Consider the following 57,671-nt stretch of genomic DNA (forward strand, 5'->3'; position numbering starts at 1 on the left):
GCGATAACAATCCGCAATGGATGCAACAATTAAATATGGCACAAAGTGCAATGCACCATGGCGATTTACCTGAAAGTATAGCTTTGACATCCATTCATAATGTGCGTATTGTTGCTGTTCATGACATCGTCTATTGTAAAGGTGATGGCCCATATACTTTTTTCTTTCTGAGTGACGGTTCCAAAGAACTTATATCCAAACCGCTGAAATATTATGAAGAACTATTACCCGCCCCATATTTCCTACGTACCCATCAATCCTATCTGGTAAACCGCAAGTATATAACTGGCGTTAACCGTTCCGAGTATATCGTATTAAAAAACAAAGAAGAAATACCTATTTCATCACGGCGGAGAAATGTAATTTTAACCCAGCTTTTCCCAGAGAAATGAGTTATCCGTTACGAAGTATTTTCTTTTTGCTGCTTATTTTACATATTGTAGCTTGCGACAAAAGACCGACGCTTTCTTCCCAAAAACATGACGCTGTTTTAGCGCAGCTCAAGGAACTCGAAGACAAAAAGTTGACGCCTACAAACGGTGACTCACTCAAGAGCGCCTGGCGGCAGCTTGGCGAAAATCCTGATGTAAAGAATGATACCGTATTCTACGCAAAAGTTAAATATAATACCGCTCGGCTATATGCTATGCTTCAACAAGATTCCGCCGGCTTTTTTGTGGAGCAGGCACTTGAATTGATCGAACCTACCGCTGGTAATCTAAAATATAAAGCACTTATTTATAATGGTATTGGCAATATCCGCAGTGCCGAAGCAAAAGAACGAGAAGCAGGCTATTACTACAACAAAGCTGCTGCAATCGTTCTCTCAGACAGCACGGCAGGGCTTTCTGCGGAAGCGAAATCGGCCATATTGCTTGCCGCGGCACAAAATAATCTGAGCTCATTTCAATATAACCTCGCTGAAAAAATGAATCGGGCAGCATTCACGCTTTCAGATTCCCTTCCAGAGGAACACATCAATCGTCAACGTGTATTTGTACAGATGATTCAGACCCTAAATGCATTACAGAAGCCTGCCAAAGAAATCGCTCCTTATCTCCAGAAACTGGAGGATCTGCATCGTGTATTTCCAGATAAGTATAATATCAGCTTTTTATACGATTCGAAAATACAGTACTTTGAAACAACGCAACAGCAAGATTCCTTGCTACATTACCAACTGCTGAAAATAAAAATTGATGAGCAACTGAGCAATATCAAAGAGTCATCTGTGTTGATGAATAATCTGTTTGTAAACTACTGCAATGTTGCAGCAATTTATGTGCTATTTAAGAAGCCCGTGCAAGCAGCTCAATATATTGTAAAAGCCAAACAGCTTAGAACACAATTCCCCAAATTGATCTTTCCGCATAATGAAATACTCTTTCAAAAAAGCTTAGCCGAACTGTACCGGTTACAGGGAAAAAAGGAAGAAGCAATAGCCGTCCTAAATAATATTGTTCAATTACAGAAAAATGTCTATCATTCGGAAAACACACAAGCTATTGCCGAAATGAATGCATTGTATCAACTACAGGCCAAAGATCAATCCATTCGCACATTGAATGAAAGCATTAAGATCAATAAACTACAGTTACAACAAAATCGCCTGTGGCTGGTAATATCTTCTTTGGGCCTTATCCTATTGATTATTATATTATTCTTTTTATACTATAGTTTCCGTCAGCGACGCCTAAGCCAGGAGAAAGAAAAAGTCCTGCTGCAACAGCAATTACTGCGCACACAGATGGAACCACATTTTATTTTCAACACCTTAGCAGCACTACAGAGTTTTGTGCGATTAGATAAGAAAGAAAGTGCCATCAAGTATCTCAATCGCTTTAGTCGTTTGTTGCGGAGCAATCTGGAGTTAAGTCGAGAGAATCTGGTACCTTTAAATGAAGAGATCGAAGCACTGGAAAATTATCTGACCTTGCAACAAATGCGCTTTGAAGATGCATTTACGTACCACATTACGCAGCCGGACGAACAGGATCTCAGTGCCATTATGGTACCTCCGATGTTGATACAGCCTTATGTCGAGAATGCAATCTTACATGGTATTGACCTCGAAACCTGTAAAGGTAATATCGACATTCATTTCCAATTAGATGGGGATATTTTAGCTGTGGACATCCTTGATAGTGGTAAGTCTGAGCCAAATATCCAAGAAACTCCACATCGCTCACTTTCGGGAACAATTAGTCACGAACGCATGCAACTCCTAGGCAGAAAAGCAAGCATAAAAATCACGAAAAATCCGGAAGGAGGGACACTGGTCAAGTTACAAATACCCGTTACATCCTGACTTTTTTTGATCGAACTATGCCTGCTCATTGCCTTGCTATTTTGGGCAATGAAGAATGATACAATGAGTTTATTTCAACAAACGAGCACATAGATCATACATCAAATCTACCGGATTGATATTTGCGAATCGTAAAAACTATTTACGATTCGTAAATATCACTGTTTTAGCAAGCATTCCTTTCTTAGCTTTGATAAATTCAGTAATGGTCTATACATGAAAAATATATTCTCCAATATCGCATCCATTAGACGAATCATAAGTTTCACTATCCTTATTGTTATAACTAGAAATATTATGGCACAAGAAGTCAATCATTATATCGCAACCGGTAAAGACAGATCCAAAACGATCAGTGGACAATATGGTGATCTCAGTGGCATCTGTCTCTTTGAAGATGGCAAATTCATGTTATACGGCTATGCTACCATGGTTTTTGGATCCTATGTCTTTGAAAAGGATTATCTCCTTTTCTATCCAGACCAGTTACCGCGATTTCAACTATATGCAAACCATAACCCCACTTTAGGAGATACCGTATCTGTCAATTTTAGAGGCTTCGAAGAGGGAAAGACTTTTGTACAATTTGGAGATGACAATATGCATCCAGTTTTCAACAATGGGGCCAATTGCTTCGATTTTCCGTATCTCTATGAGCAATCACACCCGATGTCGCAGTTGAAATTCGCTGTACAAAAAGAAGATTTTGATGCAGGGCCTGCATACCAAACATTCCACTATCAAAATGACCAACACCTCAATGACTTCATCGCAATTTATAATAAACCACAGCGAGCGCGGACGAATTTCGCTGCCTACCTGTATCTAACTGAGGATAAAAAGCTTGCCATAAGTCTTTCTAATTATGGCGGTAGGAAGGGCTTTTTAAGAGATAACCAAGTAGACTCAACACAGGAGCGCTGGCTTGAAATATTAGCAATGAAAAATGAATATGATCGCGTAGGAAGCATTGTGCCAACTGCAATATTTTCTAATACAACCTACAAAATATTTTATCCTGACTTACAAGAATACAATTTCGATAAAACAACTAATCAATACATCAGCAAGTCCGCAAAGGAAAACGACCAAGAGCGTGATCAGGATGACCGCTACCTGCGTCAATATACCAAAGAACCATTAATACCCAAGCAAGGTCAGTTTGACACCAAAGCTGTCGCTACCGCAAGTCTATTTTTTGCCAGCTGTGACAAACCTGACAAATCATATCATAACACCAAAAAGGAAAAGACTAAATGATCAAACAAAGCTTATACCTCATCTTATTGCTGCTACTTTCTACAGTATTACACGCAAAAAATGAAGGACATTCTCATTATCGAAGAGCCTGATTATCGTAATTATTATGAATTCGACAGAGCTATTTCTGCTCTTACCGATAACTTTAACAGCGATACCAGTTCCGCGGATTATATCTTGTGGAATGCACTGACATCCGAAAAGTTTGAAAAATATGAAAAAAGAGATATTATGGTACATTTACTAAAAGTCGCAAGTGAATGGAAATAAGCAATGGTATCAAGTTTGCTTGGTGTAATGAATAAAAAACAGGGGGCAGCCATGCGTATTCTGAGACAAGCTATCCTATTACTTATGTCATGTTTCACCCATATCGCTGTCTATGGACAGCATCGTACAGTCCAACAGATCGTAGATCAAGTGATTCATTCCTATAACAATAAAGACAGCATCGCTTTTAATGCACTTCTTAACAAAGAGCTTGGTCTCTATTTCATCACCACTCTGGGAGTCAATAATCATTGGACACATACATCAAAAATTTCTTTTAATCACCATACAGATTGTTCGATCAACACCCCTTACCAAGACTTTATGGCGCAGGATCAGATCTCAATCCCAAAATCAAAAAATATAACGTATAGCGATCGACCTTTTTTCGAGTGCGAAACAATCTATAAAAAAGGCATATTTGTCGCAAATAAGGGTAAATATCACCCCTTATCCGAATCTATTATTTTTTATAAAACCCACTATTCAGGCATTATCGGTGAAGAAATTACATTGGATAAAGCGCAAGAACTAGACCTACTCTATAGCGGAGTTAAGCGTATGGAAAATCAGAGCCGACGGATTATTATCAACAGCGACACAGGTACTTTTATTTTTTATGTTACCAAAATCAAAGGACAATGGTGGTTAACAATTATAGACTTTGCCAGCGCCGACTGCAGCGTCTAATTGTCCGTATCTGAACAAGAAATGTTCGAATATGAACAGTAATGCTACACAAAAATAAATTATAAAAAGCTGAAAACAAGAAGATTAAAACAATGGCAAATCAATTGCAATTCTATTTTAACATAAAATAGTTAGCTATTGATAATTGATACCGCTATGTTAAAAATCTACATAAAAACTGCTTGGAGAAGTTTAAAAAGCCAGCGCTTCTTCTCATTAATAAAAATAGGCGGATTTGCCTTTAGCATAGCGATCTGTATGCTTATTGTTTTATACGTAAAGCATGAGTTGAGCTATGATAAATTTTACAAAGATTCCAGCCTACTTTTCAGGGTAGTAGGCGTGATCAATAAAGACAATACTGTTCTAAAAGGATTATCGCTCCCAGCTCCGGCAGGCACTACTTTAAAAGAAGAATTCCCAGAAATTATTGCCTCCGGAAGATTATTAACAAACCCTCTTTTTGGCGCTGGAAGCAATCAAATCGCTACAACTGGGAATGCCGAACTATTTTCCGAAGAAGGTTTCTGTTTTGCGGATCAGGCGATCATGGATTTCTTCCCGACCAAAACAATCTTCGGTTCATTAAGTCATGCGCTCGACAATCCAAAGACTATTGTAATCACCAAGCGGAAAGCAGCAAAACTGTTTAAAGGAAATCCGATCGGAAAACGCATCTATCTAAATAATGAGAAATCAAATGAGTATTCCATTACAGCAGTCATTGACGATATTCCCACAAATTCCAATCTCTATGGATTTGATTTCTTTATGACATTAAGTGGTCATGAACCTTATGAAGGAGAAAAATTAAATTGGCTGGCCTCCAACTATACAACCTATTTTAAAGTCAGAGAAGGGACCGATATCCAACAATTGGAAAAGAAAATTACAAAATCTTACATCCAGGATCATTATAAACCGGCCATGATTAAAGCAGGTATGACGGTCAATGAAGAGGTTTGGAATACGGCAAGAATGACCTTACAACCCCTGGAAAAGATTCATCTATATTCCAATGATGTACAACTTCATAAGATTGAAAGCCAAAATCGAGGTGATATTCGATTGGTCTATATTTTTGGTGGAATAGCAACATTCATATTGATTATCGCAATGATCAACTTTATTAATCTGTCTACGGCCAATGCCGCTACACGTGCAAAAGAAGTTGGTGTCCGGAAAACAATCGGTTCCGGTCGAAAGGCGCTCATCATACAGTTTATGACGGAGTCTTTTTTATACAGTGGAATCTCGATCGCATTTGCCTTATTTTTCGCAGTGTTGCTACTTCCCTTTTTCAATCAGATTGCCGGCAAATCCTTGGTTTTTCCCTGGACAACCTGGTACTTCATCCCAACCCTTGTCATCTTCGGTTTGTTAATAGCTGTTGTCTCTGGAATTTATCCTGCGATGTATCTTTCTAGATTTAAACCGATTGCTGTATTAAAAGGAAACGTAAATTTAAAATCTGGCCGCAACTGGTTTCGAAATGGACTTGTGATCTTCCAGTTCGCAACATCTATCATCCTGATCATTGGCACCTTGGTCATCAACCAACAAATAAAATATATTTTAAATAGAGACCTAGGATTCAATAAAGAGCAAGTGCTCATATTAAGAGGAACGGGCACCTTGGATGGAAAGCAAAGGTTACTAAAAAATGAATTAAAGGAACTGTCCAGTGTCGCATCTGTCTCTATAGGTGATTATCTACCCGTTACGATGGACGGTGTAAAACGTAACGGAAATTCATTTTGGAACGATGGTAGACAAAATCAAGATGTCGGTGTAAGCGGTCAGAACTGGATTGTTGATGATGATTATATCTCGACCTTTGGAATCAAAATCCTTGAGGGGCGTAATTTCAACATGAACATGCCAACAGATTCCGCAGCGATAATAGTCAATCAGAAGATGGTTCAAGAGTTGAACATCAAAAATCCGATTGGTGCAAAAATTCGAAATTATGCATCTTATACAATCATTGCCGTGGTCGAAGATTTTATCTTTGGAAACATGCGTAATGAGGATGTGAAACCGCTGGCATTGGTCATTGGTGGTAGCCCGAATATGATGTCCATCAAACTCAAATCAGACAAAATGGAGCAGAGTATTCAGGAAATTACCAGCGTCTGGAACAAATTCTCTCCAAATCAAAAGATCCAATATACCTTCTTGGATGATGGCTTCGCCATGTTATATGCAGATGTACAACGGACTCAGGTTATTGTTTCAACCTTTGCAGGTTTGGCTATATTTATTGCCTGCCTGGGTTTATTTGGACTTGCCGCATTTGTGACCCAGCAACGGACAAAAGAGATCGGCATCCGGAAGGTTCTTGGAGCCAGTTTGCCAGGAATTATAAAATTGTTATCTGCCGATTTTATAAAACTTATTTTCGTAGCCATTCTAATCGCCTGTCCTATCGGCTGGTGGGCAATGAACACTTGGTTACAGGACTTCAATTACAGAATCAGCATCCAGGTTTGGACATTTATATTTGCAGGAATCACCAGCATGTTGATTGCATTTGGAACCATCTTTTACCATGCGCTAAAAATAGGACGAATAAATCTGGTCAATAGTTTGAAAGACGAATAATTTCCCATTTCTACATTTTACCGACACAGGGAATATACAAACAGATTGCTCCAGAGACTTGAGCAATCTGTTTGCATGCGTCTGAACGCTGTGCGATTTTATTCGACTGCAGACTTAAAACATATCAATCTTTTAATTGCATTTTCACCGCCAGGACATGCTTGCATACGCCACGTTTTCCCTGATGGTTTGTATACCAATTGCAGGTACATCGCGCTTGTTCGCCTTCAATCAAAACGGTATGCTGCACACCCGACCCCTCTACTCGAGCCTCCAATATCCGTCCCTCCCGCCGTATAATCTGTATACTATCGGTTTGCAATAATTTTTTTGCATTCTTTAGACGCGGATTAAGCGACAATATGCGTTCTGTTTTAAATGGCAGGCGTCGATAATAGTGTTTTGCCTCATGCATATCATACCCCAATAACCCAATGGAAGATAATGAGGCCGTTAGGCTATCCATGGTATCAAAGGCGATATCATGTTCTATAGACAGCAGAGTTGGATTAAATAGTTCATTGGATTTCAGTAAGCTGTTAAGTCCATAAATCCATTCCTGCGGAACTTCCTGAACCATATTTTCCAGTACATTACCTTCTCCCGAAAACCCGCGATAATTGTCCGGAGAGAGCGCCAGGGTCATGCGCATTTTCCCAAAATCGGCCACCAGACAGACACATTCACCTCCTGCCGCCTGATATACACGTATGAGGTCAACATAAGGTAACAATGACTCCAATAAACGAAGGCGTTGAATACCACCAATTTGTACTGCATCGGCACTTTTCAACGGTGAAAACATGAATTTGTTGCCCCTTTTGCTTAAATAGTAATTCCCTTTGACTGCCCCGCGTGGAATAGTTTGAAATAACTGGACGACCTGCAATTTCTGTAAGACAAAAACTTCTTCCATCGCTGCAAGATACCACTGTACACTGGTCAATCCTTTGATCCATCGCACAGGTAGGGTAACCTTTCTTTCTACGACAGTTCCTCCATCGCTATGCAGTGAAACTTCCTTTTCTCCAACGCCCATCACCATCGATTCCGTTTTTTTGATACTATTCAATGCATTTAACATCGGTTCGTTAAAATCCACATTTGTCGTACCCGCAGCCAAAAACTCCCCGTCTATCGCCTCTTCCAAAAGATCCAGTCGCGCATAAACACCATTACAAGAGGAAAAACCTTCAAAACGAAGCTGTTCCGTTCCGGCAGAAACAATTGGATCCCTTAAACTTGGCGGTACGGGGCCAAAACTCGACCGAACCACCTTAGATAGTGTCAGTAAACACTTTGAACTCAATAAAGGATCAACCAATTTGCCCCAGAAAAAACAGGGAACCTCATTGACATCTTGCAGCTCCGCCTGATGAGCAAGTACGAGCTGTTGTATCCCATTTCGTTCGGCAAGCACCGAAGGCCGTGCAAAGTTCACCTCTAAATCTTTTAATGCCATTTTACAGTTTTTTAAATTTTAATACAATGGGTTTTAACGCTGCCACTTTTTCCCATTCCGCGATTTTTTCCATGAGTTGTTTATCATCTTTTTTGCCCAGACGAAGCGCAAGGTCGTAAGTTTGCTCGATCAATTTTTTAAAATTGGCCGGCATTTTTGTTTCCCAGCTGACACGTAACAACAGATTTTTTAAAAGTTGATATAATGCATCGTTGTGCACAGGGCTGATGTCACGGACTACCTCAAACAAATCCAGAAAACGATTTATAGGTGCATATGCCCTGCCTATTAAATCGCCCAGATATTCACCCAGTGTCTGAACATCCAGCTTTCCTTTCTCCACCCATTGCAAGACCAATTCCGCTGCCAAAGTACGTGTATTCTTTTCTTTCGTCAATAAGCTACAGGCGATAAATAACTGTGTGCTTGGATCAGTGGCGCCATGATAATCCAACAGGGCCGTCAGCAGCGCCGGTATGGTCTTCGAAGTTTCCAACGAATAGGAATTGAAACGGTAATTTAACACGAGACTTAGCGGTTCTGCCACCTGGGGAGTCAAGCTAAAAAAATAACGGATGTCAGCGTCGCTCACATAATAAAAATATTCATTTTTCCGGGTAGCGTAAACGTCCATCGCATACAATAATGGTGTCGGTGTATCCTGATAAGCAGGCATTGGAAAAGTCAATTCCTGACCGACCAAATATTGCTCATTCTGTTTTGTCCTATAATCGTAGTTGGTATTGTAATTTGGCTTGATCTGATAACCGGGCCGATAGGGTTCGACCACAAAAGGAAAACCGGCCAAGGCTCCAGTCTCAAATGCTGAAAACTTCCCTTCCGGCCACCGTGTCCGCGCAGTCGTCGCCCATACGGCCTGCCATTCCTTTTCATCACCTTCTTTTTTGAATAAACGTTGAAGCCAGTTTTTTCCCTCCTCAACCTTGATCTGCTCTGTATAGCCCAACGCAAAACCCAACAACTCGCGCAATATATCGGTTTGGATATGTTGTAACTGTGCTTTGTTATCCGCCCCAGGTATGCGCGGCATCCTACTGATTGCAATAGCCATATCCACAGGATCTATAGCAATGCCCTGTTGCTCATGTGCAATGATCCGATCAATTAAGACCTCGGGCGACACCCAATAAGGCGCATGACTCGGTGTACTGAGCAGTGAAACAGCAATATGTTGTTGCAAGCGACCTTGAAATAAAGCCAGTAAATGATCTAAAATAGAAATCGATCTAAATTCACTGTTATAACGGCTCTTATATCGATATATGGTCTTGGGTTGGTAAATAATATTTAGCAGCACGTTCCCAAATAGACTAGCATACGAAGCCTCGTTGTAACCGCTCTTTAACTGTTTCAGATAAGGATCCAGTTGTTTTATATAATCGGCCGGGAATTCATCCTGCTTGGTTAACCAGGCATGGATAAGCAATTCCATATCCAATGGATCACCGCCCTTGATTATCTTTCCCCAATGAAATAAGATATCACTCCAATTGGCCAGATAAGTGATTGGTTGATCTAGTAGTATATCATTCCCTTTTGGAGCTTCATATTCATACGCTTCATCCATTCCCCTCAATGGAGACAATACTTCTGCTTCACTCAACGGAGCCTCTTCCATCCAAGGATTTAGCAGGGTACTGACATCCCCCATGGGTTGCGTAGCATACATCGTCAACCTCATTTTAATCTCCTCATCCTCCACAGCAGCATATTTGGCAATCAATTTTGCCGCCCGCTCCTGTAGCGAAAGATCAGATAACATAAAGACAGGAGTAATCGCCGAACATACAGGCGACGCAAGTTCCCTTTCCTGTTTCAACCATTTGTCAAATTGGATCAGAAGCGTCTTGATTCCCCCTTTCAAATCGCTGCGCATAAAAACAGGTTCCAACCAAGATAAAAGCTCGGTGCTATCCAATTCCGACCTTCCGATCAAGGGCTTCAGTCGATCAATGGCAAAATTGACGACCGCAGCCTGTTCATGATGCAACAAGGGGAAAAGATGGTTTTGATGGTGCAAAATCACCTCATCATCGATATTCAACTTCGTCAGAAGCTTTCGGAAAAAGCTTTTGAGATTAATATTCCAATCTTTTGTCTGTGTTTCAAAGAGTTGTTGTATAAAAAGATCAGTATCCAATTTCCCTTGTTCCAATAATCTCGGGAAAACATAGTCCCATACCAGCTCCGATTCCTGCGTCTGATAATCATAATGCAAATGGTTGTTTTGCAGATTCGTTTCATAGGCTAGTAACAAGGGAACATCCCGTGTATAAGCCTTCTCATCTTCAATCAATCTATCCAAATAGACTTTTTTCTCCGGTTCATTATAACCTAGATTTGGGACGTTGCCCAATGAACGCGCATAGACTTCAGGTTTAAACTCAAAGTAGCCCCACTCTTCCAATAAACGGATGTTGTCATAGGTAATTGCCATCCATTCATTTTTAACCAGTTGTTCGGCAGCATAATCTGCCAGCCAGTTCGGTTTCGCCCAGTCCAACACCTTTTTTACAGCTGGATCTTTTGGTGAATTCAGGAGATCAATCAACTCCGTCCAAGTCGTTGTATCGCTCAATGAAAAAGTAGCCAATGCACTTAAGGCGATCAGCCGTTGTTGCGCCCTATCGCCACGCTGTCCCCAGTTATGATTAGACCGGTGTTTAAATTCCGGCTCTTTGGAAAGATCCGTCCATGTTAGCCAATATTTCTTTGCTTTTCGTATTTCTTTTTTGATAAACTCGACATTCCCTTTTAAATGTCGCTCAAGAAATGGAAGCAGACCATCAATATTTGTCTGACGAATAAGTTCCAGGTATTCATCGGCAATAACTTGCTTGGATTGGCCGCCTGCTTTTTTCTCCGAGGGAGCGACAATGGCCAGACCATCATCCGAATAACCTTTTTTTATTTTCTCGGCAATCAATTTCTCCGCATCTTTCAAACAACTTTCTGCTGAATCAAAGTTTTTTGTTTTCGATTGTCCGTCGGTACCATTTCTTCCGTAAGTTACCGTATGACTATTTCCATTAGTTTCTATTTGCCAGAATTTATCCGATGATCCGTCAATTAATTTTAAATGTCTAAACATAATGATTCCGATTTATTAAAACTGACAATCCTGTCACGGCACAACTCGCTATCAACTAACAAATTGGCTTTACGCAACAGGAGACTTAGCCAAAGATACATTTTCAATGTATCCACAAGATAACGGAAATCAGTGATTTTTAAAAATTTATAGTCTAGCGCAAAAAGAGAAAGAAGCCGTCCAACAAGTGAAAATGAGCGTTCAAACATTGACTCGTTGGCGGGAATCTGAGGGAGCGCACAAACACGGGAACAGAAGGCAGCGAAAAGGAAAAGAGCCCGGTGGAATGCCGAGCTCTTTTATAAAAAACTTAATTTGAATTAGGGTATGTTCGCCGCTTATTTTCGCTGAATTTTATCCGATAAGAGCTTCATATAAAAACCGCCTACGACACTACGTGCTTTAAAATTCTCACGTATCCCTGTATTCGCATCGTAAAAATCATTTAGTGGAACACGTGATTCTGTTTGAATCGCATGGTTGTAAACCGGGTGTACCAAAGCTTCAAATTCTTCCCGTGTCGGTGCGAATGTTGCAGTCCACAAAATCCAGTCATTTTTTGTATACGCTTTTCGGCTATCCAACGGAATTCCGAATCTGCTTTGTTTGGTGAGGTAATACTTGATTTCCGTATTATAGACTTTTTGAGGGAACAAATTTAGTCCCAACACTTTATCCCAGATCAGATTATATTTTTGGCTCCAGGTATTTTTATTGTCAAATGTCAGCGCATAATGGTCTCCAGCATCGGCCATTTCCATCCATTTTGGCACCATTTCCTCGGCGATGGCACGATATTTCTTTGCTGTCTCAGTTTCACCGATCGCTTCGGCCATCTGTGCATAACAGGCAATCCCCACGATGGCCTTCACCGACAAATTTGCATTGCGAGCAAGGTGACCGGCAAAATCATCCGTACACAATTGTGTTTTAGGGTCAAAACCATCTTTTACGAGATAGTCTACCCAAGTGGTAAGCGTCTTCCAATGTTTCTTTGCATAGCTTGCATCCCCCTGTACTTTCGAAATCGCTGCCGTTAAAATAATCATATTTCCAGACTCTTCAACAGGCATCGGTTCGCCATAAGTCTGCCCGTTGGCCAATGGATATGTCCCCAAATCATGTGCCGCCCAGGGGTGAGGATATTTGCCGCTTTCACTAAAGTAAAAGATACCAGTCAACATGCCCTTCAACAATTCCGGATTATAGATCAAGTATAAAGGTGCAGATGGATAAGTGACATCGACGGTATTAATAAAGCCACCGCTGTTGTTTTCCTTTGATAACCACAATAATTCGCCCTGTGGACTTTTTACCAGCGTGTGGGCAGCAATACTTTGCCGATAAGCCAATGTTGTTAAATGGGCATATTCCTTTCCACCCGACTTCAATGCATCGGCATAGACTTCCTTGTCGAAAGCAACACACCTGTCCATCACGGAGCGATATTCATTGGCCGCTAAGGTGAGCTGATTTTCGATGGTTTCCTTACCCGAATTATTCCACCAGGGCCGCAGATCTTTTTTGAAATATTGGATAGCATAAATTTCATCATACCCAAGTTCAACAAAACGTTCAACTTCTTTGTTGCCCACTTTCCCAAAAGGAATGATCGTATTCAATGATAATGCCGTTCCCTTTGTACTTGTTGACTTCGTATTCCCTTTTCTAAAGTCGTCCACTGCCGTTGCCATTGGACTTACAAACTGTTGGGCTTGATCCGCTTTTGGGGAAGCGACATAAAAATACCCCCAGTCGATACGCATATCATCGGCTCCTTTTTGCAACATAGGTTGTTCGACTGTTCCTGCTTTCAAAATAGCTAATTTATCAGTCTCATATTTTTCAGCAACGACCTCTTGTGATGGTTTATAGACCGCAATGTTGGATGCTGCACTTAAAAAGACTTTTACAGCATGTTGCTTTCCATCATTTGCCTTAACCTGATACGTAATGTAGGATACGGGTCTAGCCAATAGATTGAGATCATCCATTAATAGCGGCGATGTAAAGGTCAGTTTCAGGTCAACGTTGCCCGCCTGGAAGTTATATATGGTGCGCGTGGCTGTTACGTCCACATCCCTCTGTACGGCAGTCTGTATTTTAGGCCCGCTCTCTTTAAGCTTATCGACCAAGCCAAAGTCAAGATAACGGCCGCCAGCAGTATTTCGTAAGTGGACAGCAATCTGATTCTGTCCGGCTTTGAGATCAGATTTATTTATGGGCAGGTATTGAAAACTATTTGTCCAACCTGCTTTTTCATAAACTTTTTTTCCATTTAAAAATACCACCACGTTATCGTCATGGTTCAATTTCAGGAAGAGTTGGTTGATGCGTTGCGGGTCGGTCACATTGAAGGCACGGCGCACCCAGATATCATCTGATTTCCACAAGGTCTTGACATGTCTTTGATCATCTCCTATAGGAGCAGCACCTGATCTCCAGTCACTGGCCTGATAAGAAGAAGACTGCCAGTCTCCCGCCGGTTTAGTCTCAGTATATTGTACAGTAAAGGGCTGATCCTCCGCCGTAGGAAGAATCGTTTTATAACTGGGTTCCTCCTTCCCAAGAAAACGATAGATATTACCATCAACATTGATCAGTCCGAGCAGTGAATGATCCGCTTCCGTCCAGTGTTTGGTGGTCGAAGCATTCAGCTGATCCGTCATTGACCAGATACTAAAGTTTGGATTATGGGTAATCAATGGATAGGCTGGAGCTTTTCTTTGTTGTGCCTGCGCATCAAAAAAACTTGATATACAAGCCAGCAAGCAACAAAAACTCACTTTTCCGAGTTTGTTCATCTTAAAAATAGGTTTTTTAAAGGGTTTAATCATATATTTTGATAAAATTAGCGACGTAGCTGTTTTCAGGCATAAAAAAGAGTCATTACACATGCTTCAAAAAAAATTACGCTTAACAACAAATAACGTTGGAATAACTGACATTCAGCAGCCGCTTCGTATCAATTTATATGCAATTTATATCAAATTGCAGCCGGTCCCCCCTTGTATTCCCCTATCTTCCCGGCGCCAATTCAGCCATCTTCAAAACGCATACATGAAGAGCTACCCTAGATTTCTTTATCAGTTTTATTGGCATGTTGCATCATCTTTGCTAAATTCCCTAATTGAACGAGGGCAAATCTCAGTTCATTTGTCCAAGGTAGTCCCAAACAAAAGCGCACGCAATTTTGAAATTGATTTTGAAGGGTGAACATTCTTCCCGGAGCAATACTTATTTTCTTTTTTAATCCGTAGTTGTAAAGCTTTGTTGTGTCAATGCTTTTTGGCAACTCTACCCACAATGCCAATCCTCCTTGGGGTCTGCTGATCCGCGTCCCTTCCGGAAAAGATTCCGCGATCACATTGGCAAATCGTTGATAGTTTTCCAGCAATGTTTTCCGAAGATGATAAAGATGATGATCATATCTCCCGGTCATTAAAAAATTACCCACCGCCTCGTGAATCAATGTTGTCGACGACAAGGCATGGATTAATTTCAGACGGAGCACCTGATCCTTGTATTTACCTGCCGCAACCCAGCCCACCCGGTAGCCGGGGGCCAATGTTTTTGATACCGAGCCACACCATAGCACGTTACCATCTTCGTCAAATGTTTTGCAACATTTGGGACGTTCGCGGCCAAAATAGATATCGCCATAGGTATCATCTTCGATCAGCGGAATAGCATACTTGGCGAGTAACCTGACCACTTCCTTTTTATTTTTATCAGGCATACAATAGCCCAATGGGGTATTGAAATTTGGTACAAGCAGACAAACATTTATTTTGGGCAATAGACGTTCAAGAGCATGGATATCAATTCCTGACATTGGATCGCAGGTCAATTCAATGACTTTTAATCCCAAACTTAGGACCAACTGCAAAATACCGGGATAACAGGGACTCTCCAGCGCAATGGTATCTCCCGGCCTGGTCAACGCCATCAGACAGAGCGACAAAGCGTGCATACAGCCATTCGTTGTGATAACATCATCCGCTGTCAATCCCCCGCCCCAACCCAGGGAGCGCGCTGCTACCATCCTCCGCAATTTCAAATTCCCCTGTAAAGATTCATATTCAGCGCCACCAGCATCTAATACCCGGCTTGCAAGTACAATTTCCTTTTTTAATTTCGCTAAAGGCAGTAAGTCCCCTGAGGGAACACCGATGGAAAACAAGGTGAGGTCTTTACGGCCCATATTCGCGTAGACATTACTGATCAGCTCATTGGGCTCAACACTATCCGCCATAAGCTGTATTTGACCTGTCTCGGGTAGCTGTAATTTGTGCTGATTCAATGCGTTAACAAAATACCCCGACTGCGGTATCGAATAAATTAGTGATTGCGCTTCCAACGCGAGAAATACCCGCTTAGCTGTGTTCATACTAATGCCATGTTCCTTACTCAACATACGCACGGATGGTAGCCGTTCGTTGGGTTTGAGAACACCATTTTTTATTTTACTTGCTATATTTTGCGCCAAAACACTGTACAGAAAGTCTTTTCCCATTGTGTAAATATAACTGTATCCATCAATTAAACAAAAACTGTAACTGTACTCAACTTAAACTATTCACGAGATTTGTATCAAAATTTAGATCACAGGACAATGGGCATTCATACAGGAGAGACAAAATCATCAAACGGTTGGCTAAACGGTTTACTTGGTGTAATTATATTTAGTGGCTCACTGCCAGCGACACGGATAGCAGTCTTAGATTTGGATCCGTTCTTTGTAACGGTAGCCCGCGCTACCATCGCAGGCATGCTTGCGCTGATCGTATTATTGATCAATAAGGAAAAATTTCCTCAAAAAACACAGTTTTTGTCCCTTGGTATTGTGGCCTTGGGCGTAGTCATTGGCTTCCCCCTATTGAGCGCCCTGGCCCTACGTTATGTGACCTCCGCACATTCCATTGTCTTTGTAGGTATACTTCCTGTGTCGACCGCAGTTTTTAGTATCATTCGTGGTAGCGAACGTCCCCGCCCGGTATTCTGGATCTTTTCGATACTCGGCAGTCTCTTGGTAGTTGGATATGCGCTCAAGCAAGGCATATCTTCCTCCCCTGTCGGAGATATACTGATGTTATTTTCTGTTATTCTTTGTGGACTTGGGTATGCCGAAGGGGGCAAGCTTTCAAAGACATTGGGCGGTTGGCAGGTAATTTCCTGGGCATTGGTGTTTTCATTGCCAGTGGTTCTGCCCCTGACTTTTATTTTCCTTCCAACAACCGTGGCAAACGTAGGTATTGGAGCTTGGACAAGTCTTGCTTATGTCTCCCTCTTTAGCATGTTTATCGGTTTTATCTTTTGGTATAAAGGATTAGCTCAGGGTGGAATTGCTGCTATTGGTCAGCTCCAGCTCCTTCAACCCTTCTTTGGTCTCATCTTAGCCGCCAGTCTGCTTCACGAAGAAGTGAATATCGGGATGCTATTCGTTACCATTGGTGTCATACTCTGTGTGGGTGGCGCTAAAAAATTTGCCAGCTAACAAGATAAAATAAAATAGGCCTTGTTAGCTGACCATTATAAAACCAACACATACATCAGTTCGGCAGCGACAGTACAATCCGGCCATTCAACCTGACGGGAATGTGTATAGTGTTGTCACTGGACCAGCCACTTTATTGGATTTGGACCATTTACTCCAATCACTTTAGCCCTATTTTTGTTGTAATCACAAAAACACCCTTGTATGTACGTACCCAGACATTTTCAATTTGAAGACTATAGGGAACAGCTTGCATTTATGAAAGAATATAGTTTTGCAACGATTGTATCCATTAAAAACAATATTCCGATAGCGACGCAACTTCCTTTTCAGATCAACGAACATGCTGATAAGCTCTTTTTAAGCTCGCATTTTGCTGTTGCAAATGAGCAAGCCAATTATATTGTAGAAAACACTTCGTTGGTTATTTTTTCGGAACCACATGCCTATATATCCCCGATGCATTACGACAAGGAGGAAAGCGTCCCAACTTGGGACTATATCGCTGTACATGCCTACGGAACAGCACGGATTATAAACAATGAGGACGAAAAGATAGCAGTGCTTGAACAAATGATCAAGACCTACGACAGTGCTTATTTAAACCAATGGCAAGGACTGTCCGATCGTTTTAAAAAAGGCATGATGCGAGGTATTGTTGCCTTTGAGCTGGAGGTAACGGATCTACAGGGGCAAAAAAAGATTAGTCAGAACAAAGCGCCCGCCGAAAGGGAACGTATAGCTACACATTTAGAGAAAGGAGGCAATTCTGTCGAAAAGAGCATCGCTAAATCTATCAGAAACTTACAGTCTTAATTTATTACACAGATTCAAATGGACAAAAATTCAATAAACATAAAAATTCTCAAAGTGAAAATGACTGATATTGATCTATTGCAAAGTATAAGTCAGCAGACCTTTATCGAGGCATTTTCTGAAGCCAATACAGCAGATAATATGACGAAATACATGGCGGAAAAATTCTCGAATGAAACACTATTGGCTGAATTGAGCAATCAAGGGTCGGAGTTTTATTTTGCGCAACTCGATAATAGGGTCATTGGCTATCTCAAAATAAACAGTGAACAGGCGCAAACAGAATTACAACATGAGCATGCACTGGAAATAGAACGTATCTATGTATTACAAGAATTTCATGGAAAAAAAGTAGGACAGCTTCTTTATGAAAAAGCATTGGATATTGCCCGGTTAAAAAATGTTCGGTTCATCTGGTTGGGGGTATGGGAGGAAAATCTTCGTGCAATCAGTTTTTATCAAAAAAATGGCTTCGTCGCCTTCGATAAACATATTTTCAGATTGGGTGATGATGAACAAACCGATATTATGATGAAAAAAAATTGGACCAACAATTAATTCAAAAAAATGAATTCAACCATTATCGACAATATAAATACTGTACGGCATCGGATCAAAGAAGCTTGCCAAAAAAACGGCAGAGATCCACAAGAAGTAAAATTATTGCTCGCAACAAAAACTGTAGCAGCAGAGCGCATAAAAATCGCTTTACAAACCGGACAGACCTTAATTGCCGAAAACAAGGTGCAGGAACTAAAGGAGAAATACGAAGATCTGAAAGAGATTCCACACAACAATCATTTTATTGGACACTTGCAGACCAATAAAATCAAAGAAATCCTTAAGTATAATGTTTCCTGCGTGCATTCCATAGATCGCTTCGATTTAGCTCAAAAGCTCCATCAGCGGCTCACAGCCGAAAATAAAACAATAGATATACTCATTCAGGTAAATACATCTTACGAGGAGAGTAAATATGGTGCTGCTCCAGATCAGGTCATTGACCTTGTCAGGCAGATTTCGGTTTTCAATACCTTACATATAAAAGGCCTGATGACGATCGGTCTGCTGAGTGCCGAGGCTGACCGAGTGCGTAAGTGTTTCCAGTTGCTCAAACAGATTCAACAAGAAATTATCAGGCTCGACATCCCGAACGTGACAATGCAAGAATTATCCATGGGAATGAGCGGAGATCTGGACATCGCGATTGCAGAGGGCGCAACTATTGTGCGGGTAGGCACAGCAATATTCGGACAGCGAAATACGCCCGATAATTACTATTGGAACGAGAATTTGATGGAATAGAAAATCTGATCTATAAATATAGCTTATGAATGTGCATTTTATCCAACATGAAGATTTTGAAGCTCCAGGAGCCTATTTACAATGGGCGGTATCACGACAACATAAAACGAGTTTCTCTAGAGTATATCAAAATGAAACGCTACCGCAAGATAGCGTGACGATAGACCTATTGGTCATTATGGGTGGGCCCCAAAGTCCAGATTCGTCTCCACAAGAATATCCCTATTATGATGCACCTGCTGAAATTGCATTGATTAAGCAATGCATCTATGCTGGTAAAGCCGTCATCGGCGTTTGTCTGGGAGCACAATTGATCGGTGAGGCGCTAGGAACAACCTACGAACCGAGTCCGGAAAAAGAAATAGGCGTCTTTGCGATCCAACTGACTGAAGACGGTTTACAGGACAAGAAAATACAGCATTTTGGCAAATCCCTTGCTGTCGGTCATTGGCATAATGACATGCCGGGGCTCAGTGCAGGCAGTCAGGTACTCGCGACCAGTGCAGGTTGCCCGCGACAGATTGTAAAATACAACGATTTGGTCTACGGTTTCCAATGCCATATGGAACTCAATGCAGAAGTTGTTGAACTGCTGATCAAAGCAGAAAAAGATCTTTTGCACAAAAGCCAGGCGCACAGGTTTGTCCAGACCCCGGATCAAATCCGCAGTTACGACTATACCGAAATGAACTATAAGCTATTTCAATTTCTTGATCATCTAGAAGCTACTTACCGGTATAAGAAAAAATAGCTTTTGAAAGAGACCGCATAAGTAAGGAACCCAAACACGCAATAGACATCAACTGTAATCTGTATTCACCTCGTAGGATTTAATTGGCAAAAATAATGCATCAAACATCAGATTTATACGATATTTTAGCGCTGAGGTAAAGAAAAAAATGTAGATTTAGTTATCAAACAACATGCAGATGGATTTTAAACTTAGGTATCTTTTGAGCGGAAGCATCTTATTAATCGTAGGTCTTGTGCTATTTTCCTGTTCTGTTAAAAAGAATGACGAGAATTTGATCTGGTATGAAAATCAGGTCATTGAACAGGTCGTCCCTGATCAGGATTCAGTTTACAGGATACAGATCGGTATGATGGCCGCTTCTTTTTGGTTAGACACCAAAAATGGTGAACGAAAAGATGAGTTAAGCCTTTTACAAAAGAGTTTAAAGCAACGAAATAAGCTGACCATTGGCGTAGAACAAGGGACCAATAGAATCATTCGTGTTGATAAATAGCAGCTTGTCGCTGACAACGCAAACACGAATGATCCGAATATTTTTAATAACAGTCCATTTTATCCTTCCCCCAGTCCCCTGACTTTACCAAAATAGTGTCAGGCTATCCTCTCCATTAAATAAATCTGCGGCGTCTCTTGCAACTTCTCCTCCGCCATACGTCCGAATGCCAGGATATAAGGTTGCTGATTGTGGTGTTCCAGTCCCGCGCGGCTTTCCCAAATTTCATAAAAGATAAACTGATTCTCATCGTCTGTCGTCTGATGTAGGTCATATTGCATACAAGCGGCTTCTTTGCGGCTTTCTTGGACCATATGTTGCAATGTAGCCCTGACTTCATCTCGATACAACAGATTTGCTTTTAAAATAGCGGTTATATAAATCCTCATGATAATTGATTCTCAAAATAAAATACTTCTTCCAGATATTCTTTATACTCTTTTTCGTAATTGTCTACACGTTCCTGCGTTGCCCCCTTCTCCATATCATGAAAATGGAAACTTCCGATACTTTCCAGTCCCGCAAATTGATTCATCTTATGAAAACCGAACAGAACCCCCTCGTCAACAGAATGTTGATCAAAAAACTCACCCTCCATGGTAAATGCAGTATCTGGCGCATTCCAGCTCGAGGTCACAAAATACTTTTTCCCATGCATTAGACCACCGGTGCCATAATTGATTGCGGGATTCTTGCGTGAACGACCATCACTCCGATAAATTCCATTATTGTGTCCGGCGGTAAACACTTCATCAATATAAAGCTTCAGACGATTAGGTACCTGAAACCACCATACAGGGAAATGATACACGATAATATCTGCCCATTTAAAATTTTCTGCTTCTACCATTGGATCAAATGCATCGTTTACATTTGTCACACGCGTTTCAAATCCGTTTTTAACTAAAGTTTGTACCGTCCAATTCGTAATTGTGGTATTAAAAGAACCACCAGAGTGTGCGAATTCCTGCCCGCCATTGATAATAAATATATTCATTTCTATAATTTTTATTATTGATAACACAAATTTCTATCATTATTATAGATAATACAAATAATTTAAATTGTACATTTGTATCATTAAAATAATAGATATGAAATGGAACTTAGAATGGCTGCGCACTTTTAAAGCGATCTATGAGACCGGTACCCTGTCTGCTGCGGCACAGGAATTGTTTATCTCACAGCCCGGTGTGAGTCTACATCTCAACTCTTTGGAAGCGTTTACCGGGCACAAACTTTTCGATAGGTCCGCACGTAGGATGGTTCCGACGGAGAAAGGTAAAATTCTATACAACTATATTATAGATCCACTGAAGAAACTTGAAACAGGCGAGCAGCATTTTCACAAACGTACCCTGGATGAGCGTATTACCATCAGTGTCGGCATGTGTTTTGAAACCTTTCAATACACCTTAGAGGAGCATATTGCACAACTCCCCTTTAACCTGATCATTAAATTTGGTGAATATCCGCAGATGCAACAGGATCTGGACAATGGGCTACTTGACTTAATTATTACACCACAAAAGGGTAATCAACAGAATTTGATTTATCAGGCTTTTTCGAAAGAACGTATTGTATTGATTGCGGGTGGCCAGACCGACACCGCGGACTTAGAAGCCTTATTGCATGACAACAAGATTAAGGAAGCCTCAATGCTATTAAAAAAACAGCTATGGTACAGCACCGCAGCGGATATGGATCATCTCAGGAATTTCTGGTCAACGCATTTTGGCGAACATCCGGATTTCAGTCCCAATTACATTGTACCTAATATCAGTTCTATTATACGATGCCTCAGCAATAACAAGGGCTTTTCCATTGTTCCTGATTTTTTATGTGCAGAAGCCATTGCTTCCGGCAAAATAAAACTGGTCTGGGAAGGACAATCTCCTGTGGAGAATACCCTCTATTTTGGAACACGCAAGAAAACAATGTATCAGGAGGAAATCAGTCAGTTGGAGACATTGCTACAGGAAAAGTGGTAACTGCCTTTATTGATTCAGCATCTTACTTAAGAATTCGGGGGTCACGCCAATATAGGCTGCAACCTGCTTTTGAGGCAAACAGGCGATCAAGCTAGGATAGCGGGTGCAAAATCGTTCATAACGTTCCCTAGCGGTCAAACGTAAGTTTTCCATCGCACGGCTTTGGTAATAGACCAAGGCGTTTTCTGCAAGTATTCTGAAGTAAATATTCAACTGCGGGATTTCTTTGTACAGCCTATTCAGATCCACCTTGGCAATCATAGCGATTTCAGAATCAAATATTGCATCCACAACAAGATGCCCCGGCTTGCCCGTAATAAGGCTATACATATCCCCAATCCACCAGCCTTCAGGAGCAAATTGCTGAATATAAGGACTACCATTTTCATCCACACAATAACTGCGCAGACAGCCCGAAACGACAAATAAAGCATAACGGCTCACATCCCCTTCCAACAATAAAACCTGTTTCTTCTTGACCTTTTTCAATTTGACAAAAGAAAAGAAAAGTTCCTTCTCTTGGGCATTAAGATCAATTTGATTCAGGATGCTCTCCGCTAATAGCTTTTGATCCATAGGATAATGCTGATTGATATACAGCAAATATAGTCTATCCCTAAATCCGAACCAAGGTTTCCGACAATTGTTTTATTCCCTTTAGAAAGCTAGGAGGTCTGCCAGGATAGAGGATGGCCAACAACAGCGCAACCCCATGGACGAGCGGATTTTATTGGAAATATGTTTCGGGTATTTTATAACTTCATAACGGATTAGCTATTAAAAATATTTCTCGATGAAAGAACATCAATATAAAGCGACTGTCGAATGGACAGGCAATTTAGGCAGTGGTACAGATCATTATAAGAACTACGAAAGAAGCCACCAGATCAGCATAAAGGACAAAGTGATTATCCAGGGTTCTTCTGATCCGGCATTTCGCGGGGATCCCAACAAGCACAATCCCGAAGACCTCTTACTTGCGTCCCTATCCTCCTGCCACATGCTATGGTATCTTCATTTCTGTTCGGTCAACAATATTATCGTGGAATCGTATATTGACCATGCCACAGGGACAATGATGGAGGAGGAAAGTGGCAAGGGCTTTTTTAAAGAGGTTATACTTAGTCCTTCTATTCGTGTTCAGCGACCGGAAATGATCGACAAAGCAATCGCACTCCACAAAAAGGCCAGTGAGTATTGCTTTATTGCAAATTCAATGAATTTCCCGGTATTCCATCAGCCCCATGTGCGATCGGAAGAGTAATCTTATCTGTTGCCGAGACGTTCTTGTAATTCCCTTCTGAAAGTGATCCCAACAGGCAGACTCATATCATTGATCTGCACCATGCCATGTTCATATTTGCTAACCTTGTTGATGGAGGCAATATACGATTTATGGATGCGGACAAATTTGGAAGCAGGTACTTGTTTTAAAATCTGCTGGGTAGTACTGGCCGTAAGATAGGTCTGCGCGGGCGTCACGATTTTTACATAATTACCAAAACTTTGGATAAAGTCAATTTGGGCAAGCTTCACCTCAATCAACCGTCCATCCATGCGGATACTGATTGTCTTTGGTTCCTCCTCTTGTGGGATCAGACTACCGGTGTAGGAAAGAAAGCGTTGAACAGCTTTAAAAAAACGGGGGAAAGATATCGGCTTCAATAAATAATCAATAACGCCGTAGTCATAGCTTTCCAATGCATATTCCGAGTAAGCTGTTGTTAGTATCGTTTTAGGTGGATTGTCCAACATTTTCAGAAACTCCATTCCAGTGATTTCGGGCATATCAATATCCAGAAAAATCAGGTCGACCCTATTATTTCGCAGATATTCCAGTGCTTCAAATGCATTGTAACATTGGGCTGCCAATTCCAGATCAGCGCTTCTTTCGATATAATTGACCAATACATAATGTGCAGCTGGTTCGTCGTCAACCACAATACAGCGATTTTTCTCCATAGCTAAAGATTTATGACTAAAGATACCTCAAACTCCTCTTTACTGGCGTTTGTATTTAACTGATAGCGGTTAGGATATAACAATTTCAATCGTGCTACCGTATTTTCCAAACCTATTTTTGCCGAAAAAACGTTCCTTTTTTTCACGGGAACGGAATTTCGCACATGCAAATATAAGTTCCCTTTTTCAATCCTGATCGAAATTGCTACGTAACAATCTTCTATACTACAGGTGCCATGTTTAAAGGCATTCTCTACAAATGTGATCAGTAGCATTGGCGCAATCTGATAATTGACTCCCTCCTCTCGCTGGTAATCAAAGTCAATCTTCGTACGATACCCAAGGCGTTCCCGTTCCAATTCGATATAGCTCGAAATAAAGTCAATCTCATCATCCATAGACACAAATTCCTTATCGCTACTTTCCATTTGATAACGCAGCAATTGCGATACCTTGATAATCAGTTCAGAAGTACGTTCCGGAAATTTGAGGCTGATGCCATAGATAGTATTTAAGGTATTGAACAAAAAATGAGGGTTCAGCTGTTTTTTCAAATTAGACAATTGCGTTTGGTTAGAAAGCAGCTCCCGTCGTGTTTTCAATCGCTGAAAGCGATAAAATTCAATAAATTGGATACTGCCCAAAATACAGATTAACGAGCCCAATAATACGCCGACCTGATAATGGAATGTTTTCTGAGCGAGATTTTTGTACAGAAAACAATTTTTGTAGATTACATTTTCCGTTATTTCTTTTAAAATGAGAGCAAAAACCAGCAGCATTGCGATGGAGAACAGCGCATACAGTACAGCTTTATTCTTTTTCAGCAGCAGCGGCAGCAGAAAGAAACGGTTCACCTGCGCATGGATATATAAGATCAAAAAATAGATCACCCCCATTAAAAAACCTTTCCAGCTTAAAATCAGGATCCAGTCATTCAACGTAAAGAGGATAAACGAAAAGATCAATAATGCAATTTCCTGTATGATCTTATTCTCCAGCACCTTTCTCATAATCCCTTATTTTGTTAAAAATCTGTTACAAAGTAAAAGTATTAAGTTTATAACCACCGAAAAATAAATGACGAATTAAATTGGTCACTTTTAAACGCCATAGATCATTTTAAACGGACTTTACAGCAAGCATGGTCTTATCTTCGTTTCCATAAAATGATATATAACCTATGCTGAAATTGAATTTAGTGTTGTCATTGGCTGTATCACTTGCGACCTCAACCTCATTTGCACAAAAGCTTACCATCCGTGATGCTGTGGACCAAGGTCTGGCAAATTATGGAATTATTAAGGCAAAGGCGTATTATGTCCAGTCAGCACTACAGACCAACGAACAGGTAAAACGCGACTTCTGGCCTAATTTGACCGTTGCAGCGCAACAAGATTATGGAACCATAAATGGACAGAATGGTCCACTGTATGGATTTGGCGGACTCGGTGTTGCTTCTTCGGGAGCGGCACTTCCGGAGCAAAATTGGAATTCCGCATTCGGAGCGCTTTATCTTGCCAACATCAATTGGGATATCTACACCTTTGGCCGCAGGAAAGAGCGAATCGAATTGAGTAAAGCGGACAGCAGACGATTGGAAATTGATCTCCAACAAGAACAATTTCAACATAAGATCAAGATTGCCGCAGCCTACCTGAATCTTCTGGCGAGCCAACGTCTCCAGAAAAATCAACAGAAGAACCTGGATCGCGCTCTGGTATTCTTTAACATCGCGGCCACCAAAGCCAAGAACGGGATTTTGCCCGGTGTCGATTCAACCTTGGCCTCGGCAGAAGTATCCCGCGCGAAGATCAGTTTGAATCAGGCCGGAGAAAATGTGAAGGAACAAAACAACAAATTGACGGTATTGATGGGAATCAATTCGACAGACCTTCAGATTGACACTGCGCTGGTAACAAAAACACCCACCCAGCTGCTGAGCACTGACCCGGCTTTGGTAGACAATAATCCGGTACTTCAATATTACAAAAGTCGGATTGAAGTGGGCGAACAACAGCTGAAGCTTTCAAACAAGGAATTTTTACCAACCCTCTCCGCTTTCGGAGTTTTCCAGGCAAGAGGTTCTGGCTTCAAAAGCGATTACACAACAGACCTCCATGCCTTTACAAGAAACTACTGGGATGGTATCCGTCCCAACCGACAAAACTATCTTTTGGGCTTGGGGATCAATTGGAATATCACCACGATCGCCCGAATCAACAAAAAAATCAGTGCACAGCGATACACCAACGACGCCTTACGGGAGGAATATCAAACTACTGCGGCGCAATTTGCCGCGCAGCTCGATGCCGCTGATGTTAAAATCAAGTTAGCCCAGCAGAGCGATATTGAAGCACCAAGACAGGTGTCAGCTGCCCTACAGGCCTACAATCAAAAGATGGCGATGTACAAAAACGGTCTAGCGACACTTGTGGATGTCACCCAGACCTTATATACCCTGAATAGAGCCGAAACAGATCGCGAAATCGTCCATATCAACCTCTGGCAGTCACTTTTACTGAAAGCCGCAGCGGCTGGAGATTTCGATATTTTCAACAAAGAACTATAAATAACACCGCATGAATTTAATCCGTTTTGCCTTACGTAAGCCGATATCCATTCTTGTACTGGTCATGGGACTTATTGTATTTGGAATAGGCGCAGTACGCACCATCAAGGTAGACATTTTACCCAAAATGAACCTTCCTGTTATTTATATTGCGCACCCCTTTGGGGGTTATTCTCCAGATCAGATGGAGTCTTATTTTGCCAAAAACTACGTCAATATCCTACTTTTTGCCAATGGCGTCAAATCCATTGAGACCAAAAACATCCAGGGGCTGACCTTAATGAAGATCTCCTACTACGAAGACACCAATATGGCACAAGCAGCGGCGGAATTGAGCGCACTCGCCAATAGGATCCAGGCCTCCTTTCCTCCGGGATCACAACCGCCCTTTATTATCCGGTTTGACGCGTCTTCACTCCCTGTAGGGCAGCTTGTACTCAGCAGTGATAAACGTTCCAACAACGAACTACAGGATCTGGCCAATGTGTATGTTCGGGCTTCATTTACCTCCATACCGGGATTACTTTCCCCGCCACCATTTGGGGGCAGTCCCCGTACCATCGAGGTCAATGTAGATCCCGATCTGATGCGCAGTCACAACATGACCCCCGATCAGGTCGTCGAAGCATTAAAACTCAACAACCAGACCGCACCTGCCGGAAATGTCCGTATAAAAGATAAAAACTATATTACGCCCACCAACAACACCATTCGGGATGTAAAAGATTTTGAGAAAATCCCGCTTTTTAAAGGCGGAGTACAAAATCTCTATCTGGGCGATATTGCCACGGTGAAAGACGGCGCCGATGTTACCGCAGGTTATGCGCTCGTCAATGGCAAACGATCGGTCTACGTCAGTATTGCCAAAGCCGGTGATGCTTCCACTTGGGAAGTCGTACAAAATCTGAAAGCCGCACTTCCAAAAATACAGAATACCTTGCCCGAGGATGTAAAACTATCCTATGAGTTTGACCAATCCGTTTATGTCATCAACTCCGTCAAAAGTTTGATTACCGAAGGCGCTATCGGAGCAATACTCACTGGTCTGATGGTCTTATTATTTTTGGGCGACCGTAGAGCAGCTTTAATCGTTATTTTAACAATCCCAATCTCTGTTATTTCGGGCGTGCTCTTCCTGAAACTATTTGGACAGACGATCAATCTAATGTCACTGAGTGGATTGGCACTGGCAATCGGTATCCTCGTTGACGAGAGTACAGTCACGATAGAGAATATACACCAACACCTGGATATGGGCAAACCAAAAGCATTGGCCATCTGGGATGCCTGTAAGGAAATTGCCTTGCCAAAGCTGCTGATTTTACTCTGTATCCTCGCTGTATTCGCTCCGGCTTTTACAATGACAGGTATTCCCGGATCCTTATTTTTACCACTGGCTTTGTCCATCGGATTTTCGATGATTATCTCCTTTCTGCTGTCACAGACTTTCGTACCGATCATGGCCAACTGGCTCATGAAAGATCACCACAAAACCGGTGCACATAAAATAAATCCAAAAGGACTGAATCCGGATGAAGTTCAATTTGCCGAAACAGGTCTATCCGTTGAATCCGAACAAGATACCCTGAATCAAAAGAAACTTCTTGTTGAACGGGAAGATTTTAACAACGATGGCAAGATCAGCCTGTTTGAACGATTCAGAAATCGGTTTATGAAAATGATCGACCGACTGTTCAAGCAGAAGAAAATTATCACCGTCGTCTACCTGGTGGGTGCCATAAGTCTGGTCCTCGTTTTGCTCAATACGATTGGACAGGACGTATTTCCAAAGGTCAATTCGAGCCAATTTCAGATGCGTCTGCGTGCCGTCGAAGGCACCCGCATTGAACGTACCGAAGAAAAGGCCAAACGCGCATTAGCTGAGCTTGAACAACTGGTCGGTAAAGAACACATTAGCATATCCTCTGTTTATATTGGTCAACACCCCGGGCAATTCTCCGTATCACCGATCTACCTGTTTATGGCAGGTCCCCATGAAGCCGTTTTTCAAATCGCCCTCAAAGATTATCACCACGATATGGACAGTTTCCGCGACGAATACAGAAAGCGACTCAAGGCCGCTCTTCCTGATGTGCAGGTTTCTTTTGAACCGATCGAACTCACCGACAAAGTCCTGAGTCAAGGTTCGCCGACACCGATCGAGGTGCGAATTGCCGGCAAGAACAAAAAAAATAATGAAAAATATGCAGGCAAATTAATCGAAGAACTGAAAGCTATTCCCTATTTCAGGGATGTGCAGCTGGCGCAATCCATCAAATACCCGTCCTATGACATCAATATTGACCGGGTACGTGCCGCTCAGCTAGGTATTGACCTTGCAGAAGTGACCCGATCATTGATCGCGGCAACATCGTCCTCCCGTTATACCGAGAAAAATACCTGGATTGATGAAAAAGCGGGGCTATCCTACAATGTGCAAGTACAGGTTCCCATTGATAAAATGAAAGACGAGAAAGAGATTGGAGAAATTCCATTGTTAAAAAATTCGTCAAGGCCAATACTGAGCGATATTGCAACCATTACGCCATCTTATACTTATGGCGAGAACGACAACCTAGGTGCCATGCCCTACATTTCTGTCACCGCCAATATCGACCATACGGATCTGAAAACAGCCTCCAATGATGTACAACGTAGTATTAAAGCTTTGGGCGAACTTCCACGCGGTCTTTCAGTGGAGCAAATCGGGTTGGGAAAAGTATTAAATGAAACTATGGATAGCCTACAGGCAGGTCTGGCGGTAGCAATTATTGTGATATTTCTGATGCTTTCGGCCAACTTTCAGTCATTTAAAGTTTCTATGGTCGTCCTCACCACTGTCCCAGCCGTTGTCCTTGGATCCCTGCTGATGCTTTTATTGACCGGTTCAACGCTCAACCTACAGTCTTATATGGGTATTATTATGTCTGTTGGTGTATCCATTGCCAATGCGGTGCTGCTGATCACCAATGCCGAACATATCCGCAAGCACAATCAAAACGCATTGGCTGCCGCACGTGAAGCCGCCTCTCTCCGTTTACGCCCTATTATTATGACCAGTTTGGCCATGATTGTCGGGATGTTGCCCATGGCAATAGGCCATGGTGAAGGCGGTGAACAGGTATCTCCTTTGGGACGTGCCGTTATCGGAGGCTTATTATTCTCTACGTTTGCCGTACTGGTGATTTTACCTTTAATATTTGCCTGGGCACAAGAGAAAAGCAGCACCCAATCAATCTCCTTAGATCCAGAAGACGAAGAAAGTAAACATTATATCGCAGCATTAAAACCTTTATCATGAAACACAATCTCCTAAAAATATTATCCGCAGTAGGCCTACTCGCCTACTTAACCGGATGTCAGTCCGCAGCTGAGGAAAACAGTAAAAAAGTGGCAGCGGTAACGGCAAGTCCAGTAATGGAAACATTTGCGCCGTCTAAACAGAAACTAACAAACAAAATGCAGATACCCGGCGAGATCAGTGGATTTCAACAGGTAGAAATTTATGCCAAAGTGAGCAGCTATGTACGGGCATTAAAAGTTGACATTGGCAGTCGGGTTCAGGCCGGGCAGCTGTTAGCTGTACTTGAGGCACCAGAATTGAGTTCACAGTTGTCGGCCGCAAAATCAAGATTAAAATCGCAGGAAGCGATTTACATGGCGACTAAAAGTACCTACGATAGACTATTCGAAACCAGTAAAGTCGAAGGTACTGTAGCCCGACTGGATCTCGAGGTCGCCGAAGCGAAAAAGAATGCCGATTTTGCCCAGTTTCAGGCGGCAAAATCAGCCTATGCGGAGGTACAGAACCTACTGAACTACCTCGAAATACGCGCACCATTTGATGGCGTTATCGCTACACGTAATGTCAATCAGGGTGCCTATGTCGGACCAGCGGGCAGAGGTTCGGAGATGCCTATCATGACCATCCAGCAACAGAGCAAGCTCCGCTTGGCTGTTGCCGTACCCGAACAATATGCAGGCTTCCTGGCAGCAGATCAACCGCTACAATTTACCGTAAAATCCTTGCCGGGCCAACAGTTTTCAGGTAAGATCGCACGTAAATCAGGGGCACTAGATAGCAGATTTCGATCTGAAAGAGTTGAAATCGACATTACCAATACAAACAATAAGCTCCTTCCGGGCATGGTTGCCGAAGTTGAATTACCTTTGACCTCTCAGGATAGCACTTTTGTCGTTCCCAAAACCGCGGTCTTTACCTCCGGTGAAGGCAGTTTTGTCATCGCCGTTGTAGACAACAAAACAAGCCGTGTTCCAGTGCAAAAAGGACGTAGCATTGACGGTCAGGTCGAAGTCTTTGGTGACCTTAGTCCGACCATGCGACTCATCAGTAAAGCCGATGAAGAAATCGCAGATGGTACCACGGTTAAATAAAAAGCAAGGCAAGTTAATCTATATCTAAAAGCATTTCTGAGCATTGAGTATTTGAAAAAGAGACTGCAGGAAAAGCAAATAAAAAAGCAAACGGGGCGTCCAAAAATATCGGACACCCCATTTGCTTTTTATATTTCCAGTCGGATACTATATACCCATAAATTTAAAGGCGTTGGCAGATTTAAATAGCCCATTTGAGATCCCATTAATTGCTACTCCTTGTTTTAAATCCAACTTCATTGTAGGAGCCCCCTTCTTCAAATTAAATTTAGTAAGATCCACCCATAAAGTTCCCGGAGTCAATACATTCTCAAAATAATAAACTTTATTCTTTTGATCCGCGACTGACCGCCATCGAGTAGAGGAAATATTAGGTTCAGTTTCCGAGCTGATACCAAATGGGACAGAGCAATTACGAATGACACTAAATACACTCGCGACGGCGGTTCGTGTATCCGCTGTTTGTGGGATGGCATTGATATAATACGAAGCACGCACAAAACGATCTGCAGCCCGATTGGTACCCGGAAGCATAATTGTCCCCGGAATTCCCTGCCAGTATCTGTTTAAGGCCAGCTGCTCCTCAAATACCGGTGAATTTGTCATCACGGTATATGCCGCATTGTGGTGAATAACCAATTTTCCATTAATGTATTCAAAGATAGCATTGTCACCTGTTGCATCCGAGAGGGACAGGTGTACCGTTGTAAACTTTTCGGTTCCCGGAATATAATCACTCACAATGACAAAAGGTTCGTCCTGTAATACCTTCACCGCCTCAGCCACCGTCGCAAAATTGTCAAGTACATATTGTGCCCAGGCCGAGATCGCTAGCCCCTTTTTTGTTCCGGCGGGATCAAATTTAGGATAAGTAGACTCGACCAGCCAGAGTACATTGGCGACCAGTCCCTTTTCATTCAGCCCATCTACGGTCGCAATATCCCATGCACTAGAAATCACACTTCCATATTGTGATGTCCAGGTTAGCGATTGCGGCCCTACTTCGCCACTTCTTTGCATACCCTGCGGAAATACCCAAATATTAGCGGCTATATCATCCTTCCAGTCCATGCTACGTGCTGTAATAACGGTTTGATCCGGCCCCTTATAGACCACCCTGGTGCAGGCATCAGTCTCTCCTTGGAGGAGAACGATAATTAAGATAATTGAAAAAAGATACTTCATAAAATAGTTGTTTTGGATATTAACAAGTCCGTAGGGATTTTGTTTAAAAATAAAATTATGAATTAAAAAACACATCATTTACATACGCTTTAATAACTTACGTTCTGAACGCCCGGATGATTTTTAGCGATAACCACGAGCTTTTATAGGTTATACCTTATTTTTTTATTTTCAGTTTATCACAGTGCTGTGATAAATTTGTTCGCGAACAAACAAATTGTGACGTATATACTTGCGATCATTAAATTAGGAGTTCAACTTGGGCTCATTGTATTTGTGATCCAAAGTGCATTGATTTGTAACGAATTTGTATGATCCCTGCCAGTGGCAGCTTGGAAAGATCAAAAAAACAGCTTTGTTTCATTGCTAAAGTAAATTATATTTACAGTATACTAAACCAATCAAATGAAAGAGAAACTTATTGACAGAAAAGACCAGCAGGCAAATAAAATATTTGAAAGACGAACCCTCGCGAATGATTACCGGACTATCCTTCCTTTGCTAAAACCGGGGTTGACTATTCTGGATGTGGGCTGTGGCACAGGGACACTGACGAATGAAGCCGCATCACTTATTAAAGAGGGAATAGCCATTGGTTTAGACAACACCCAATCTTTTATTGATATCGGGAATCAACACTATGCTAATACCGCCAATCTTAGCTTGGTCTGTGATAATATTTTCAGTTATGAGCCACCACATCAGTTTGACCTGATTATGACTGCAAGAACCGTGCAATGGCTAAGCGATATTCCTGAAGCACTTAAAAGGTTCAGATCCTGGTTAAAACCAGGGGGACAACTTTCGATTTTGGATTATAACCATACTGCGATCGAATGGAATCCAGCACCACCGACCAGTATGCTGGAATTTTATCAAACTTTTCTGAAATGGCGTGCCGACGCAGGTATGAACAATCGTGTGGCAGATGAAATCTCAGCCATGCTCGAGCAACAGGGATTTACAGCGATTGAGACTATCAATGCTGATCAGACCTATACAAGGGGTGACGATCACTTCCAGACCAATCTTGGAATCTGGATCAAAGTTGCTCAGTCACGACAAATGGTCATAGAAGGATATCTTACAGATGAACTGCGTCTAAAAGCAATCGAAGAATACAACAGCTGGATCGAAACAGAAGCCTTGTCTATGACGCTCAAGATGAATGATGTGAGAGGTAAAATTTAATGAATTCGATATGATCCATATACAGCCTATTTTCTTTTCTATTTTCCTGTTACTCGCCACGTTCGACCTGTTTGCGCAATCGAAAGATACGACGATCAGTGTTGGCCAGCATAGCTTACATTTTAATATCACAGCTGGAAAAGGAACTCCCATCATTTTTGAATCAGGAGCTGGAAATGATGCCTCTGTATGGCAGCAGCTATTGGCCCCACTATCAGCCAGATTAGGTGCACCATTAATCACCTACGATCGGGCGGGTTTCGGAAAAAGTGGTATAGATACCGTTAATGTCAATCTATCAACTGAAGTCGCTGATTTAAAAAGGGCGCTGAATAAATTGGGTTATCACGACCAATATTTCTTTGTCGCACATTCCTTTGGCGGTAATTATACCTTGAAATTTGCCGATGAAAACAAGGGGAAGGTACTTGGTGCGGTGATGATAGATATTGTCTCGCCTTATTTTATGACAATGGAGCGTGGAAAATCATTAAAGATTGAATATGCCGACCGACTTCAGGAGATCAAAAAAGAGAGTTTAGGATTCTATCATTTGACGATGAATTATGAGAATTCAACAGCCATTTTGCACGAAATAGCGCCACATGCAACCATTCCAATGACCATTATTGGCTCAGGAATTAGCCCTTTTGAAGAACCCGATAGAAGTAAATTTGTTGCCGCATTAAAAAAGTTTGCCGACGAAAAGGACAACAGAAAGTATATCTTGGAGCCGAACGCACAACATCACATCTTTTACGATAATCCGACTTTAGTAATCGAAGAAATCCAGTCATTATACAAAAAAACAACCTCAGAAGAATAATTTGATCTGTTTGGAAATAAATTTATGTGTAGCTTAGTAGTATTGTCAACGTCCATTCAACACCATATTTTATGAACAATCAAGCGCAGAATGTTATCGATTCACCCAGCAACAATACCGTTTTCATGGTATGGAATTTTCAGGAAAATAAAGAGCTGAAACCGGTATTTGAACGGATCTGTGCCCTGGTTGTCAATCTAAATAATTCGGCTCAGGTGCGTTCGACTGGTTTAAAAGCGAGTATCGTCATGGGAATCAGTTACCACGCTTGGAAAAAATTAGCGTTACAGGAGCCATTACCGAAAGAATTGGTTCCTTTTGAGCCCATTGTGGGACAAAAACATGTCGCTGTGGCTACCTCGGGTGACCTCCATTTTCATATTCGGGCTGAAGAGCAAAGCTATTGTATTGACATGGCAGCCGAAATTTCCGATGTACTGGCAGCAGTTGCTGACTGCAAAGAAGAAATCCACGGCTTTCGCTATTGGGACGGAAGAAGTATCTTAGGTTTTGTCGACGGCACCGAAAATCCGACAGGAGAAGACCGTGCTTTCTTTGGTATTATTGGCAATGAGGATGAAGCCTATAAAGGTGGCAGCTACCTTTTTGTTCAAAAGTACATCCATGACATCAAAAGCTGGCGGGCTTTACCAGTATCCGAACAGGAAAAGGTTATTGGACGAAGTAAAACCAATGATATTGAAATGACGGATGACGTCAAACCGGCCAATTCGCATTCAGCCTTAGCCAATGTAGGCGATGATCTCAAAATCGTCAGGGACAATATGCCTTTTGGCAATATCGCCAATAATCAAATGGGTACCTACTTTATTGCTTATGCCAGTAAATTCAGTACCGTGACACAGATGTTAAAGCGCATGTTTATTGGTGAACCTGAAGGTAATTATGACCGTATCCTGGACTTTAGTACAGCCCAGAGCGGAACACTGTACTTCTGCCCATCCATCGATATGATGAAAGATTTTACCGGATAAGCATAGTCCAACGATCTATTTCAATCCGTCTATCGGACTAAAACATAAACAATCAATATTTCAAACAAAAAACATGAAAATCGACATTTTTCAAATAAAAGATCAACATATTGCTGAAGTAAAAGACTCGGGCATACTTATCAACAATCTAGATGACGGCTTACAGATTATGGTCGACTGTGCTGCACAAGAAGCATACAAAGCGATCTTATACCAAGAAAATATTTCAGCTGATTTTTTTGAACTTAAAACCAAGCTGGCGGGAGATATTCTTCAAAAATATACGCAGTACGATTTTGATGTTGCTATTGTTGGCGACTTTTCCATTTATAATAGCAAAAGTCTGAATGATTTTATCTACGAAAGTAATAAAGGTCGTAAGATCAACTTTGTTGCTACGCGGGACGAAGCCATTACCAGATTATCAAAAGATTAACGACGAATCCTGAGCCATTCAAAACCGTTCCGTTAACAGTTACTTCATAAAAAATTAGCGGCTATTTACTTGCCGCTTATTTTTACCGCTGCTTTAACCAGTCTTCATAGGACATTACACCCAGTTCCGGCCGCCCCTCACCTTCCAATAGGGCAATAAATTCCAATTGATTTCCATCTAGATCGTTAAAATAAATTGCCAGTGCCGGCATCCAGGCAAATACCATCGGTTTTTCAACCCCATCTTTCAAAAAATTATAAGGCTGTAAATGCCGTTCCTTGAGATAGTCTACAGCATACTTTAAGATATCCTCTTTACTGGCTCTAAAAGCAAAATGCCGCGGCTGAAAATTTGCTTCCTCCTCCCAAAGTCCCAGCATATATTCCTTATCCGTCCCGACCCAAAGAAAGACAATAGGCCGATTGGGATCACGATGAGCAATCCGCAGCCCTAAGACCTTTGTATAAAAATTGACAGATTCTTCCAGATTGCGTACCTGAATATGTGTTTCATATAATCCTGCTATCTTCATTGTTTCACGAGTTAAATATGTTCCTGTTTGTATTGATCATTCCAACCTGTTGCCGGAAATAAATTTCCGTATTCATTGCACAATGACAATGTAACTTAAATTCCGATATTTTAATCGGGGCAATCACAAATTAGACAGAAAAATGATGATATAAACCGAAACAGTTTGATTTAATAAAAAAACAACCTTATCTTGTGTAGGAGACATATTAGCCATGTACAGCACACTAGAATTCAAAAAATATACAGCTGAAGATTTCATGTTATTTAAAGAACTTGTCAAAGAGGATGAGATCATGAAATATATTTCAGGTAAAGGACTAACACCCGAGGAAGCCGAAAAAAAATTCGCTTTCATTCTCGACATCAATAGGGATCCATTATTGGGTTATTTTAAGGTTATCGATTCCGAGAGCCAATTATTTTTAGGTGACTGCAAATTAGTCAACTATAAAAAAGACCCGACGGTTTTTGAAATTGGCTATTTGCTTCAAAAGGAATTTTGGCGCAAAGGCCTCGGTACGAAAATCTGCGAATCTATGCTGGCAATGGCCAAACATATCGATGCAAATAAAGATGTTGTGGGTATAATAGATCCGGACAATGTTGCCTCCAGGAAATTACTGACAAAATTTGGATTTCAAAGCTACTTCAGTGGTATAGAAGATGAAATAGCTACGGAAAAACTTATGTTGAAACGGTCATAGCCGCTATTTCAACTCCCTGAAAGCAATAGGTCCCAAACACATTACAATACACGTATATGAAGTTTCGCATCAAGATCAATCCAAATACACACGATAGCCTGCAAGATACCTTATCTTTCTTTGGTGTAGATTGTAATCGTCCCTATTATATCTCCTCTGGCAATCCGCTTTTTGAATACCCCAGCAATTCATTTCGTATCGATTTTTATGCCATTTGCGTTTGCACTGCCGGGACAATTCAAGTAGAAATCGACAACCAGAAACATACATTAACCCAGCATAGCTTACTTGTTTCAGCCCCTTCCACCATCATTAAATTCACTGCGGTTAGCAAGGATTTCAGAATGAAACTACTCTTCTTTGACAAGTTATTTCTACTGAAAAATATTGCCAATCCGTTTTTCATCGAAAAACTGGGGCTGTTCAATAAATCTACCTTTGCCATTATCCCCAGTACAGCAAAGCTAGTCGAAAAACTATTAAAGCTTCTCGAATACCTGAGCGAGGTAACCCTCCGGACAACACGTTTTACTCCTGACATTATTCGCACCATAATATTTAACCTATTGCTCGAAATAGCTGATGCTTTGGCTGTGGAGGATCTAGATGCTGTTGAGACAATTCAGGAAGCAAACAGTCTTTTTTTTAAGTTCACAGAACTGGTACAGCAGCATTGCAGTCAATGCAAAGATGTAAAATATTACGCTGACAGGTTATTTATTTCAAACAAATACCTGATTAGTATAGTTAAGAAAGCATCTGGAAAGACCCCGCATGAAATCATAGACGAAAATTTACTCAAAGAGGCCTATGCGCTACTTGGAAATCCTGAAAAAACCATTTCCGATATCGCCTATGCGATAGGTTTCAATTCGATCTCTGCTTTTGGCCGGTTTTTCAAGAAATACGCTATGTTATCGCCTTCTGAATATCGAAAAAGACAAAATATGTAAAAAAAGGAAATTCGGTAGAACAATGGCGAATTTGAGGGCATAAATGATCTAAGGAGTATGACTAACTTTACTCAAGAATTAAAAACAATAAGAATCATGAAAGAAATCACCTCAAAATTCGACAAAGTATTAAATGCATCTGCTGAATATGGAAATGTAAATCATGAACCGGACTCAAGCACAGAACAACAACGCAATACGCCCAAAAAGGCCATGCCTTTTTCAGATCAAATAGGAAACTATCAACGTAACAAGGGAATCCCGACCAAATCTTATAAGGACAGTAAAATCTACATTGTCGGTAGCGGGATTGCCGGCATGTCAGCTGCATACTATTTCATCCGTGACGGACATGTGCCAGCTGAAAATATCACCTTTTTGGAGCAATTACATGTTGAAGGCGGATCCCTGGATGGCGCTGGCAATGCCAAAGATGGCTATGTTATTCGCGGCGGACGTGAAATGGACATGACCTATGAAAATCTATGGGATATGTTTCAGGATATTCCAGCCTTGGAAATGCCTGCTCCTTATAGTGTACTCGATGAATATAGATTGATCAACGACAACGATTCCAACTATTCAAAGGCACGGCTTATCCACAATCTTGGTGAAATAAAAGATTTTAGCAAATTTGGACTAGCAAAAAAAGATCAACTGGCGATCATCAAGCTCCTACTGAAGAAGAAAGAAGAATTGGATGACCTGACGATTGAAGATTATTTCAGCGAATCTTTCTTAAGCAGTAATTTCTGGACTTTTTGGCGCACCATGTTTGCTTTTGAAAACTGGCATAGCTTACTGGAATTGAAACTATACATGCATCGTTTCCTTCATGCGATCGATGGGTTAAATGACCTTTCGTCGCTTGTATTTCCAAAATACAATCAATATGATACTTTCGTCACCCCGTTGCGTCGGGTATTACAAGATAAAGGCGCTAAAATTCAGTTCAATGTGCTGGTCAAAGATCTCGACATACAGAGCAATACTGAAGGAAAAACCGTCGAAGGCATCATTACCGAACAAGATGGCAAGGAAATACGCATCCCCCTCGGTCCAAATAACTTTGTGATTGTCACAACCGGCTCAATGACCGAAGACACCTTCTATGGTGATAATGTCAAAGCACCGATCATCGGTATCGACAACAGCACAAGCGGACAAAGTGCCGGCTGGAAACTTTGGAAAAATCTGGCCGCCAAGTCTGCTATTTTCGGTAAGCCAGAAAAATTCTGTAGCAATATTGAAAAATCAGCCTGGGAATCTGCTACACTGACTTGTAAACCTTCGGCATTAATCGAAAAATTGAAAGGCTATTCGGTCAATGACCCATACTCCGGAAAAACAGTCACTGGTGGTATTATCACAATTACAGATTCCAATTGGCTGATGAGCTTCACCTGCAACAGACAACCGCACTTCCCGGGCCAGCCCGACGATGTTCTTGTCCTTTGGGTCTATGCCCTATTTATGGACAAGCAAGGAAATTATGTTAAAAAGACCATGCCCGAATGTACCGGAAATGAAATTTTGGCTGAACTATGTCATCACCTTGGAATAATAGACCAATTGGATGATGTCATTAAAAATACGATTGTCCGTACGACATTTATGCCTTATATCACCTCCATGTTTATGCCCCGTGCTAAAGGTGACCGCCCAAGAGTAGTGCCCGAAGGCTTTAAAAATCTAGGCCTCGTTGGACAGTTCGTCGAAACAAACAACGACGTCGTCTTTACCATGGAAAGCTCCGTAAGAACCGCGCGCATTGCCGTGTACGAACTCTTGAATCTCAACAAACAAGTACCCGATATCAATCCTTTACAATATGATATCCGTCACTTGCTAAAAGCAGCACGGACACTGAACGACGACAGACCATTCATAGGAGAAGGGTTATTACGAAAAATCCTGAAAGGATCTTATTTTGAACATATTCTCCCCGGCGGGGACGAAGAAAATGAAGATCACGAATCTTTTATCGCTGAACAGGTTGGCAAATTTAGAGACTGGTTAAAAGGAATTAAGGGATAGTTGAATCGGCATGGTAGCCCTATCATTACATAAGGAACAACCGGGTTCCATCCTCAACTCTTTGTTGGTCCCTTTACTTTCAGCCGCAACAGACCTCTTGGTCCATGAAGTGGTGGACATGGAGACAATAGTTGCTTACCTCAAGGGGCATTTTATTGATACTGGCACTTTAACAGCCTTAATAGCAGATCGCCAACGCCTTCAAAAAGGATAGGCGATCTTGCTTTTTTAACAAGACAGGTTAATTCGCATATACCGCATTGAGCCAGCCAAAAACCGATTCGTTTTGTCCGCTTTCATCCATTGGTTTACGTAGTTTCATCTCCTCCAGCAGGGCGTCAAATGTTTCTGCAATCCGAAGATCATCACGATTGCTAAATAGGGTGACAACAAGCTCTTTCTGCTTGTCTAAATAAACGATATTATGGAAGCCCGTTGATTCACCGGAATGAAAGAATACTGTATTTTGACCGAAAGGATAGATAAACCAGCCCAAATTGTAGGAAACACCATCTTTTACTGCCAAGTGCTCGTTTTCCAACAAATCCCGTATACCGGCCTGCTGAAAACGCTTATGAAGCAAAAAATTGGCCCATTGATGATATTCGATTGCCGATAAGTAGGCACCTCCATCGCCTTGTGTGGCACTGGTCACACTCTGATCCGCAAACACAAAGGTATCCTCTTTAGGATGATAACCCAAAGCCCGATTGGGGATGTCCGCATCAGCCGTATAGATGGTTCCTTCCACAATACCATTCGGCTGAAATAAATTCTTTTTCACGAAAGTTGCAAATGATTCCTTCGCCACCTGTTCCACAATCAATGCCAGTAGGCAATAACCTGTATTGCTGTATCGGAATTGGCTCCCTATTGGGAAATAGAGCGTATCCGTCTGCCGTATATAATCCAGTACATCCTGGTCTGACACCTGTGCTGTTCGGCCTGTGGGTATCAATGCTTCATAATCCATGATCCCCGACCGGTGCTGAAGTAATTGAACAACGGTTATACCCCGCAGAGCCATCGGTAAATTATTAAAAAAAGATCCTAATTGATCCGTTGGATGTAATTTCCCCTGGTCAAATAAGCGACAAATAGCCTGCGCTGTCACCTGCTTACTCACGGAGGCCATCCGAAAATGGGTCTTCGCCGTGATCTTTTGTTTCGTTTTCAAATCTGCCATTCCTACTGCATATTGGTAACGGATCTGTCCGTGCTGACTGATCGCAACAACGATTCCCGGTTCATTTCCATTGGAATAATGGTTGGACAGGGTTTTATCCAATAAGGACTTGTTGATTTTTTGTCCCATCGCACAGCTTGTTACACACATAAAAAATAAGACGATTTTTAGGTACATGATGCTAAAGTGCTGCATTTCTATTTGTTTTGTATGTCAAAACATCGTTTTAACGGATTTCAATTTACCCAATTTTTAGACAATACTCAAATCTCCGTTCTTAAGTTCCAATTTTCTGTTTTTTCTTTTAAATTTGCCGTCCACCTTTATCACAAAAGGTTTTTGTTAGGACAGCAGTCTATCCTGCTGTTCCATTTGCTTAAATCACAACAACTATGTTATTTATTTACAGTATCTACGACTTTGTACTAGCCGAAAAGACGGTAACAACGACCTTAAAGAATGAAAGTTCAGCCAGAACTTTTACTTTACAGATTATTACGCCCGCACGCAAATTTCTTGGTCTCCCCTTTGGCGGTGGTCTTGTCAAGATTTCGCGGCTATATGATGGACGTGGCCAACTTATCCATGCACGCAATTACTCCGACGAGCTTAAAGCAGAGATCAAAACCTTAAAAAAAGCATATTCAATCCCTTACTTTCAGCTATGGAAAGGTTTTGTATTTGTATTTGCGGCTATCTTGATCTGGGCTGGAATTTATGGGATAAAGAACAAAATTGCTGGCCAACAACGTGAAAATGAAACGGAAAAATTATTCAGCAATCTACAGCATCTGGAAGCAGGTCAACTTTATGGTGTAACATTTTTTACCAACAGCAACGGTGGGAATATTAACGGATTACCTTCAGGATGGATAAAAATTAATAAGATTGTCGCTGACACGATATTCATTCAACGTTCCAAACAACTTGAAACAAGTAAAGCGCTTTTTGAGATGGACAATATCAGTTCCATCAAACCGAAATCCGAAACAGATTGGGAAGAAAAAATAGAGCGGATGAACTATAAACTATTTCTGGAACAACTCAAAGAACCAAATAAAAAAGGAGTGGACCTGCTTTATATCGGTCCTGATCACGATAACTATTCCGGCGTGATCTTCACCATCAAAGGCAGCGAATAACGCAGCCATTCATCCAGTCTTCTGAACAACATCTATTCTCAGAAGATTGGATAATCTTTTTCCATAATTACAGTAATTTCTTGAGTTCTCGATTGAGACTTCTGACCGAATTCCAAGATAGGCGGCCATATCTTCCTTCTTTATCACGATATCCTGCCAGTACTCGAGTTCGGCGGTTTTGGCGTTCATATCCCCTACCATATCACATGGACGCATGAACAGCATGAGTTTAATTTAGAACATGAGCGGTTTATTGCCCTCCAATGTATGGATGAGATTCTGACATATCTAAGCTAAAAACCGGTTAACAGCCTAAGTGAAGCACAGTCTTTACGAGACGTTCACTTAGGCTGTTTCATTCCTAATAGGCCATGCTTTCATCCACATCGTATTTCATACTTGGATAATTGAGTATACGCCGCATCAGTGCCATTTGGCCACAAAGATAATCCTGCCTTCCAATGCACATTCCCACAAAGTTGAGCTTATTCTCCTCGATAAAAGGAATGTTCATGTCGATTTTAAAAATCTCCGCCAATTCCGCATCGTCTACTTCCAGCAGACGCTGATAAACTTTGGGAGAAATGGCATAAAAACTATCTTTCAATTCTTGTAAACTTGGGTAGTTAAACTTTTCGTCCAAGGTTTTCCCCATAAAAAATAAGTCGTGGTAGGGATCTTCCTCCTGAAGCCCCAAGACATATGCAATCCCATAACGTACATTGACAAAATTACCGGCCATCCACACCATGTGGTTGGTCTGCCCGTTGATACGTTGATGTGCATGCTCCTCCGTGATACCATCCAGCACATTGATAAAATTCTGACTGTGCATCCGATACGCAGGGATAATGACTTCTAATTTTGCTGATTTTGGTTTATCCATCGCTCATTGATCTATAGGTGCTGGGCACCTGGGTTATTTCATCAAAGTTAACTGATTGAAAGCAAGATACACTTGTCGTATGGCAAGAATATAAACATCAGCAAAAACAACAGGCCTTAAATCACAAAACCAGGGTAAATTTGATAACTTTGTCCTGCATGGTTTAACGGCACGATGCTGCAGGAAGCCAGGGCTATCCTGGAAGGAAAGATCTACAGTTACAATCGGGGCGAAATCGCTCTGCTGGAAGTGATCAACGCACAACGCTCCTACAATGAAACCCGGCTGGCCTATGATGAAGCACGCTACAATTATGCAGTTGCATTGGTTGAATTGCGGCGTGCAGCAGCCATTTGGGATATTGATCAGCTGTGATGCCCAAGCCGTCAGACAGGTGAAATCTGATTCCTTTTTAGCTTCTTATACATGCTTTTCAAGGAAGGAGAAATCAGTATCAGCAGTAAGATGCTGATACTGATCATGGACATCAGTTCATAGAAGTCCATGCCATAGCGGACAAAAGACTGCATATTGACCCGTTCACTGATGAGTTTTAATGCCGCAGTATGTTCCTGAAATAGCAGCCCCTGATGCATTACCCGGTGTGATTCCTGCTGAACATAATCTTCAAATATCGGATTGCCCGACTGGAGCTGATCCCGAAAGACCTCACGGTGCTGCGCATGTTCAAATAATCTGAAGAAATTCTGAAGTCCAATACTGCTGGTATATCCGAGATAACGGACCGCCAGACAGGCCGCCGCCGCCGAGGCGCCCAATTGGGGGCGTACGCTGGTGATCACGAATAAAATTGTCGGTACCATGATCAGGCCTACACCCAGCCCATGCAATACCAAAGGCAACCAGAAATGGTCTTCATTGCCCTCGCTTTCAAATGAGAAAAACATATATTGATGAAAGGCCAATAGGCAACAGTAGCCAACAATCCAGATCCATTTCACTGTACGCCGTTGTAATAACCAATAGAGAGAGAGCATCACACCGGATACAATCCCAAGGATATTGAACCATTGAATATAGGACAGGTGAATGGGATCCAAGCGGATAACCTGAAGAAAATATTGATTGGAAATCGCCAGGGAAAACCGTTCAATATACATCATGTACAGGACAAGGATTCCAAGCAAGAATTTTTTATTCCCAAAAATGGATAGCTCGATATAAACACGTTTGATTGCTATCTGCCTCATGATAAACAGGCCCAGGCATAAAATTCCAGCGATCAATACGTTCAACATGGAAGTATCCGAAAACCAATAGCGCTCCTGACCATACACCATCAGATAACCGAAACTCACAACGGTCAAACTGTAGAGGATGAAGCTGGCCCAATCCAGGGAAAACAAAGGGTAAGGCCGGTTATGTCGAATAGGCTTCATGGTGAGCATAATCAGCAGAAGTCCAGGAACAAAAGAGAAGGCGGCGTAGAGATAAAGTTCATCAAAGTTGAATGAGTCAATAAATTCTGCTGTCACAAAGGTATTGAAAGGCGAACTGCAAAGCAGCATACCAAAAAAAATTGCATAGCTTCCCTCCTTCGCACGTTCGGTTTTCAGTCTGGAAAATATCATGGAGATGGAAAGGTTGACAGCCGATGCGAACAACATGCCCTGAAAAAAGCGTAAACCGAATATCCAATCAATCTCCCTGATACGGTACATCAGGTAGCAATTGAGCAATTGCAGGAGGTTGAAAATGATATAGTACTGTTTGACCGGAAAGTATTGAAAGAAGCGGCGCTCCAACACATAGAATCCTACAAATCCCGCGTAGAATAAAATAATGAGAAATTGGACATCACTGGGCTGCGCGCCGTAGAAACCAGCAGTGACATTGACATTGGCCCCCGGTAGAAAAAACAAGACCATACTCGGCATCAATCCACTGAATAAAATCAGCTTAATTAGCCATTCGGGCACCCAGTCTTTAAAAATTCCTTTCACTGCTATTGGTTTTTTGAGACTGAAACATTGACGTTCATCCCTGAGAGTAATTTTGCCCCCCCCTTGCCTTTATCCAGTTCAATACGGACGGGTACACGCTGTACAATCTTTACAAAGTTGCCGGTTGCATTATCTGGTGGGAGCAGTGAAAAAGAAGATCCTGTCGCCGGGGAAATAGAAATTATCTTTCCATAAAATATTTCATCCGGATAAGCGTCCGCAACAACTTGTACACGGCCGCCAAGATGGAGATAGCGCAATTGTGTTTCCTTAAAGTTGGCCGTTACCCATATCGGTGTCTCCCTATTGACGATAAACCCAAGCACCTCCCCCGGATTTACCATCTGTCCCTTTTCAATGGTACGCTTACCTACCCGACCATCATAAGGTGCCCGGATTACCGTGTAGCCCACATCAAGGTGCTTTCGGTTTGCTGCGGCCGACAAGCGTACTTTCTCCGCATTGATCACCCCCTTTTTCACATCAACATCATTCACACGGTCCCGAGAGGCCTCCAACTTATGCTGTAATGCGGCAAGCTCACTGTTATACACCTCCAGCGTTGCTTTTATATCTTCCAGCTGCTGTGCCGTAGCAGATTTTTCGTCAAATAGAAATTTGTAGCGGTCATATTCCAATTGCTGTTTCGTCACCCGTGCTTCGGCAGCAACAATGGATTTTTCCAATGCTTCATGTTCGGCTTGCAATATTTCCTTTTGGCTGCCCAGCACGTTGATTTCTGCATTTTCTCTATTTATCGAAGCAGAAGCCTGATCCGCTTCATATTTGTATTCCCGATTATCAATCAGTAACAACGTGTCGCCACGCTTGACCGATTGATGATCTTTATAGTGAACCGAAATAATGTAACCGCCCACACGGGAGATGATGGGATTAATATATTGCGTCACTTGGGCATCGTTGGTGTAGGTATAGCGTATGCGCAACCAGAGTATCCTTCCTCCCCATAGTAAAAGTGCCAACAAAGCAATTCCAGCAAACCAATTGGTGATGCGGGTCAATTGTACATCGGTCATTGACCGGCCTGATTTAGGTTTCATTAGATAGTACCCTTCAAAAATTCAATAAAATAGTAGTGTTTCTGTAGCGCGATCCGAGCGGATTCCAGATCAAAGTTTGTCTTGAGGCATTGCATATCGGCATCCAATAGATCCGTAATCAGTGCCGAAGACTTGAAATATCTATTTTTTATAATACGGGCATTTTCCTTAGCCAGCGCCACATTTTTTTGACAGACCGCCTGTTGCTCCAATGCAAGATTATAATCCAAATAAGCCTTCAACAGTTCATTTTCCACCGCTTCCTCTTCATGATGGTGTTTGACCTCTTCCCGCTTCAACGCGACCTGAGCTCCCCGAACAATATTTTTGTTGAGGTACAAAGCGGATATCGGGATGTTCAATTTAAGGCCCACTATATTTAAGTTGTACCAGTTCGCATTATATGGATATAAAAATACCTGTGGATTGGCAAAAGTAAATGTGTTGGTCAAGCCCAATTCAGGCAGATAATTTGATTTGGCCTCTTTGATATCCAGTTTTTTTAATGCAACTTCCTTTTCAGATTTTAACAGCACAAAAGCCTGCTGTCTCGCAATGGCCACAAGTTCCGCATAGTTCAGCGGATGACTTTCCATCGGGATACATATCGGAATAATTTCTTGTCGTATATCGGCGATCAACTGTAATTTTTGGTTAATTGCCCTGATATCATTAGCGATCTGCACCAGCAGCAGTTCACGCTTGGACAATTCAAGAGAAATCCGTAACACATCACTATGTAATACAACACCTGCGGTGTAACGATGTTCGATCTCTTTCAGTTGCGTCCGCTGATCTTTGATATCTTCTTCGATCAGAGCCCTGTTGCGATAAGCTAAATTCAAATCCAAAAATAAGTTGGAGATTTCCAGCTTGATCGCCGCGGTGGCACTCTTCCAGTCAATGTTCGCCAGTTCAAGTTCCAGCTTTTTTGATTCGATCTTCATCAGATCCCGATGGCCATTGTAGAGATTCAGGTAAAAATCGAGTCCTGTGTCATATAAATAATGGATAACATCGTGCTGTGATGGTTTGGCGAATATCCCCTGATCGTAAACAGGCATGTTGCTTGCATAACTTGCAGAAGCCCTGATATTGATTTTAGGCAGTAATTCCATCCGTTGCTGCTGTAAAGCTATCCCCTTTTCCTGTAACAGCAAATGAGACTGTTCAATATACTTACTGTTTTGCAGCGACTTACTGATCAAATCAGCGAGCGAGATGCGTAGCGAGTCCTGCGCCTGTGTTTCTAAAACGGAGCATACAAGTACCGTAATGGTGCCGAATGCTTTTGCCCAAAAGGGTGGAAAAAAGTTCACTTGTGCGTATGTTATTTTTTGCGTTGCAAACTTAGATACTAATCGGAATATGCATTTCTTCACAAACGCCAATATGTTATGAAAAAAAGACATTTTTCAATCAATTTTAAACAAAAGAGTAAAATCAGCCAAAAACAGAAGCAAAGTGGAAATATTAGGACCGCACAGGAATTTCCATCCGCAGCAGATTCAGATCCGTGCAAACTGAGGAGTTATAAAAATATGAGTAAGCTATCATGCTGATGGCGCCTTCTATGCATCTGACGTCCATGAGCAGACCATCTATACCCTGCATATCAGGCGGTGGCCGACTATCTATTGAAAAAATAAAATTAAGATTTCCAAAAATGTTTCTCTGATCGGACTGACGGTAACAAAGCCTATTAAAAAAAAATAAAACAACTACAAAACAGACAGTTATAGTTTATCAACTTATTTTTCAGTTTTAAAACTGAAAAATAAGTTGATAAACTGAAAAATAAGTTATAGCTTTAAACTATGGAAGAATTAACAAAAAAAGAAGAAGAGGTTATGCATGCTATATGGAAATTAAAGCAGGCCTTTGTCAAAGATATCATTGAATATATGGATCCAGCACAAACGACTCCCTATAATACCATATCATCCATTGTACGGATTTTAGAGAAAAAAGGGTATGTGGGTTTCAATGCCTACGGGAAGACTTATCAATATTATCCGCTCATCTCCAAGATGCAGTACCGAAAGTTTTTCTTTTCTCGCGTGATGAACAAATATTTTGATGATTCTGTCGAAAATTTGGTTTCATTCATTGTAAAAGAACAACAGATCAGCGAAACTGACATCGAGAAAATCAAGGAAATTATCAATAAAAGTAAAGAAGATGAATAACCTATTTTCCTATAGCATAGAGGCCAATGTCAGTTTGCTTATTTTAGTCTCGCTGTTTGTCTTGGCTTTTCGGCAGCTTTCATTTTTTCGTTTGAACCGATTTTTGCTTATTGCATTGGTTAGCTTCTGTAGCGTAGTTCCCTTTCTTAAATTTAAGACCGATTATGTCGATTTAAACGATCCCAAAACAAAGTCAAATCAGGAGATAGCGTTACAAGAGCAGTTAAGCAATTCCAATACGCCTCTTTTGATCGAGTCCGAACAACAACCCAACCTATGGGACAAGTTGGAGTTAAAAAAAATACTCGCTTATGCTTATCTACTGATCGCAGTCTTCTTTCTGATACGATTAGTTTATCGGTGCTTAAAGCTCGCATTCCGCTTAAAGAAAATGGATTTTCAGGTGCATCAGGGAATTAAAGTGATTCAACCGTTTAATCAATTCAATAATTGTTCGATCTTTCATTACATCGTGATGGATAAAAACGCAATTGAAAGTCATGAAGGCAAGCTCATCTTTGCCCATGAGGCACAGCATATTTTGAAAGGGCATGCCTGCGACAAATTATACATCGAATTGATGTGCTGCTTTTTCTGGATAAACCCCGCCATTTACTGGGTTCGGAAAGAACTGCACCGCCTACATGAGTTTCAGGTCGACCGTGCAGTGGGCGAATGCTATGGAAAGACCGATTATGCAAGCTTCCTGCTGAATCTGACACAACAACATCAACAATTAGATTATATGCAAAGTAGAATTTTAAAAAACCAAAATGAATTGGTAGAACGCATCGACAGGTTGATGCGAAATCTATCGCCACGCACGAAAGGTTATCAGTATCTGCTGTTTGTTCCCTGTATATTCGTGTTAATTGTCTCTTTTTCTTTTATTAATCCCCCAAAAGAAAAAATCACTGCGCTCACTGCTGTTAAAAACGGTGTAAAGACCATTGTGCTGGATCCGGGACATGGCGGCAAAGATAATGGCGCCACCAACAGCAAAGGCCTGAAAGAGAAAGATCTTACGTTACAGGCTTGTAAGATGATTCAAAATGAACTTGAAAAAGAAGGTTTTCAAGTTGTATTAACCCATTCGAAAGACGAATTTATGATGCTCAAAGACCGCGCGGCATTTACCGGCGATGCCTTGGTTTCCATTCATTTCGATGTCGATCCTTCAAACACAAAACTGCCAATCGGCTTATTTTATCCAAAAGCCGTTGAGCTCCCGAAGATACAGGATCAAAGTCGGGAATTCGCATTCCGTCTCACACAAAATTTAAAAAATCAAGGATTGAGTACGCAGAAACCAGTTGAAAGCCATAGTCACGCTATCCTACGGGGAGCAAAAATACCTGCGCTCATTGTCAGCTTGGGGAATATAAATACATTTTCCGACACATTGGACCCGCAATTTATCAGCGCTTTCGCCAAAGCAATAAAAACCTCTCTGTCGGAATAGTTTTTTGTAAAACTATCCGTTAATTCTTTTTACAAAGATTCCAAACAATAGAAGATTCCCTATAGGGAGTCTTCTATTGCATTCCAGAGCTCAATGCGCTTTTGAAGCGCCTCTTTACTCACTATTTTCATTTCTTCCCATTTCTCGTCATCCTCTTTGGCCAAATCGGTAATCATTTGCATGGCTAAAGGACCATGTTCATCACCATCGAGATCAATATGACGCTGGAAATAGTAAATAAAATTATCCAAGCTCGATTCTGGGAAGTTGGTTTTTAGCTCCTGCAAAATAGAGGTAAACATACCTGGGATAAGATCCTCACGTCCGAATGTAAAAGCTGCGGCAATTTTATGTACCTGTCCCTCTTCGATCAGTTCAAAAGTAAAGTTCAGAAAATCTTTAATCCGTTTGTCCAAAGTTGTCAAAGCAATGGCATCGAAAATACTTTTGGATTTCTTGGCATGGGCGATAAACTTATTGATCAGGTGTGGATCTGCCCCCATTTCACTCATTGCGTCCAGATACATTTCAAAATGGCTCAACCGACGACCATCAATGTATTCGTCAGATTCCTCAGCCAATACAATCTCGTTGATCAGATAGCGTGTCGATGGATGCTCGCTCGCAAACCAAGGTAAAGTCGTACAGGTCAGTTTAATCTGTAAAGCTTTTAGTAGAGACATAAAATCCCATACAGCGTAAACATGCCCTTCTGTAAAAGAACGTAGATGCTTGATCGTTTTGATCTTACGATATAAAGGGTGTTGCAATAATACCTCGCGTTCGGCAGCAATGTATTCGTTAATTTCCGCAATTCTATTCATGGCGCAAAAGTATTGTCTTATCGCTGTTTTTTAAAGTATTTTCAATGAGATTACAGTAACATGATAAATTCCCCTTCCGGCTATCCGCTTCATAACCAAATCACAGACAACAGCTAACTAAATCACAGGCAACAGTCAGCCTCTACATTTGATCGTCCTAATCTTCTTGTCAATGCTCATTTACCGTTAAAAACAAAAATATTTTTTATTATAAAAAATAATCTACTATATTTGTAGAGTATTCAGAATTGCATGATGCAATACCAACCGAGTGTAGGCACCGCGGTGGTAAATTAATACGGGTTTCGACCAAAATAAACGTTGCACAACGCTTATTTTCCCAACAAGATCTGGATACAGTTTATGGTTTAATCCTTTAAATTTTTAAATTGTATGGCTACAACAACAAATCTTTACCAACACTTACTGGAAAAATTCAACTATTATTCTACGGACGAACTGATACAACTCAACAACGACACCATCTTAGGACAAGGTTGGGGTTCGGCCAAGGCAACCTTTCGAACTGCTTTGATCAGTACGTTCTCCAAAAGAGGACTGGATCTTTCCAACATCATTTCCAAGGAAGACGGTTTTACCTCAGTAAAGCAGGTGCCTGTACGTTTGGAACAGAACGTCTTGATCCCTTTACAGTAATCGCATCGGCACAAAAAACAGCGCGCATCGAAAGGACTTCGTGCGCGCTGCTGTTGTTGGTTTAGGAAATTGCCGATCAAAAGAAGGCGATAATCTTATTATTTGTAATTTGGATTCTGAATTAACACACCTGCGCTCTTTTCAATTTCTGTTTGTGGTAATGGCCAGCGGTAAAATTTGTCTTCAAAATGATAGGGCACTTTACTGTCTTTGACCGCATTGAGTACTTCGCCTGCGATATGCCAACGGATCAGGTCGTAATGCCGTAGTCCTTCGAAAGCAAGTTCTACCCTTCTTTCGTGGCGGATACGTTCGCGCATTTTTTCCTTGGTATAACCGGCAGGGAACCCGGGCATCTGGACGCGGCTCCTCAGGGTTTTCATGGCATCGTAAACCGATTGATCTGGCCCGGCGATTTCATTTTGTGCTTCGGCATACATCAATAACACCTCCCCAAACCGCAGTACAACCGCATCCTGCTGGCTCAATGTTGAAAAGCCAAAAGGTAAGTTGGCCGGATCCAGAAATTTCAGCACCCCATAACCTGTAGGCCGCGGGTTGGACGGTGTATGGATCTTACCACCACCAAAGTCAGGATGATCCACAAAAATTGTTTTGCTCAATCGCGGATCCCTATCTTTAAACGGATTGGTCCGGTCCGTCAATGGTGATTCACCAAAAGGCAGACCATCTTTGCATTCATAGGTATCCACGAGGTTTTGTAAAGGTGAAGCAGCGATCCAGTCGCCTAGGTACATGTCCCAGGGGGCTGTATTATTCGGTGCCAGAAAATTGACCGAAAAGATAATCTCGGTATTGTTCTTCTGTGTTGCATCGCGAAAGACATTTTCAAAAGCCATACTCAGGGTATACTCTTTCATGACATCGGTGCATAAGTCCTTTACCTCTTTCAAGATTGCTAAATCTGGCACCCCTTTGTCACCGTAAGCCGCAAACAATAAAACTCGTGCTTTCAAGGTTTTTGCTGAACTTGCGGTCGCATGTCCCCCATTATTGAAATAAGGTTTAGCCGCTAAGTTGGCGATCCCAAAATCCAGATCAGCCCGAATCTGTTTTAGAATATTCTCCGCACTTTCCTTTGGCTGACGCTGATCCTCCAGACTGAGGGGAGTCAGCACAAGCGGCACCTCACCATAAATACTGTACAATTGGAAATAAACAAAAGCACGGATAAAGCGGGCTTCGGCTTCCATATTTTTCTTCTCTGCATCGTTCATATCGGAGCCGTTATAACCCTGAAGCTTCTCGATCAGGCGATTGGCACGTCCTATTCCCACATAAGCATCGTTATAAATACCGGTTTCGTAGCCCCCTGTGGTCGGATTTAAATTCCCACCTACGATTTCATTAACGCTACCTGAGTTGAACTGATTGTAGCCATTGTCAGTCAGGCAGTCCCGAAAAGGCATCCCATAGGAGAAGGCTTCACTCTGCAACGATGCATAGACACCGGCTAATGCATTATCAAAATCCGATTTTTTGCTAAAATAGTTGTCCGAAGCAATCTGATCCAAAGGATTGAGGTCCAAGGCACTGTTACAGGAACCAAAAAATAGACCGGATAGCATCAACGCTGTTATAAATTTCTTTTTCATAGCACTTAAAAGTTAACTTGTACACCAAATGAATAAATCTTGTTTTGCGGATACTGTACCAGATCACCATTTCCATAGCGCTCAGGATCCAATCCCTTAAATTTGGTTGCAGTGACGAGGTTATCACCGGAAAAATAAACACGTAGGCGGTCTATTTTATATTTTTTCAATAGCCCGTTCGGTAATGTATATCCTAACACAAGATTTTTCAACCTGAAGTATGAAGCATCCTGTATAAAATAACTGGAAGCACGGCTAAATTTCTCCGGAGCACTCCAACCCCAATAAATACGAGGCATGGTCGTCGAAGGATTTTCAGGTGTCCAACGGTCTAACCAGTCTTTTGTCGGGGGGCTACCTTGTACAAATGGTGTTACACCCCAGCCCGAAACATAGGATTTGACACCATATACCCCTTGTAATAGGGCCGAAAAGTCAAAGCCCTTAAAACTTGCACTTAGATTAAAACTATAGTTCAGCTTTGGATCCACTCCGGCGATAAGTGTTCGATCGTTAGCATCAATTTTTCCATCTCCATTGACATCTCGATACTTGAGGTCTCCTGGCAGTGTATTATCATTAAACTGTTTTGGTGAGCTGCTCACTTCAGCCTCCGATTGAAAGATACCGACGACCTCGTAGGTATAAAAGCTATCCATGGCGTAGCCATTTTTCTTGATCGTATAGCCTCCGATTTCCGGCTCGCCAAATTTTACCAGCTTGTTTTTGAAACGGTCGAGGTTTGCACCTAGCTGATAGCTTAAACCTTCCAATGCTCCCGTAGTAATTTGATTCCGATAAGTAATTCCCAATTCAACACCCTTATTTTCAACTATACCGTCATTGATATTTGGGGCACCCAACCCGACTATTGCAGTAATTTGCGAAGGTCTTAGAATGTCTGTTGTTCGCTTTTTATACCAGTCGAAAGTAATATCCAAATTTTTGAACAGACTTAAATCTACCCCTATATCTGTCATGGTCGTTGTTTCCCATTTGATCAATGGGTTGGTCAACCTTTGCTGTGCAACTCCAGATTGCAGGGTATTGTTATCAAAAGAATAATTACCTGTGAGCCCCAATACTGGTTGGTATGGATAATTCAGAGCGTACCCATTTACATCAACTACATTCTGATTTCCAAGTTGCCCCCAGGATCCACGGATCTTCAAATTATTCAACCAACTTGAAGTAAGCTCCTTGATAAAGGATTCTTCCGATACACGCCAGCCTGCAGAGAAAGAAGGGAATGCTGCCCAACGGTTCTTACCGTAAAACTTCGAACTACCATCGTAGCGCATATTGGCTTCCAAGAGGTATTTCCCTTGATAATCATAGTTCAATCGGCCGAAATAAGAGATCAGCGCCCATTGGTTGGCTGTTCCATTTGCCCGTTGAATATCCGATCCCCCGGCATTTAATTCTGTTAGTGTATCGTCGACAAAATTCTGTCGGAAGCCCTGCAGGTAGGTATACTTGCTTTTTTCAATACTATAACCGGCCTGAGCTTTGAGGTGATGCGCACCAAACTCACGATCATAGTTGAGGTAAGTAAATAAATTGGTGTATATCGTTTGCTGATCCTGATCCGTAAGGCCCTTTCCAAGATCCAATGTTGTTCCGAGCGTGCCCGTATGGTAGTAATATTCATCCAACGTTGATTTATAATCCTTGTACTTGTCCATATTGAAATTATAGGCACCTTTGGTATACCAGGAAAGACCTTTAAACAGTTGAACCTCCATCCAGGCCTGTAGATTGGCAGCATAGTCATCGGTATTGTACGTGAATTTCCGATCCAATACAGCCATTGGGTTTTTATTGTTGTACTCCCAGTCGTAAGCTTTGTAAGTATACCGTCCACTGCCATCCGGTAAAAATGGGCCATAGGTTGGTGCCTGTGACATGGCTGACAGGAAGAGGTCTTTGGATCCCCCTGGAATAGATTCGGTATGTCCAGTCTTGAGTAAGATATTTGTTCCGAATTTAATACCTTCCGAGATTTTGGTCGTCAGGTTGAGCCGAGCGGAATAACGGTCGTAGTTAAAACCTTTGATCATTCCATCCTGATTGACGTAGCCCAAACCAACATTAAAGGTTGTCTTCTCGTTTCCGCCCTGGATACCGAGATTGTGGGTGTAAGTCGGTTTAGTTTGGAAAATAAGCCCTAGCCAGTCCGTATTTGGATATTTTACAGGATCGTTGCTATTGCGATAGGCAGCAATCACATCGGCGGGATATAGGCCATCGTTGAGATTGGAATTCTTACGCGCTTCGTTGTATAATTCCATATACTGCGCCGAATTGGTGATCAGATCAAACATTTTCGTAGGCTTATAGATACCCACATTACCATCATACTGAACGGTTGTCTTTCCCGATTTCCCTTGTTTTGTCGTGATCAGAATAACGCCATTGGCTGCACGCGAACCGTAAATTGCTGCGGAGGCTGCATCTTTTAGCACACTAACATTTTCGATATCGTTGGGATTGACGTCGGAGAATTTGCCCTGCACACCATCAATGAGCACCAGGGGATCCGATCCGGCACCGCTAAAGGTGCCCTTGCCCCGAATACGGATGGATACGCCTTCATTGCCCGGTTCTCCCGAGCCCTGATTGATTTGTACGCCCGGGATTGCCCCCTGCAGCATGGAAGCCGTATTGACAACGGGCCGTTTGATCATATCTTTGCCACTCACTGTAGCCACAGCACCGGTTAGGTTTACTTTCTTTTGCGTACCGTAACCGACCACAACGACCTCTTCCAAACTCGACGAAGCGTCATTCAACTGCACCTTCACGGTTCCCGCATCGGCAGCAACAGACATTTCCTTAGCGTCAAATCCCAGCGAAGAGAACGTCAGCACGACAGGTCCATCCGCAAGCCTGAGCTCGAATTGTCCATCTTGGTCCGTTTGTGTTTCCTGCGTTGTATTTTTGACCCGCACAGTCACACCGGGTAGCGGGCGCCCCGTATTGTCCATTACTTTTCCTTTTACCATACGCTGTTGACGTAACATACCTAGAGCTGTGGAAGGGGCTTTTTCTGTTGGGGCAAAACAACGATCTGTTGTCCTTAATGATGCTGCTGAGGCCGTGTAAGGTACAGCTATCGAAAGACAGAGTGCCATTATACTGGCCTCAGGACCGAAGGACAGGCCCTTGATCAAAGGCCATTGTCTTGTCTTTTCTGTTTTCATATTTACTTTTTTTGTTTATAAGGTGCTTTTATCTTGAAATTTTTGACACAAAGCATCCCCTATCATGCAAAAAATTGCATGATCCAATTCGGTTGAGGACGCTATGTTTTGTTATTTTTCTTTTGTACGATAGGCGATCCAGTTATGATCTATACATACGTTAAGTTGTTGTGATTTGGGTGAATAAATCTGATAGTTCAGTATCTTACCATCTTTCCATTCCATATCTAGTGTGTGATTTCCCTTGATGCGCATGCCTGACACCCGACCTTCTTTTTTCCAGGCCTGAGGAACCGCCGGTAGAAGATACACCGTATCCTGATGGGACTGCACCAGCATCTCGGCGATACCCGCTGCTCCGCCAAAATTACCATCGATCTGAAATGGGGGCCCTGCTGTTAGCAAATTGGCGTAAACACCACCACCGGCGCCATAATTGATATGTGTATCAACACGTGGGGTCATGAGTTGCCGAAATAATTTATAAGCCCGTTCGCCTTCATGCAATCTCGTCCAAAAGAGTAGTTTATGGGCAATGGCCCAACTGGGTCCATCATCCCCCCGCACATCCAGGCTTTTTTTAGCGGCAAGCTGCCAGTCTGGATGTTGATCATAACGGATCAGATAGCCCGGATACAAGCCATACAGATGCGAGATATGCCGATGCTGCGGATCAACCTCTTCATAATCTTCGATCCATTCCATGATGCGGCCATCTTTGGCTAGCTGCACCGCTGGTGCTAAACGTTTCAGTTGCGCCGCAACCTTCGTTAAAAAAGGATCCGATTGATTGCCCAATAATCCCGCTGCATGAATGATATTTTCAAATAATTCGCGTACGATCTGATTATCTATTGTTGGCCCCATCGTGACGTTTGCCTGCTGCCCATTCGGGAGCTTGAAGGAATTTTCGGGAGATACAGATGGCGAAGTCAACAACCAGCCCTTGGTTGGGTGTTCGGTCAGGGCACTGGAGTAAAACTGTGCTGCCCCATAGAGAATCGGGTATATCCGCCGTAGATAGCCCATATCTTCAGTATAGAGGTAATGTTCCCAGAGGTTATTGCAGAGCCAGCCCGAGCCCGCATTGGCAATTCCCCAGGAAGCAGACTCCCCCGGTTCGGTATAG

At 41.9% G+C, this 57,671-nt stretch carries 51 protein-coding genes and 1 riboswitch (2 of these 52 only partly in view); of the genes, 30 read left to right on the top strand and 21 right to left on the bottom strand.

Annotation, left to right across the window (positions count from 1 at the left end; genetic code table 11):
• From DCO56_RS06145 to DCO56_RS06170, 6 genes are all read left to right on the top strand, one after another.
• Positions 1 to 392, top strand: the 3' portion of a protein-coding gene (locus DCO56_RS06145) for a LytR/AlgR family response regulator transcription factor (protein WP_108632811.1). The gene continues 352 nt to the left of window position 1, outside the view; 392 of the gene's 744 nt are visible here — the last part of the coding sequence; the start codon falls outside the window, past its left edge; the stop codon is at positions 390 to 392.
• Positions 389 to 2,308 (top strand): sensor histidine kinase, encoded by a 1,920-nt coding sequence (locus DCO56_RS06150; protein ID WP_108632812.1) that lies wholly within the window; start codon positions 389 to 391, stop codon positions 2,306 to 2,308. The genes DCO56_RS06145 and DCO56_RS06150 overlap by 4 nt, the downstream gene beginning before the upstream one ends.
• A 297-nt stretch (positions 2,309 to 2,605) precedes the next feature.
• A complete protein-coding gene (locus DCO56_RS06155) occupies positions 2,606 to 3,568 on the top strand; it encodes a preprotein translocase subunit SecD (RefSeq protein WP_108632813.1) in 963 nt (320 codons plus the stop codon).
• 60 nt (positions 3,569 to 3,628) lie between these two features.
• Positions 3,629 to 3,838: a hypothetical protein gene (locus DCO56_RS06160; RefSeq protein ID WP_108632814.1), complete on the top strand. Its 210-nt coding sequence runs from the start codon at positions 3,629 to 3,631 to the stop codon at positions 3,836 to 3,838.
• Positions 3,839 to 3,865: 27 nt separating this feature from the next.
• Positions 3,866 to 4,528, top strand: coding sequence for a hypothetical protein (locus DCO56_RS06165; RefSeq protein ID WP_146190989.1), 663 nt, complete (start codon positions 3,866 to 3,868; stop codon positions 4,526 to 4,528).
• 156 nt (positions 4,529 to 4,684) lie between these two features.
• Positions 4,685 to 7,132 carry an ABC transporter permease gene (locus tag DCO56_RS06170; RefSeq protein WP_108632816.1) on the top strand — a complete coding sequence of 816 codons (2,448 nt, stop codon included), beginning with the start codon at positions 4,685 to 4,687 and terminating at the stop codon, positions 7,130 to 7,132.
• Positions 7,133 to 7,256: 124 nt separating this feature from the next.
• On the opposite strand, the gene DCO56_RS06175 is transcribed toward DCO56_RS06170, so the two are convergent.
• The 4 genes from DCO56_RS06175 to DCO56_RS06195 form a co-directional block, all read right to left on the bottom strand.
• Positions 7,257 to 8,594, bottom strand: a complete 1,338-nt coding sequence (locus DCO56_RS06175; RefSeq protein WP_108632817.1) for an SWIM zinc finger family protein — start codon at positions 8,592 to 8,594, stop codon at positions 7,257 to 7,259.
• A gap of 1 nt (position 8,595) precedes the next feature.
• Positions 8,596 to 11,706, bottom strand: coding sequence for a DUF6493 family protein (locus DCO56_RS06180; RefSeq protein WP_108632818.1), 3,111 nt, complete (start codon positions 11,704 to 11,706; stop codon positions 8,596 to 8,598).
• A gap of 338 nt (positions 11,707 to 12,044) precedes the next feature.
• A complete protein-coding gene (locus DCO56_RS06190) occupies positions 12,045 to 14,510 on the bottom strand; it encodes a glutaminase family protein (RefSeq protein WP_108632966.1) in 2,466 nt (821 codons plus the stop codon).
• A gap of 269 nt (positions 14,511 to 14,779) precedes the next feature.
• Positions 14,780 to 16,222: an aminotransferase-like domain-containing protein gene (locus DCO56_RS06195; protein ID WP_108632820.1), complete on the bottom strand. Its 1,443-nt coding sequence runs from the start codon at positions 16,220 to 16,222 to the stop codon at positions 14,780 to 14,782.
• A 99-nt stretch (positions 16,223 to 16,321) separates the two neighbouring features.
• Between DCO56_RS06195 and DCO56_RS06200 the strand changes: the two genes are divergently transcribed.
• From DCO56_RS06200 to DCO56_RS06225, 6 genes are all read left to right on the top strand, one after another.
• Positions 16,322 to 17,203 (top strand): DMT family transporter, encoded by an 882-nt coding sequence (locus tag DCO56_RS06200; RefSeq protein WP_108632821.1) that lies wholly within the window; start codon positions 16,322 to 16,324, stop codon positions 17,201 to 17,203.
• 204 nt (positions 17,204 to 17,407) lie between these two features.
• Complete coding sequence (locus DCO56_RS06205) at positions 17,408 to 18,019, top strand: FMN-binding negative transcriptional regulator (RefSeq protein ID WP_108632822.1); 612 nt, start codon at positions 17,408 to 17,410, stop codon at positions 18,017 to 18,019.
• A gap of 60 nt (positions 18,020 to 18,079) precedes the next feature.
• Positions 18,080 to 18,577: a GNAT family N-acetyltransferase gene (locus DCO56_RS06210; RefSeq protein ID WP_241255008.1), complete on the top strand. Its 498-nt coding sequence runs from the start codon at positions 18,080 to 18,082 to the stop codon at positions 18,575 to 18,577.
• Positions 18,578 to 18,586: 9 nt separating this feature from the next.
• Positions 18,587 to 19,324 (top strand): YggS family pyridoxal phosphate-dependent enzyme, encoded by a 738-nt coding sequence (locus DCO56_RS06215; RefSeq protein WP_108632824.1) that lies wholly within the window; start codon positions 18,587 to 18,589, stop codon positions 19,322 to 19,324.
• A 25-nt stretch (positions 19,325 to 19,349) separates the two neighbouring features.
• Positions 19,350 to 20,075: a glutamine amidotransferase-related protein gene (locus DCO56_RS06220; protein WP_108632825.1), complete on the top strand. Its 726-nt coding sequence runs from the start codon at positions 19,350 to 19,352 to the stop codon at positions 20,073 to 20,075.
• 178 nt (positions 20,076 to 20,253) lie between these two features.
• Complete coding sequence (locus tag DCO56_RS06225) at positions 20,254 to 20,571, top strand: hypothetical protein (protein ID WP_146190990.1); 318 nt, start codon at positions 20,254 to 20,256, stop codon at positions 20,569 to 20,571.
• A gap of 98 nt (positions 20,572 to 20,669) precedes the next feature.
• Here DCO56_RS06225 and DCO56_RS06230 read toward each other — a convergent pair whose 3' ends face one another.
• Both DCO56_RS06230 and DCO56_RS06235 read right to left on the bottom strand, forming a co-directional pair.
• Positions 20,670 to 20,960 (bottom strand): putative quinol monooxygenase, encoded by a 291-nt coding sequence (locus tag DCO56_RS06230; protein WP_108632827.1) that lies wholly within the window; start codon positions 20,958 to 20,960, stop codon positions 20,670 to 20,672.
• Positions 20,957 to 21,568 carry an NAD(P)H-dependent oxidoreductase gene (locus tag DCO56_RS06235; protein ID WP_108632828.1) on the bottom strand — a complete coding sequence of 204 codons (612 nt, stop codon included), beginning with the start codon at positions 21,566 to 21,568 and terminating at the stop codon, positions 20,957 to 20,959. The genes DCO56_RS06230 and DCO56_RS06235 overlap by 4 nt, the downstream gene beginning before the upstream one ends.
• A 97-nt stretch (positions 21,569 to 21,665) precedes the next feature.
• On the opposite strand from DCO56_RS06235, the gene DCO56_RS06240 reads away from it, so the two are divergent.
• Positions 21,666 to 22,562, top strand: coding sequence for a LysR family transcriptional regulator (locus DCO56_RS06240; protein ID WP_108632829.1), 897 nt, complete (start codon positions 21,666 to 21,668; stop codon positions 22,560 to 22,562).
• A gap of 6 nt (positions 22,563 to 22,568) precedes the next feature.
• On the opposite strand, the gene DCO56_RS06245 is transcribed toward DCO56_RS06240, so the two are convergent.
• Positions 22,569 to 23,138, bottom strand: a complete 570-nt coding sequence (locus tag DCO56_RS06245) for a Crp/Fnr family transcriptional regulator (RefSeq protein ID WP_108632830.1) — start codon at positions 23,136 to 23,138, stop codon at positions 22,569 to 22,571.
• 217 nt (positions 23,139 to 23,355) lie between these two features.
• On the opposite strand from DCO56_RS06245, the gene DCO56_RS06250 reads away from it, so the two are divergent.
• Complete coding sequence (locus DCO56_RS06250) at positions 23,356 to 23,826, top strand: OsmC family protein (protein WP_108632831.1); 471 nt, start codon at positions 23,356 to 23,358, stop codon at positions 23,824 to 23,826.
• A gap of 2 nt (positions 23,827 to 23,828) precedes the next feature.
• On the opposite strand, the gene DCO56_RS06255 is transcribed toward DCO56_RS06250, so the two are convergent.
• Together DCO56_RS06255 and DCO56_RS06260 are read right to left on the bottom strand one after the other, a co-directional pair.
• On the bottom strand, positions 23,829 to 24,524 hold the full coding sequence (locus DCO56_RS06255; protein WP_108632832.1) for a LytR/AlgR family response regulator transcription factor: 696 nt from the start codon (positions 24,522 to 24,524) through the stop codon (positions 23,829 to 23,831).
• A gap of 2 nt (positions 24,525 to 24,526) precedes the next feature.
• A complete protein-coding gene (locus DCO56_RS06260; protein WP_108632833.1) occupies positions 24,527 to 25,537 on the bottom strand; it encodes a sensor histidine kinase in 1,011 nt (336 codons plus the stop codon).
• 170 nt (positions 25,538 to 25,707) lie between these two features.
• Between DCO56_RS06260 and DCO56_RS06265 the strand changes: the two genes are divergently transcribed.
• Genes DCO56_RS06265 through DCO56_RS06275 form a run of 3 tightly spaced genes read left to right on the top strand, consistent with a single transcriptional unit; the run spans position 25,708 to position 31,491 of the window.
• Positions 25,708 to 27,096: a TolC family protein gene (locus tag DCO56_RS06265; protein ID WP_108632834.1), complete on the top strand. Its 1,389-nt coding sequence runs from the start codon at positions 25,708 to 25,710 to the stop codon at positions 27,094 to 27,096.
• A 10-nt stretch (positions 27,097 to 27,106) separates the two neighbouring features.
• On the top strand, positions 27,107 to 30,397 hold the full coding sequence (locus DCO56_RS06270) for an efflux RND transporter permease subunit (RefSeq protein ID WP_108632835.1): 3,291 nt from the start codon (positions 27,107 to 27,109) through the stop codon (positions 30,395 to 30,397).
• Positions 30,394 to 31,491: an efflux RND transporter periplasmic adaptor subunit gene (locus DCO56_RS06275; protein WP_108632836.1), complete on the top strand. Its 1,098-nt coding sequence runs from the start codon at positions 30,394 to 30,396 to the stop codon at positions 31,489 to 31,491. The genes DCO56_RS06270 and DCO56_RS06275 overlap by 4 nt, the downstream gene beginning before the upstream one ends.
• 147 nt (positions 31,492 to 31,638) lie before the next feature.
• Here the strand turns inward: DCO56_RS06275 and DCO56_RS06280 are convergent, their stop codons facing one another.
• The gene (locus tag DCO56_RS06280; RefSeq protein ID WP_108632967.1) at positions 31,639 to 32,676 is read right to left on the bottom strand and encodes a linear amide C-N hydrolase; all 1,038 of its coding nucleotides are present in this window, start codon (positions 32,674 to 32,676) and stop codon (positions 31,639 to 31,641) included.
• A 405-nt stretch (positions 32,677 to 33,081) separates the two neighbouring features.
• On the opposite strand from DCO56_RS06280, the gene DCO56_RS06285 reads away from it, so the two are divergent.
• The 4 genes from DCO56_RS06285 to DCO56_RS06300 all read left to right on the top strand — a co-directional run bounded on the left by DCO56_RS06285 (position 33,082) and on the right by DCO56_RS06300 (position 36,124).
• The gene (locus DCO56_RS06285; RefSeq protein WP_108632837.1) at positions 33,082 to 33,867 is read left to right on the top strand and encodes a class I SAM-dependent methyltransferase; all 786 of its coding nucleotides are present in this window, start codon (positions 33,082 to 33,084) and stop codon (positions 33,865 to 33,867) included.
• Positions 33,868 to 33,877: 10 nt separating this feature from the next.
• Positions 33,878 to 34,693 (top strand): alpha/beta fold hydrolase, encoded by an 816-nt coding sequence (locus tag DCO56_RS06290; protein ID WP_108632838.1) that lies wholly within the window; start codon positions 33,878 to 33,880, stop codon positions 34,691 to 34,693.
• A 71-nt stretch (positions 34,694 to 34,764) separates the two neighbouring features.
• On the top strand, positions 34,765 to 35,688 hold the full coding sequence (locus DCO56_RS06295; protein ID WP_108632839.1) for a Dyp-type peroxidase: 924 nt from the start codon (positions 34,765 to 34,767) through the stop codon (positions 35,686 to 35,688).
• Positions 35,689 to 35,761: 73 nt separating this feature from the next.
• Positions 35,762 to 36,124, top strand: coding sequence for a DUF4180 domain-containing protein (locus DCO56_RS06300; RefSeq protein ID WP_108632840.1), 363 nt, complete (start codon positions 35,762 to 35,764; stop codon positions 36,122 to 36,124).
• Positions 36,125 to 36,206: 82 nt separating this feature from the next.
• On the opposite strand, the gene DCO56_RS06305 is transcribed toward DCO56_RS06300, so the two are convergent.
• Positions 36,207 to 36,656, bottom strand: a complete 450-nt coding sequence (locus tag DCO56_RS06305) for a VOC family protein (protein ID WP_108632841.1) — start codon at positions 36,654 to 36,656, stop codon at positions 36,207 to 36,209.
• 214 nt (positions 36,657 to 36,870) lie between these two features.
• Here DCO56_RS06305 and DCO56_RS06310 point away from each other — a divergent pair, with 214 nt between their 5' ends.
• From DCO56_RS06310 to DCO56_RS29490, 4 genes are all read left to right on the top strand, one after another.
• The gene (locus tag DCO56_RS06310; protein WP_108632842.1) at positions 36,871 to 37,362 is read left to right on the top strand and encodes a GNAT family N-acetyltransferase; all 492 of its coding nucleotides are present in this window, start codon (positions 36,871 to 36,873) and stop codon (positions 37,360 to 37,362) included.
• Between the two features lie 56 nt (positions 37,363 to 37,418).
• Positions 37,419 to 38,315 (top strand): helix-turn-helix domain-containing protein, encoded by an 897-nt coding sequence (locus tag DCO56_RS06315; RefSeq protein WP_108632843.1) that lies wholly within the window; start codon positions 37,419 to 37,421, stop codon positions 38,313 to 38,315.
• A 96-nt stretch (positions 38,316 to 38,411) separates the two neighbouring features.
• A complete protein-coding gene (locus tag DCO56_RS06320; protein WP_108632844.1) occupies positions 38,412 to 40,352 on the top strand; it encodes an oleate hydratase in 1,941 nt (646 codons plus the stop codon).
• 10 nt (positions 40,353 to 40,362) lie between these two features.
• Positions 40,363 to 40,566 (top strand): hypothetical protein, encoded by a 204-nt coding sequence (locus DCO56_RS29490; protein WP_219929324.1) that lies wholly within the window; start codon positions 40,363 to 40,365, stop codon positions 40,564 to 40,566.
• A 27-nt stretch (positions 40,567 to 40,593) separates the two neighbouring features.
• Here the strand turns inward: DCO56_RS29490 and DCO56_RS06330 are convergent, their stop codons facing one another.
• A complete protein-coding gene (locus tag DCO56_RS06330; RefSeq protein ID WP_181390473.1) occupies positions 40,594 to 41,667 on the bottom strand; it encodes a serine hydrolase domain-containing protein in 1,074 nt (357 codons plus the stop codon).
• 263 nt (positions 41,668 to 41,930) lie between these two features.
• Here DCO56_RS06330 and DCO56_RS06335 point away from each other — a divergent pair, with 263 nt between their 5' ends.
• Positions 41,931 to 42,680, top strand: a complete 750-nt coding sequence (locus DCO56_RS06335; RefSeq protein ID WP_108632846.1) for a hypothetical protein — start codon at positions 41,931 to 41,933, stop codon at positions 42,678 to 42,680.
• Between the two features lie 9 nt (positions 42,681 to 42,689).
• On the opposite strand, the gene DCO56_RS06340 is transcribed toward DCO56_RS06335, so the two are convergent.
• Together DCO56_RS06340 and DCO56_RS06345 are read right to left on the bottom strand one after the other, a co-directional pair.
• Positions 42,690 to 42,896 (bottom strand): hypothetical protein, encoded by a 207-nt coding sequence (locus DCO56_RS06340; protein ID WP_146190991.1) that lies wholly within the window; start codon positions 42,894 to 42,896, stop codon positions 42,690 to 42,692.
• A 145-nt stretch (positions 42,897 to 43,041) separates the two neighbouring features.
• Positions 43,042 to 43,566: a hypothetical protein gene (locus DCO56_RS06345; RefSeq protein WP_108632848.1), complete on the bottom strand. Its 525-nt coding sequence runs from the start codon at positions 43,564 to 43,566 to the stop codon at positions 43,042 to 43,044.
• A gap of 174 nt (positions 43,567 to 43,740) precedes the next feature.
• On the opposite strand from DCO56_RS06345, the gene DCO56_RS06350 reads away from it, so the two are divergent.
• Positions 43,741 to 43,941: a TolC family protein gene (locus DCO56_RS06350; RefSeq protein ID WP_108632849.1), complete on the top strand. Its 201-nt coding sequence runs from the start codon at positions 43,741 to 43,743 to the stop codon at positions 43,939 to 43,941.
• Between the two features lie 11 nt (positions 43,942 to 43,952).
• Here the strand turns inward: DCO56_RS06350 and DCO56_RS06355 are convergent, their stop codons facing one another.
• From DCO56_RS06355 to DCO56_RS06365, 3 genes are read right to left on the bottom strand one after another with little or no spacing between them, the layout of a single operon-like run.
• Positions 43,953 to 45,530 (bottom strand): MFS transporter, encoded by a 1,578-nt coding sequence (locus DCO56_RS06355; protein ID WP_108632850.1) that lies wholly within the window; start codon positions 45,528 to 45,530, stop codon positions 43,953 to 43,955.
• A 2-nt stretch (positions 45,531 to 45,532) separates the two neighbouring features.
• A complete protein-coding gene (locus tag DCO56_RS06360) occupies positions 45,533 to 46,591 on the bottom strand; it encodes an HlyD family secretion protein (RefSeq protein WP_108632851.1) in 1,059 nt (352 codons plus the stop codon).
• Positions 46,591 to 47,910 carry a TolC family protein gene (locus DCO56_RS06365; RefSeq protein ID WP_181390474.1) on the bottom strand — a complete coding sequence of 440 codons (1,320 nt, stop codon included), beginning with the start codon at positions 47,908 to 47,910 and terminating at the stop codon, positions 46,591 to 46,593. Before DCO56_RS06365 ends, DCO56_RS06360 begins: the two co-directional genes overlap by 1 nt.
• Positions 47,911 to 48,408: 498 nt before the next feature.
• Here DCO56_RS06365 and DCO56_RS06370 point away from each other — a divergent pair, with 498 nt between their 5' ends.
• Positions 48,409 to 48,780 carry a BlaI/MecI/CopY family transcriptional regulator gene (locus DCO56_RS06370; RefSeq protein ID WP_108632853.1) on the top strand — a complete coding sequence of 124 codons (372 nt, stop codon included), beginning with the start codon at positions 48,409 to 48,411 and terminating at the stop codon, positions 48,778 to 48,780.
• The gene (locus DCO56_RS06375; protein ID WP_108632854.1) at positions 48,773 to 50,242 is read left to right on the top strand and encodes an N-acetylmuramoyl-L-alanine amidase; all 1,470 of its coding nucleotides are present in this window, start codon (positions 48,773 to 48,775) and stop codon (positions 50,240 to 50,242) included. Before DCO56_RS06370 ends, DCO56_RS06375 begins: the two co-directional genes overlap by 8 nt.
• 59 nt (positions 50,243 to 50,301) lie before the next feature.
• Here DCO56_RS06375 and DCO56_RS06380 read toward each other — a convergent pair whose 3' ends face one another.
• A complete protein-coding gene (locus tag DCO56_RS06380; RefSeq protein ID WP_108632855.1) occupies positions 50,302 to 51,066 on the bottom strand; it encodes a DUF3050 domain-containing protein in 765 nt (254 codons plus the stop codon).
• A gap of 233 nt (positions 51,067 to 51,299) precedes the next feature.
• A riboswitch (SAM-I-IV-variant riboswitch) is annotated at positions 51,300 to 51,393 on the top strand.
• A gap of 66 nt (positions 51,394 to 51,459) precedes the next feature.
• On the opposite strand from DCO56_RS06380, the gene DCO56_RS06385 reads away from it, so the two are divergent.
• Entirely contained in the window at positions 51,460 to 51,723 is a 264-nt protein-coding gene (locus DCO56_RS06385; RefSeq protein ID WP_108632856.1) for a 5-oxoprolinase, read from the top strand.
• 98 nt (positions 51,724 to 51,821) lie between these two features.
• Here DCO56_RS06385 and DCO56_RS06390 read toward each other — a convergent pair whose 3' ends face one another.
• From DCO56_RS06390 to DCO56_RS06400, 3 genes are all read right to left on the bottom strand, one after another.
• A complete protein-coding gene (locus tag DCO56_RS06390; RefSeq protein WP_108632857.1) occupies positions 51,822 to 53,339 on the bottom strand; it encodes a RagB/SusD family nutrient uptake outer membrane protein in 1,518 nt (505 codons plus the stop codon).
• Positions 53,340 to 53,344: 5 nt separating this feature from the next.
• Positions 53,345 to 56,542, bottom strand: coding sequence for a SusC/RagA family TonB-linked outer membrane protein (locus DCO56_RS06395; protein WP_219929325.1), 3,198 nt, complete (start codon positions 56,540 to 56,542; stop codon positions 53,345 to 53,347).
• Between the two features lie 111 nt (positions 56,543 to 56,653).
• Positions 56,654 to 57,671: the final stretch of a glycoside hydrolase family 95 protein gene (locus tag DCO56_RS06400; RefSeq protein ID WP_108632858.1), read on the bottom strand. 1,334 nt of this gene lie beyond the right edge of the window; the window shows 1,018 of its 2,352 coding nt (coding positions 1,335-2,352); its start codon lies off the right edge, out of view; the stop codon is at positions 56,654 to 56,656.

Source organism: Sphingobacterium athyrii (assembly GCF_003071065.1).
GTDB lineage: Bacteria > Bacteroidota > Bacteroidia > Sphingobacteriales > Sphingobacteriaceae > Sphingobacterium > Sphingobacterium athyrii.

What these genes read in the sequence shown, in the direction of transcription:
- DCO56_RS06150 (WP_108632812.1), top strand. Translation starts at nt 389, where the DNA reads ATGAGTTATCCGTTACGAAGTATTTTCTTTTTGCTGCTTATTTTACAT.
- DCO56_RS06155 (WP_108632813.1), top strand. Translation starts at nt 2,606, where the DNA reads ATGGCACAAGAAGTCAATCATTATATCGCAACCGGTAAAGACAGATCC.
- DCO56_RS06160 (WP_108632814.1), top strand. Translation starts at nt 3,629, where the DNA reads ATGAAGGACATTCTCATTATCGAAGAGCCTGATTATCGTAATTATTAT.
- DCO56_RS06165 (WP_146190989.1), top strand. Translation starts at nt 3,866, where the DNA reads ATGAATAAAAAACAGGGGGCAGCCATGCGTATTCTGAGACAAGCTATC.
- DCO56_RS06170 (WP_108632816.1), top strand. Translation starts at nt 4,685, where the DNA reads ATGTTAAAAATCTACATAAAAACTGCTTGGAGAAGTTTAAAAAGCCAG.
- DCO56_RS06175 (WP_108632817.1), bottom strand. Translation starts at nt 8,594, where the DNA reads ATGGCATTAAAAGATTTAGAGGTGAACTTTGCACGGCCTTCGGTGCTT.
- DCO56_RS06180 (WP_108632818.1), bottom strand. Translation starts at nt 11,706, where the DNA reads ATGTTTAGACATTTAAAATTAATTGACGGATCATCGGATAAATTCTGG.
- DCO56_RS06190 (WP_108632966.1), bottom strand. Translation starts at nt 14,510, where the DNA reads ATGAACAAACTCGGAAAAGTGAGTTTTTGTTGCTTGCTGGCTTGTATA.
- DCO56_RS06195 (WP_108632820.1), bottom strand. Translation starts at nt 16,222, where the DNA reads ATGGGAAAAGACTTTCTGTACAGTGTTTTGGCGCAAAATATAGCAAGT.
- DCO56_RS06200 (WP_108632821.1), top strand. Translation starts at nt 16,322, where the DNA reads ATGGGCATTCATACAGGAGAGACAAAATCATCAAACGGTTGGCTAAAC.
- DCO56_RS06205 (WP_108632822.1), top strand. Translation starts at nt 17,408, where the DNA reads ATGTACGTACCCAGACATTTTCAATTTGAAGACTATAGGGAACAGCTT.
- DCO56_RS06210 (WP_241255008.1), top strand. Translation starts at nt 18,080, where the DNA reads ATGACTGATATTGATCTATTGCAAAGTATAAGTCAGCAGACCTTTATC.
- DCO56_RS06215 (WP_108632824.1), top strand. Translation starts at nt 18,587, where the DNA reads ATGAATTCAACCATTATCGACAATATAAATACTGTACGGCATCGGATC.
- DCO56_RS06220 (WP_108632825.1), top strand. Translation starts at nt 19,350, where the DNA reads ATGAATGTGCATTTTATCCAACATGAAGATTTTGAAGCTCCAGGAGCC.
- DCO56_RS06225 (WP_146190990.1), top strand. Translation starts at nt 20,254, where the DNA reads ATGGATTTTAAACTTAGGTATCTTTTGAGCGGAAGCATCTTATTAATC.
- DCO56_RS06230 (WP_108632827.1), bottom strand. Translation starts at nt 20,960, where the DNA reads ATGAGGATTTATATAACCGCTATTTTAAAAGCAAATCTGTTGTATCGA.
- DCO56_RS06235 (WP_108632828.1), bottom strand. Translation starts at nt 21,568, where the DNA reads ATGAATATATTTATTATCAATGGCGGGCAGGAATTCGCACACTCTGGT.
- DCO56_RS06240 (WP_108632829.1), top strand. Translation starts at nt 21,666, where the DNA reads ATGAAATGGAACTTAGAATGGCTGCGCACTTTTAAAGCGATCTATGAG.
- DCO56_RS06245 (WP_108632830.1), bottom strand. Translation starts at nt 23,138, where the DNA reads ATGGATCAAAAGCTATTAGCGGAGAGCATCCTGAATCAAATTGATCTT.
- DCO56_RS06250 (WP_108632831.1), top strand. Translation starts at nt 23,356, where the DNA reads ATGAAAGAACATCAATATAAAGCGACTGTCGAATGGACAGGCAATTTA.
- DCO56_RS06255 (WP_108632832.1), bottom strand. Translation starts at nt 24,524, where the DNA reads ATGGAGAAAAATCGCTGTATTGTGGTTGACGACGAACCAGCTGCACAT.
- DCO56_RS06260 (WP_108632833.1), bottom strand. Translation starts at nt 25,537, where the DNA reads ATGAGAAAGGTGCTGGAGAATAAGATCATACAGGAAATTGCATTATTG.
- DCO56_RS06265 (WP_108632834.1), top strand. Translation starts at nt 25,708, where the DNA reads ATGCTGAAATTGAATTTAGTGTTGTCATTGGCTGTATCACTTGCGACC.
- DCO56_RS06270 (WP_108632835.1), top strand. Translation starts at nt 27,107, where the DNA reads ATGAATTTAATCCGTTTTGCCTTACGTAAGCCGATATCCATTCTTGTA.
- DCO56_RS06275 (WP_108632836.1), top strand. Translation starts at nt 30,394, where the DNA reads ATGAAACACAATCTCCTAAAAATATTATCCGCAGTAGGCCTACTCGCC.
- DCO56_RS06280 (WP_108632967.1), bottom strand. Translation starts at nt 32,676, where the DNA reads ATGAAGTATCTTTTTTCAATTATCTTAATTATCGTTCTCCTCCAAGGA.
- DCO56_RS06285 (WP_108632837.1), top strand. Translation starts at nt 33,082, where the DNA reads ATGAAAGAGAAACTTATTGACAGAAAAGACCAGCAGGCAAATAAAATA.
- DCO56_RS06290 (WP_108632838.1), top strand. Translation starts at nt 33,878, where the DNA reads ATGATCCATATACAGCCTATTTTCTTTTCTATTTTCCTGTTACTCGCC.
- DCO56_RS06295 (WP_108632839.1), top strand. Translation starts at nt 34,765, where the DNA reads ATGAACAATCAAGCGCAGAATGTTATCGATTCACCCAGCAACAATACC.
- DCO56_RS06300 (WP_108632840.1), top strand. Translation starts at nt 35,762, where the DNA reads ATGAAAATCGACATTTTTCAAATAAAAGATCAACATATTGCTGAAGTA.
- DCO56_RS06305 (WP_108632841.1), bottom strand. Translation starts at nt 36,656, where the DNA reads ATGAAGATAGCAGGATTATATGAAACACATATTCAGGTACGCAATCTG.
- DCO56_RS06310 (WP_108632842.1), top strand. Translation starts at nt 36,871, where the DNA reads ATGTACAGCACACTAGAATTCAAAAAATATACAGCTGAAGATTTCATG.
- DCO56_RS06315 (WP_108632843.1), top strand. Translation starts at nt 37,419, where the DNA reads ATGAAGTTTCGCATCAAGATCAATCCAAATACACACGATAGCCTGCAA.
- DCO56_RS06320 (WP_108632844.1), top strand. Translation starts at nt 38,412, where the DNA reads ATGAAAGAAATCACCTCAAAATTCGACAAAGTATTAAATGCATCTGCT.
- DCO56_RS29490 (WP_219929324.1), top strand. Translation starts at nt 40,363, where the DNA reads ATGGTAGCCCTATCATTACATAAGGAACAACCGGGTTCCATCCTCAAC.
- DCO56_RS06330 (WP_181390473.1), bottom strand. Translation starts at nt 41,667, where the DNA reads ATGGGACAAAAAATCAACAAGTCCTTATTGGATAAAACCCTGTCCAAC.
- DCO56_RS06335 (WP_108632846.1), top strand. Translation starts at nt 41,931, where the DNA reads ATGTTATTTATTTACAGTATCTACGACTTTGTACTAGCCGAAAAGACG.
- DCO56_RS06340 (WP_146190991.1), bottom strand. Translation starts at nt 42,896, where the DNA reads ATGCGTCCATGTGATATGGTAGGGGATATGAACGCCAAAACCGCCGAA.
- DCO56_RS06345 (WP_108632848.1), bottom strand. Translation starts at nt 43,566, where the DNA reads ATGGATAAACCAAAATCAGCAAAATTAGAAGTCATTATCCCTGCGTAT.
- DCO56_RS06350 (WP_108632849.1), top strand. Translation starts at nt 43,741, where the DNA reads ATGCTGCAGGAAGCCAGGGCTATCCTGGAAGGAAAGATCTACAGTTAC.
- DCO56_RS06360 (WP_108632851.1), bottom strand. Translation starts at nt 46,591, where the DNA reads ATGAAACCTAAATCAGGCCGGTCAATGACCGATGTACAATTGACCCGC.
- DCO56_RS06370 (WP_108632853.1), top strand. Translation starts at nt 48,409, where the DNA reads ATGGAAGAATTAACAAAAAAAGAAGAAGAGGTTATGCATGCTATATGG.
- DCO56_RS06375 (WP_108632854.1), top strand. Translation starts at nt 48,773, where the DNA reads ATGAATAACCTATTTTCCTATAGCATAGAGGCCAATGTCAGTTTGCTT.
- DCO56_RS06380 (WP_108632855.1), bottom strand. Translation starts at nt 51,066, where the DNA reads ATGAATAGAATTGCGGAAATTAACGAATACATTGCTGCCGAACGCGAG.
- DCO56_RS06385 (WP_108632856.1), top strand. Translation starts at nt 51,460, where the DNA reads ATGGCTACAACAACAAATCTTTACCAACACTTACTGGAAAAATTCAAC.
- DCO56_RS06390 (WP_108632857.1), bottom strand. Translation starts at nt 53,339, where the DNA reads ATGAAAAAGAAATTTATAACAGCGTTGATGCTATCCGGTCTATTTTTT.
- DCO56_RS06395 (WP_219929325.1), bottom strand. Translation starts at nt 56,542, where the DNA reads ATGAAAACAGAAAAGACAAGACAATGGCCTTTGATCAAGGGCCTGTCC.